This window comes from Streptococcus mobilis (genome assembly GCF_059727625.1).
This window is the reverse complement of sequence record NZ_AP041823.1, coordinates 1,729,526-1,787,196: the sequence shown is the minus strand read 5'-3', so window position 1 is coordinate 1,787,196 and position 57,671 is coordinate 1,729,526. Positions and strand designations below refer to the sequence as shown.

The following is a 57,671-nucleotide window of genomic DNA, read 5'->3' as shown; positions in this document are numbered from 1 at the left end:
GACAGCCTTGAAAAATGCCAAGAAAAAACTTCATGGTAAAAAACCAAAAGCTGCAAGACGTCCATAATTGATATAAGATAGTTTGTTAGCCTAAAATCCATCTGAAACATTTGTTTCAGATGGATTTTTATTTACAAGTACCTAAAAATTTGCTATAATACTAGTCAAGAAAGAAGGGCTTACGGCGTTTTTCTAGCGAGCTTGGGGTAGTGAGAGCCAAGTAGAGCAAAGTAAGCAAGTGGCGCTTTCTCTCAGCAAAGAGCTGAAGACAAACAGATAAAATGAAGTAATAAATTAGGGTGGAACCGCGTTTCTGACGCCCCTAGTCGCAAGGCTTGGGTGTTGAAATTCGGTTCTTTTTGAATTCTTCTAATGCCTAAGTAGAAAGGAGTACAATGCTTAAAGGATCTTGTTTATGTAAAGCAGTGACCTACACTTTAGATGAGGAATTGTCGGAACTAGTTTTTTGCCACTGCTCATTCTGTCGGAAAGCAACCGCGTCTGCCTATACAGTGAATGCCAAAGTTAGCAGTAAAAACCTAGTATTGCATGGAAAAGAACAGTTGGTTACCTATAGTTCATCTCCAGGAAAACAACGCTATTACTGTCAGAACTGTCATAGTCAAATTTTCACTGCTCAAGAAAATATACCAGAAGTCTGTGCTTTGAAACTAGGTACAATAGACGAATGCGATCAGAATTTACAAACTGTTCCCAAACGTCATATTTTTCAGGACCCAGCTTTTTCTTGGTTGCTTGATGAATAAATCTAAAAAGATAATATAAATTAAAGGAGTAAAACATGTCTAAAAAATTGACTTTCCAGGAAATTATCCTTACTTTGCAACAATACTGGAATGACCAGGGTTGTATGCTGATGCAGGCTTATGATAACGAAAAAGGTGCGGGAACCATGAGTCCTTATACCTTCCTCCGTGCCATTGGTCCTGAACCATGGAATGCGGCTTATGTAGAGCCATCACGTCGTCCAGCAGATGGACGTTACGGAGAAAACCCAAACCGCCTGTACCAACACCACCAATTCCAAGTGGTTATGAAACCTTCTCCATCAAATATCCAAGAGCTCTACCTTGAGTCATTGGAAAAATTGGGCATCAATCCTTTGGAACACGATATTCGTTTCGTTGAAGACAACTGGGAAAACCCATCAACTGGTTCGGCTGGTCTTGGTTGGGAAGTTTGGCTTGACGGTATGGAAATCACTCAGTTCACCTACTTCCAACAAGTTGGTGGATTAGCAACTGGTCCGGTAACTTCTGAGGTCACTTACGGATTGGAACGTTTGGCTTCTTACATCCAAGAAGTAGACTCTGTTTACGATATTGAGTGGGCCCCAGGTGTTAAATACGGAGAAATCTTCCTTCAACCAGAATACGAACACTCAAAATACAGCTTTGAAGTTTCTGATCAAGATATGCTTCTTGAAAACTTCGAAAAATTTGAAAAAGAAGCAGGACGTGCTTTGGAATTGGGTCTTGTTCACCCAGCTTATGACTACGTTTTGAAATGTTCACATACCTTCAACTTGCTTGACGCTCGTGGTGCTGTTTCTGTTACAGAACGTGCCGGTTACATTGCCCGCATCCGTAACTTGGCCCGTGTCGTAGCTAAGACCTTCGTTGCAGAACGTAAGAAACTTGGTTACCCACTCCTTGACGAAGCCACACGCGCCAAACTCCTAGCAGAAGAGGAAGAATAATAAGCGTTACAAGAATGGAAATGGGCAAACAAAGTGAGCCCACATAACTACCCAGAGGCAAGTCGAAGACTTGCTAAAGGGATAGGCGCCGCCGTACTGGTATATGGGGATTTTTGAAACGTTAGGTTCAAAAATCAGTCAGCTAAATCCACTTTGATGAGACTGTTGGAAATCGCTGTCAAGGAGACATAAGATTTCCCTACAGCCTCACAAAGTTAGTTAGCAACGTCCCCAGTACCTAAGGTGCCTATCAACAAGAAGAATTTTGTAAAGGAAAAAACATGACAAAAAACTTATTAGTAGAACTTGGACTTGAAGAGTTGCCAGCCTACGTTGTCACACCAAGTGAAAAACAACTCGGTGAGAAAATGGCAGCCTTCTTGGATGACAACCGTCTTTCATACGAAAGCATTCAAACCTTTTCAACACCACGCCGTTTGGCAGTCCGTGTGATTGGCTTGGCTGATCAACAATCGGATTTGACTGAAGATTTTAAAGGACCTTCTAAGAAAATTGCCTTGGATGCTGATGGAAACTTCTCAAAAGCAGCGCAAGGCTTTGTCCGTGGAAAAGGCTTGACTGTAGATGACATCGAATTCCGTGAAGTTAAGGGTGAAGAATACGTTTACGTGACGAAACATGAAGCTGGAAAATCTGCGAAAGAAGTCTTAGCTGGCGTTCCAGAAGTACTTGCTTCATTGACGTTCCCTGTCAGCATGCACTGGGCTAACAACAGCTTTGAATACATTCGCCCAGTTCATACCTTGATTGTCCTTTTGGGTGATGAAGCGCTTGACCTCGACTTCTTGGATATCCATTCAGGTCGTGTGAGTCGCGGACACCGTTTCCTTGGACATGAAGTGGAAATTACCAATGCGGATTCGTACGAAGAAGACCTTCGTACCGTTTACGTCATTGCAGACAGCAAAGAACGTGAAAACATGATTCGTGAGCAAATCAAAGCTATCGAAGCAGAACAAGGTGTTCAAGTCCAAATCGAAGAAGGACTTTTGAACGAAGTCTTGAACTTGGTGGAATACCCTACAGCCTTTATGGGAAGCTTTGACACTAAATATTTGGACGTTCCAGAAGAAGTCTTGGTGACCTCAATGGAAACCCACCAACGGTACTTTGTTGTACGTGACCTTGATGGTCGGCTAAAACCAAACTTCATCTCAGTTCGTAATGGGAATGCTGAGCACTTGGAAAATGTTATCCGAGGAAATGAAAAAGTATTGGTGGCACGTCTCGAAGATGGTGAATTCTTCTGGCGTGAAGACCAAAAACTCAAGATTGAAGACCTGGTTGCTAAATTGGCTAACGTGACTTTCCATGAAAAAATCGGTTCTCTCTCAGAACACATGGCTCGTGCCGGTGTCATTGCAGCATCATTAGCTGAACAAGCTGGTTTGACTGCTGAAGAAAGGGCAGCCGTAGCGCGTGCAGCTGAAATCTACAAATTTGACCTCTTGACTGGTATGGTCGGAGAGTTCGATGAATTGCAAGGAATCATGGGTGAAAAATACGCCCTCCTTGCTGGTGAGGATCCTGCAGTAGCGACAGCTATCCGTGAGCACTACCTTCCTGATGCAGCAGATGGAGCCCTTCCAGAGACTAAGGTTGGTGCCATTCTTGCCCTTGCAGATAAATTGGATACCCTCCTTTCCTTTTTCTCAGTCGGTTTGATTCCGTCTGGTTCCAATGACCCGTATGCGCTTCGTCGTGCAACACAAGGAATTGTTCGTATCTTGGATGCCTTTGGTTGGCATATCCCTATGGATGAGTTGATTGACAGCCTTTACGGTCTGTCGTTTGATAGTCTTTCTTATGACAATCAAGCAGAAGTGCTCAACTTCATCAAGGCGCGTGTGGACAAGATGATGGGACGCACACCAAAAGATATCAAAGAAGCTGTTCTTGCTGGTTCAAACTTTGTCGTGGCTGATATGCTGGAAGCAGCTGAAGCTCTTTCAGAAGCTGCGAAGATGGATGGTTACAAGGCAGCTGTTGAATCACTCTCACGTGCCTTCAACTTGGCAGAAAAAGCAGATGCTTCAGTAGCGGTCGAAGCGAGTCTCTTTGAAAATGATCAAGAAAAAGCCTTGGCTCAAGCAGCAGAAAGTCTTGAATTGACAGGTTCAGCTAGCGACAAACTGGCTCAACTCTTTGCTCTTAGCCCGGTCATTGATGCTTTCTTTGACAATACCATGGTGATGGCAGAAGATGAGGCTGTTAAAAACAACCGTCTGGCCCTTCTTGCAGGTCTTGTAGCGAAAGCTAATGCTGTCGCAGCCTTTAATCAATTGAACACAAAATAATGACCTGATGACAGGTAGAAAGTAGGTTTTATTATGACACCTGAAAAAATTGCTCGGATCAATGAGCTGGCTAAAAAGAAAAAAACAGAAGGTTTGACTCCAGAAGAAACAGTGGAACAAGCAAAACTTCGTGAAGAATACATTGAAGGTTATCGTCGCTCCGTTCGTCACCACATTGAAGGTATCAAAATTGTGGATGAAGAAGGTAACGATGTAACACCTGAGAAACTACGCCAAGTGCAACGGGAAAAAGGTTTGCATGGCCGTAGTCTCGATGATCCTAATTCATAATCAAAAGAGTGCTGGAATAGACTCCAGCACTCTTTTGTATCTTTAAAATTCAGAATATTCTGGACCAGATTGACCAATTTTTAAAAACATGGTATAGTAGATTGTGTGAAAATTTGAAGTATACTTTTCTGAAAATGTACAGAAAAAGAATTGGAGTAATCATATGTCAAAAAAACATCATCCTAGTCAAGAAACCGAAAATGGGATGGTTCGTGGTCTGCAAAATCGGCATGTTCAGCTGATCGCTATTGCAGGAACCATCGGGACAGGACTCTTTCTTGGAGCCGGTCGTTCCCTTTCTTTGACAGGTCCCTCTATTATTTTAGTCTATATGCTGACTGGCGCCTTCATGTACTTGATGATGCGGGCGATCGGAGAAATGCTCTATATGGACCCTGATCAACACACCTTTATCAACTTTATCACCAAGTATCTAGGAAAAGGTTGGGGTTATTTTTCAGGATGGTCCTATTGGGTCTCCTTGGTATTTTTGGGAATGGCAGAGATCACCGCTGTTTCCAACTATGTCCAGCTTTGGTTTCCAAATTGGCCAGCCTGGCAGATTCAAATTATCTTTTTAGCGCTTTTAAGTTGTGTAAACTTGATCGCTGTGAAGGTTTTTGGAGAGGTTGAATTCTGGTTTGGAATGATCAAGATTGTCACTATTTTAGCCCTGATCGCAACAGGGATCTTTATGGTGACGACGAATTTTGAAACACCAGCTGGACACGCTAGCTTAACCAATATTACCAGTGGTTTTCAAATGTTTCCAAATGGTTGGGTCAAGTTCGTCATGGCCTTCCAAATGGTCTTCTTTGCTTATCAAGCGATCGAGTTTGTTGGAATTACTACTTCTGAAACAGCTAATCCCCGCCAAGTATTGCCAAAAGCCATTAAAGAAATTCCAATCCGAATTGTAATCTTTTATGTAGGGGCTTTGTTGGCGATTATGGCTATTTTCCCTTGGCAACAGCTTCCCGTCAATAAATCACCATTTGTAACGGTCTTTCAGATGGTTGGAATCAAGTGGGCAGCAGGATTGATTAATTTTGTTGTACTGACAGCTGCTGCATCTTCCTTGAATTCCACCCTCTATTCAACAGGGCGTCACTTGTACCAGATTGCAAAAGAAACACCAAACAGCAAAGTGATGAATCGTTTGAAACTGAATAGCTTATCTCGTATGGGGATTCCAAGTCGCGCGATTATTTTTTCTGCGATTGTGGTTGCTGTTTCAGCCTTTATCAATGTCTTGCCAGGTGTCTCAGATGCCTTTGCCTTGATTACGGCATCTTCTTCTGGTGTCTACATTGCTATTTACATTTTGACCATGCTTGCCCATCTTAAGTACCGTAAATCGAAAGAATTTATGCCAGATGGTTTTGTCATGCCGGCCTATAAAGTGTTGAATCCATTGACCATTGTTTTCTTCCTCTTCGTATTCGTTTGTCTCTTCTTGCAAGAATCAACATACATTGGAGCGATTGGAGCAACCATTTGGATCATTCTCTTTGGGATTTACAGTAATTGGAAACATAATCAATAAACCGCAAGAGAGTGGGACAGAAATCGGTCATTCGTTAGAATTCGATTTCGTCGTCCCACCTCCGCACAGTTGAGTAGGGCTGTAAAAGCTGATAAAATCAGCGTAGTAGAGCCCACTCAACCACTGCGTCTTGCTCGACAATCCAAAAATAATTGAGAGGCTAGGACTTTTGTCCCAACCTCTTTATTATTTCAGAGCTAGTTTGCTTTTTTTTAAGGAATTACTTGGAGGGAATAAAAGTAAAACAGAGGTGGAAGAAATTATTTTTCTTCCATCTCTGTTTTTTGTCCTTGAATGGCTTTTTTGAGCCACCAAAGTGAGCCGGCTAGGATCAGGGCAGCAAGCCAAAAAATCCAAGCCTCAATAGTGGTTAGAAAAAAGTAGAGAGCGATAGCATCGACCAATAAAAGTGGGATGAGAATCTGTTTTCTTATTTTCATAAGAATATTGTATCATAAATCCTAGAGGAAACAAATAAAATCAAGTCTTTCTAGGTATTTTGTAGGATCCGAAAAGGTCCGATAGGATTAGTTAGTGAATTTTCTTTCAGGAGTGCATCTTGGTCCCATTTGTGGTAAAATAGTAAAGATATGAGTAAAGAATTTCATCATGTAACGGTTTTGCTTCATGAAACGATCGATATGCTGGATGTTAAGCCAGATGGGATCTATGTAGACGCCACATTGGGTGGGGCAGGCCACAGCGAATATTTGTTAACAAAATTAAATGAATCGGGCCATCTTTATGCCTTTGACCAAGATCAGCATGCAATTGAGAATGCTAAGATTCGTTTAGCTCCATTCATCGAGAAAGGCATGGTGACCTTCATTAAGGATAACTTTCGTCATTTGAAGGAACGTCTGAACGAATTAGGTGTGACTGAAATTGATGGAATCTGTTATGACTTAGGTGTGTCTAGTCCTCAGTTAGATGAACGGGAACGTGGATTTTCTTACAAGAAAGATGCGCCACTGGACATGCGGATGAATCAAGAAGCTTCCTTGACAGCCTATGAGGTCGTAAATAGCTACGATTACCATGATCTAGTCCGTATTTTTTTCAAATATGGAGAGGACAAATTTTCCAAGCAAATTGCGCGGAAAATTGAGCAAGCACGAGCAATTAAACCGATTGAAACGACGACTGAATTAGCAGAGATTATTAAATCTGCTAAACCAGCTAAGGAGCTCAAGAAAAAGGGCCATCCTGCTAAACAGATTTTCCAAGCCATTCGTATCGAAGTCAATGATGAACTGGGAGCTGCAGATGAATCAATTCAGCAAGCCATGGATTTGTTGGCCCTCGATGGTCGTATTTCTGTGATTACCTTTCATTCGTTAGAGGATCGATTGACCAAACAATTGTTTAAAGAAGCTTCGACGGTTGAGGTTCCAAAAGGACTTCCCTTTATTCCGGATGATTTGAAACCAAAGATGGAGTTGGTCAACCGGAAACCTATTTTGCCAAGTGAAGAAGAGCTTGAGGGAAATAATCGATCCCATTCAGCAAAACTACGGGTTGCTCGAAAAATACACAAGTAAGAGGAATTGATATGGCAGCAAGAGATGAGAGAACAAGAACACAGGTACTGCAAGATCGCTTTCGCCGTTTCTCTAGAGTAGAAAAGGCTTTTTATGGGTCGATTGTCCTAACAGCTGTGATTTTAGCCATTAGTATTGTCTTTATGCAGACACGGATTTTACAAGTTCAAAGTGAATTGACTGATTTGAATACGGAACTAGAAGCCAAAAAGACGGAATTGGCAGATGTTCGTCAAGAGGTCAATGAATTAACACGTTATGACCGCTTATCACAGTTGGCTAGCTCCCAAGGAATGAAGCTGCAAAAAGAAAATCGAAAAACAGTGAGTGCAAGTAGTGATGAATAAATTCAAAAAATTTTTGATCGGGTATTCGATAAAGAAACGTCGCTTGCCGGATCAGAATCGAAAACAAGTTGGGAAAAATCTCAGTGTACTGGCGATTTTCCTCTTTTTTCTCTTTCTGATTAATTTTGCAATGATCATTGGGACTGACAAAAAATTTGGTGTAACCTTATCGGATCAAGCAAAAAAAGTCCATGAGCAGACGGTCATTGTTCCTGCAAAACGTGGAACGATCTACGACCGAAATGGAGCAGTAATTGCTGAAGATGCGACGACCTATAACGTTTATGCCATTATTGATAAAAAGTACAAATCAGCAACCGGGAAAATCCTCTATGTAGAAGAGAGCCAATTTAAAAAAGTAGCAGAAATCTTTAAGCAGTACTTAGGGATGGATGAGGATTACGTCATTCAACAGTTGTCGCAAAAGAAATTGAAACAGGTTTCTTTTGGGTCGAACGGAAACGGCATAACTTATAGCAATATGACGGCCATCCGTGAGGCCATGGAAGCGGCGAAGATTGAAGGGGTTGCTTTTACAACCAGTCCAAATCGAAGCTATAAAAATGGAGTTTTTGCTTCTCAATTTATAGGTCAGGCCTCTCTTCAAGAAGATAAAGAGGGGAATAAAACTCTGAAGGGGCAATCAGGGATGGAGAAATCCCTCGATCGTATTCTCGCTGGTCAAAATGGGGTTATCACCTATGACAAAGACCGAAACGGCAATATCGTTCCTGGTTCAGATAAGGTTTCTGTCAAAACAGAAGATGGAAAAGATGTCTATACGACCATTTCAGCAGAATTACAGACCTACCTTGAGACGCGAATGGATGTTTTCCAAGAAAAAGTAAAAGGAAAGTATGTTAGTGCGACTCTTGTGAGTGCAAAAACTGGAGAGATCCTAGCGACAACGCAACGTCCATCCTATAATGCGGATACCAAACAAGGGTTGGATCTGAAAAACTTGAAAACCTGGAATACCATCCTTTATCAAGATCAATATGAACCGGGTTCAACGATGAAGGTCATGTTATTAGCTTCGGCGATTGATCATGGAACCTTCCCAGCCTATAATGAAGTATACTACAGTAACGAACTACAAGTAAAAGATGCGACGATCCGTGACTGGGATGTCAATATGGGACTGTCTGAAGGTCGCTATATGAATATCGCACAAGGCTTTGCTTACTCAAGTAACGTGGGGATGACCCGCTTGGAGCAAAAGATGGGAAATGCTGTCTGGATGGACTACCTAACCCGCTTTAAATTCGGTCTTCCGACCCGTTTTGGAATGGGAAATGAAGCTTACGGGGGTCTTCCAGGGGATAACTATGTCAGTCAAGCCATGTCTTCTTTTGGTCAAGGGATTTCCGTCAGTCAAACTCAAATGTTACGGGCCTTTAGTGCCATCGCTAATGATGGACAAATGTTGGAGCCGAAGTTTATTAGTGCTATTTACGATAAAAAATCAGACACAGCCCGCAAATCAAAAAAAGAAGTTGTTGGAAAACCAGTTTCAGGATCAGCTGCACAACAGACACGGAACTATATGATCACCGTCGGAACAGATCCAGAGTATGGAACCTTGTACAGTGATGGACCCATCATTCAGGTACCCGGTCAAAACGTTGCGGTGAAATCAGGGACTGCCCAAATGGCGACAGATCAAGGATACTTGCAAGGAGAAAATGATTATATCTACTCGGTTGTAGCCATGACACCTGCAGAAGATCCTGAATTCATCATGTATGTGACGGTCCAACAACCAGAAGTGAAATTCTCATTCACCAGCTGGGAAGAGCTGGTCAATCCTATTTTGGAAGATGCAGTTGCTTTAAAAGACGAATTGCATCTAACATCAGAGGCACCAACTTTGGATGATGTGACCAAAGAAACGACCTACAAAATCCCTTCAGTAGAAACTCTCTCTAAGGAGTTGAATCTGAAACAAAATCTGAGCCCAGGTGCTTATTCAGAGGAATTGCGTCGCAATTTGGTGCAACCAATTGTCCTAGGAACCGGGAAAAATATCCGCAAGATGTCTGTGGATGTAGGCTCTAAAGTCAAAGCCAATCAACAAGTATTGTTATTGACAGAAGACTTTGATGCTGTTCCAGATATGTATGGTTGGACTAAGAAAAATGCAGACATCTTTGGAGAATGGACTGGAATTGAAATTACCTATAAAGGTAGTGGAAAGAAAGTAACCAAACAAAGTGTCAAAATGAACACCTCACTCAATAAAACTAAAAAGATTACGTTAACATTAGGAGACTAAGATGTATATTGCTACGATCCTTGTATCGTTTCTATTAACAGTGGCTGCTATTCCAGCCTTTATTCGATTTTACCATCGTGCTCATATTTCTGGGCAACAAATGCATGAAGATGTGAAACAGCACAAAGCGAAAGCTGGCACTCCGACAATGGGTGGAGTGGTGTTTCTCATTACAGCAGTTCTAGTTAGTTTTGTCGTTACCGTATTGACTGGAAATTTCACGCGCCCTGTTCAACTTACTCTATTTATCTTGATTCTATATGGAATTGTTGGTTTTTTGGATGACTTTTTAAAAGTTTTTCGTAAGATTAATGAAGGGCTCAATCCAAAGCAAAAATTAGCTCTTCAACTCGTTGGTGGAATCATCTTCTATGTTTTTTCTGAACGCCACGGTGCAGGAAGCCTTTTGAATGTCTTTGGTTACGATCTTTACTTGGGCCATTTCTACATTCTCTTTGCTTTATTTTGGTTGGTTGGTTTTTCAAATGCTGTCAATTTGACAGATGGGATTGATGGATTAGCCAGCATTTCCGTTGCCATTAGCCTGAGTGCCTATTCCTTTATTGCCTATATGCAAGGAAAATGGGATATTCTCTTTGTCACCTTAAGTATGATTGGGGCCTTGCTTGGATTCTTTGTCTTCAACCACAAGCCAGCTAAAATCTTTATGGGAGATGTCGGTAGTCTTGCTCTTGGAGGGATGCTTGCAGCTTTGTCAATGGCTCTGCATGTAGAGTGGACCCTGCTCTTGATTGGTCTGGTCTATGTCATTGAAACAGGTTCAGTGATGCTACAAGTGACCTATTTCAAATGGACCAAGAAACGGTACGGGGAAGGACGTCGGATTTTCCGAATGACTCCTTTCCACCATCATTTAGAACTGGGCGGCCTTTCTGGTAATGGGCAAAACTGGTCAGAATGGAAAGTGGATGCCTTTATGTGGACCATTGCCTTTGTAACAAGTGTCGTGACTCTTGTTCTTCTCTACCTATAAAACGACGGTGGGCTTGCCCATCGTTTTTTGCTGACTGAGAGAGACTTCGCTGGTTAGGAAAAATGACTCATAAGAGAAGCAAGAAGACAGCTTTTCTGATATAATAATAGAGATCATGAAAGGAACTGAGAAAATGAAATTTACAGAGTTTAATTTTAAGCCCTATATTCAAGAGGCACTGAAAGAAATCAATTTTAGAGAAGCAACCGAAGTACAGGAAAAACTAATTCCGATTGTCCTAGCTGGAAATGATTTGGTAGGAGAGTCAAAGACAGGTTCTGGGAAAACCCATACGTTCCTCTTACCGATTTTTCAAACCTTAAATGAAGACAGTGAGCAAGTTGAAGCGGTCATCACGGCTCCTAGTCGGGAGTTGGCGACGCAAATTTACCAAGCTGCTCGTCAAATCGCTAGTCATTCTGACAAAGAGATTCGGATTGTAAATTATGTTGGAGGAACGGATAAAAGCCGTCAGATTGAAAAACTGCAGGTCAAACAACCACATATCGTGATTGGAACTCCAGGCCGGATCTACGATCTAGTTGCATCTGGTGATCTGGCTATTCATAAGGCCCATACTTTTGTGGTAGATGAGGCGGATATGACACTGGACATGGGATTCTTGTCAACCGTGGATAAGATTGCTTCAAGACTTCCGCAACAACTGCAATTTTTAGTTTTTTCAGCCACCATTCCGCAGAAATTACAACCTTTCTTGAAAAAATATCTCTCAAACCCAGTCATGGAGCAGATTAAGACCAAGACGGTGATTTCAGATACCATCGATAATTGGCTGGTTTCGACCAAGGGTCGGGATAAAAATGAGCAAATTTACCAATTGACCAAGACCTTGCAACCTTATTTGGCTATGATTTTCGTTAATACCAAAACGAGAGCAGATGATCTCCATGCCTATTTAGTGGCTCAAGGATTAAAAGTGGCGAAGATTCACGGAGATATCCCACCACGTGAACGGAAACGGATCATGAATCAGGTTAAAAATCTTGATTTTGAGTATATTGTGGCCACAGATTTGGCGGCGCGTGGAATTGATATCGAAGGGGTGAGTCATGTCATCAACGATGCCATTCCACAAGATCTTTCCTTCTTTGTTCACCGTGTTGGCCGGACAGGACGCAATGGTCTACCAGGTGTCGCTATTACTCTTTATCAACCGAGTGATGATTCAGATATCCGTGAACTAGAAAAAATGGGCATTCGTTTCGTACCGAAAGTGTTGAAAAATGGGGTTATTGAAGATACTTATGATCGGGATAGACGGGCCAATCGTGAGAAAAAGCAAGAGAAACTCGACATCGAAATGATTGGTCTGGTGAAGAAGAAAAAGAAAAAAATCAAACCAGGCTACAAGAAAAAAATTAAATGGGCAGTTGATGAAAAGCGGAGAAAAGCTAAGCGAGCTGAAAACCGTGCGCGTGGTCGGGCCGAACGAAAGGCCAAACGTCAAACTTTCTAACCCCTTCTTTCACATGTTCAGAAGAAAACATAGATTTTCTTTATGAACTCCATAAAGAAAAACTATTAGGAACTTGTCTAAAATTATGATAGACTAAATTTGAGTAGTCTATCATTTTTCTATTTCTGTAGCAATTTTTGGAATTCCGATAGTGAATGTGATAGAATGTTTATGTTCGAGAAAGGAAGTAACAAAAATGTTTACAACTAATCTTTTAACTGCCAACTGGTATGCTGACTTTTTAAAACACGTTCCAGATAGCAAGCTGTTTAGTTTGAGAGCTGTATTGGATGCATTTCCGGCTGTCATAGGAAAATTGCCTGTAACGATTTTATTAGCCCTAGGAGGCGCATTTTTTGGGATTATTTTTGCCATGATTTTTGCTCTGGTCAAAATTAATCGTGTACGAATTCTTTACCCGATTCAAGCTGTTTTTGTCAGTTTTTTACGGGGGACTCCTTTGTTGGTTCAGTTGATGTTGACCTATTATGGGATTCCTCTTATTTTAAAAGCGATCAATCAGTCTTATGGAACAGCTTTTAATATTAATGCCATTCCGGCTGAGCTGTTTGCAATTGTTGCTCTTGCCTTTAATGAGGCGGCTTATGCGAGTGAGACCATCCGGGCAGCCATTTTATCAGTGGATCCTGGTGAAATTGAGGCAGCGCGTAGTCTTGGGATGACCAACCGTCAAGTTTATCGCCGGATTATTATTCCCAATGCAGCAGTCGTTGCAACTCCTACTTTAATCAACTCTCTCATCGGATTGACCAAGGGGACTTCGCTAGCCTTTAGTGCCAGTGTGGTTGAAATTTTTGCCCAAGCACGGATTATTGGGGGGAGCGATTTGAAGTACTTTGAACGCTTTATCACGGTATCGATTGTTTACTGGATTGTGAACATTCTCATTGAAATACTAGGCCGTCACATTGAACGTCGACTGGATATTGAGACTCCCGTAGCAATTGATTTACCAGATCAGGAGGTCCGTATCTAATGATTTATATTTCAGAATTATCAAAGACATTTTCAGGTCAAAAGGTTTTAAATAATCTCAGTTTGGAAATTCAAAAAGGGGAAGTCGTGGCCCTAATCGGGTCTTCGGGAGCTGGTAAATCAACCTTCTTACGCAGTTTAAACTATTTGGAAGCACCAGATAGCGGTAGAATTAAGATTGATGATTTCGAAGTTGATTTTGAGCACATTAGCCAAGATCAAATCTTGACCTTAAGAAGAAAATTGGCCATGGTTTTCCAACAGTTTAATTTGTTTGGTAGAAAAACAGCTCTTGAAAATGTGAAAGAAGGGCTCATTGTTGTGAAGGGCTTATCCGATCAAGAAGCAACGAAAATTGCTCGAGAAGAACTAGCAAAAGTCGGTTTATCGGATCGTGAAAATCACTATCCTCGTCACCTCTCAGGTGGACAAAAACAACGGGTGGCTTTGGCCCGTGCTTTGGCCATGAAACCAGAAGTTCTTTTGCTGGATGAACCGACTTCAGCCTTGGATCCAGAATTGGTTGGAGAAGTTGAAAAATCCATTGCCAATGCTGCAAAATCAGGACAAACCATGGTACTGGTCAGCCATGATATGTCTTTTGTAGCGCAAGTAGCAGATAAGGTCCTATTTTTGGATAAAGGACGGATTATTGAATCTGGAACACCAGAGGAAATCATGCAACATCCAAAAGAAGAACGGACAAAAGAATTCTTTGCTAGTTACAAACGGACCTATGTTTGATATAATAGAGGAGAGGTAAGACTCAGCTGGCGATGCTAGCTGGGTTTGTTTTCTGAAAATGTAAAAATATTTGGAGTCGTGATGTTAAATAAATTATTGTCCTTATATTTACAAAGTTTAGTGACGACAACGATTTTAGTTGGGATCGCTTCTTGTATTTGGATTGGCTACCGTGCCCTTAAGAAGAAAGATAAAACAGCCAAGCAACGACAAGCCCATTTGTATGATATCCTCTTAATTGATATCATGACGATTCCTATTTTAACCTTTGCGGTCATAGGGATTTTGTTTATCTTTCAAGCACGATAATTGCAAAAAGACCGTGTTAGAATTATAATGGTTACAACAAAACAGAAAGAGGTTGAGTATGTTTGATACAGTGATTATTGGAGCAGGTCCTGCAGGGATGACTGCTGCCCTTTATGCAGCACGAAGCAATTTAAAAGTCGCATTGATTGAGAGAGGAATTCCAGGTGGTCAAATGAACAATACGTCTGACATCGAAAACTATCCTGGCTATGCGAATATTAGTGGCCCAGACTTGGCTGAAAAAATGTTTGAGCCTTTAGAAAATCTTGGCGTGGAACATTTGTTTGGTCAGGTAGAGCGTATCGAAGACCTTGGAGCAACCAAAAAGATTGTCACAGATGATGGGGAATTTGAAGCTAAAACCGTGGTGATTGCAACAGGGTCTAACCATCGTTCATTGAATGTCCCTGGCGAAGAGGAGCTGAATAGTAGAGGGGTTTCCTACTGTGCTGTTTGTGATGGAGCTTTCTTTAGAGACGAGGATCTCTTGGTCGTTGGTGGAGGTGATTCTGCGGTAGAAGAAGCTGTTTTTTTGACTCAGTTTGCAAAAACAGTGACCATTGCCCATCGTCGTGATCAATTGCGTGCCCAAAAAGTTCTTCAAGATCGTGCCTTTGCCAATGATAAAATTCACTTTGCTTGGAATACGGTTGTTGAAGAAATTAAGGGTGAACAAAAAGTAACGTCTGTCCTTTTAAAAGATGTGAAGACAGGAGAGGTTAGAGAGCAAGCCTTCGGTGGTGTCTTTATCTATGTCGGTTTAGATCCTGTCAGTGATTTTGCGACAGAACTTGGTATTTTAGATGAAAATGGCTGGGTGGTCACGGATGATCATATGAGAACCACAGTCCCAGGTATTTTTGCAGTTGGCGATGTTCGTCAAAAAGATTTGCGTCAAGTGACGACAGCAGTCGGAGACGGTGCGATTGCTGGCCAAGAAGTTTATAAATATATCACAGAAAACTTTTAATCCAAAAAAATCTGAGCTTCCTGTCTCAGATTTTTTTCATGCTTTCCTTTCAGTATTCAATAGGGCTGAAATGTGCTATAATGGTACTAATTTTATGGTAGGAATTCATAGAACAAATCAATAAAAAAAGAGGTATACATATGTATCCAGATGACAGTTTAACTTTGCATACTGATTTATACCAAATCAACATGATGCAAGTCTATTTTGATCAAGGTATTCACAATAAACATGCCGTATTTGAAGTCTATTTTCGTCAACAGCCTTTTAAAAACGGCTACGCAGTATTTGCTGGCTTAGAGAGAATTGTGAAATACTTGGAAAACTTGTGCTTTTCTGAGAGCGATATTGCCTATTTAGAGTCACTTGGTTATCATGGGGCCTTCTTGGAATATCTCCGTGATCTCAAGCTGGAACTGACGGTACGCTCGGCTCAAGAAGGAGACTTAGTCTTTGCCAACGAACCAATTGTTCAGGTAGAGGGCCCTCTAGCCCAGTGTCAATTGGTGGAAACAGCTCTCTTGAATATCGTCAACTTTCAAACCTTGATTGCCACAAAAGCTGCTCGTATTCGTTCAGTCATTGAAGATGAGCCTTTGATGGAATTTGGAACCCGTCGTGCGCAAGAAATGGATGCTGCCATTTGGGGAACTCGTGCGGCAGTCATCGGAGGTGCCAATGGAACTAGTAATGTACGTGCAGGTAAGCTCTTTGGAATCCCAGTTTTAGGAACTCATGCCCATTCTCTTGTACAGGTTTATGGAAATGACTACCAGGCCTTTAGGGCTTATGCGGAAACCCATAAAGATTGTGTCTTCCTCGTCGATACCTATGATACGCTTCGTATTGGGGTACCAGCAGCTATTCAGGTAGCACGTGAAATGGGAGATAAAATCAATTTCCTAGGCGTCCGGATTGACTCAGGAGATATTGCCTATATTTCTAAAAAAGTTCGCCAGCAATTAGATGAGGCTGGGTTTACAAATGCTAAAATCTACGCTTCTAATGACTTGGATGAAAATACCATCCTCAACTTAAAAATGCAAAAAGCAAAAATTGATGTTTGGGGTGTAGGAACCAAGTTAATTACAGCTTACGATCAACCAGCGCTTGGAGCGGTATACAAAATTGTCTCTGTTGAAAACGAAGCAGGAGAGATGATCAATACCATCAAGCTTTCCAATAATGCAGAGAAAGTTTCTACTCCAGGTAAAAAGCAAGTCTGGCGGATTACGAGCCGTGAAAAAGGTAAGTCAGAAGGGGACTACATCACTTATGATGGAGTAGATGTTTCACAACTGACAGAACTTAAAATGTTCCATCCAACTTATACCTACATTAATAAAACAGTCCGAAACTTTGAGGCCATTCCTCTTTTAGTGGATATATTTAAAGAGGGTCAATTGGTTTATCAACTACCAACATTATCAGAAATTCAAGAATATGCTCGTAAAAATTACGATCAATTATGGGATGAATACAAGCGCGTCCTCAATCCACAGCATTACCCAGTTGACTTGGCCAAAGATATTTGGCAGGATAAGATGGACCTGATCGAGGAAATGCGTAACAAGGCCAATGGAGAAGGAGAAGCAAAATGAGTTTGCAAGAAGAGATTATCCAACAATTGGGTGTCAAGCCTAGCATTGATCCTCAGGAAGAGATTCGCCGCTCGGTTGATTTCTTAAAAAGATATCTAAAAAAACATCCCTTCTTGAAAACATTTGTATTAGGGATCTCAGGAGGGCAAGATTCAACTCTTGCTGGACGATTAGCTCAATTGGCCATGGAAGAAATGCGCGCAGAAACAGGAGATGCCTCCTATCAATTTATTGCCGTTCGTCTTCCTTATGGGGTACAGGCAGATGAAGCAGATGCACAAAAAGCATTGGCCTTTATCCAGCCGGATGTTAGCCTGGTTGTGAATATCAAGGAGTCTGCTGACGAAATGGTACGAGCAGTAGAAGCGACTGGAACAGAGGTTTCTGATTTTAACAAAGGCAATATTAAGGCTCGCAGTCGCATGATTGCTCAGTATGCTCTAGCTGGAGCACGTAGCGGAGCGGTGATTGGGACGGATCATGCTGCAGAAAATATTACTGGTTTCTTCACAAAATTTGGAGATGGTGGTGCAGATATTTTGCCCCTTTTCCGTTTGAATAAACGCCAAGGAAAACAATTGCTTAAGGCTTTAGGAGCCGATCCTGCTCTTTATGAGAAAATCCCAACAGCAGATTTGGAAGAAGAAAAACCAGGAATAGCAGATGAAGTAGCGCTGGGTGTCACCTATAATGAAATCGATGATTACCTAGAAGGCAAACAAGTGAGCCCAGAAGCTCAAGCCACTATTGAAAAATGGTGGTACAAAGGCCAACACAAACGCCACTTGCCAATCACAGTATTTGATCATTTTTGGGAGTAAAAAGGTCCAGTGGACCTTTTTAGCCCGAGTCTTAAAATAGGAGAACGAGGAAGAAATCGGTAACTCGTAGAGTTCGATTTCGTAGTCTCACCCCCGCAAGGCTGTCTAGATTTGAAAGGTGCTCAAAGAGCTCCGTTCAAATCAGCCAGCTACTGCGTCAATGTATCATTGAAAAGCTCATGGATGAGGTGGATACAAATAGAATTTTTCTATTAATACTAGACAGAAATCGGTAATTCGTAGAGTTCGATTTCGTAGTCTCACCAGACAATATTGTGAAAAGCATCAAAAAGAAGGGCGGTTTCATCCGTCCTTTTCTTCTAGATTAAAATAACCAACTTGCAAAGTTCAAGTTGCATAAAAAAATGAAGGGAGACAATCTATGAATCATCTTTGAAGTCTTGTCATAGAGACAGAGCATTTATACTTGAGGCCTTTCGTTTTGGAGGATGCACCAGCGATGTTTGAAAATTGGGCTTCTGATCCTGAAACCCTGAAATATGTCACCTGGGATGCCCATGCATCTTCTGAGAGAACCAGAGAATCGATCAAAAGATGGATCGAACAGTATCTTAAACCAGATACTTATAAATGGGCGATCTGTTTGAAAACATTACCGGATCAGGTAATTGGAGATATTAGTGTGGTTTCTCAAGACCAGGAAAGTCAATCATGCGAGCTAGGTTATATCCTTGGCAAGAAATTCTGGGGGCAGGGATTCATGACAGAAGCCGTCATAGCTGTTTTGGAATTCTTATTGAACAAAGTCGGATTTAAAGAAATCAAAGCCACTTATGTCAGTTTAAATCCTGCTTCAGGGAAAGTCATGGAAAAGGCAGGAATGCAGTATGTAGAAACCATCCCTCATGCCATTCAACGCAAAGGATATTGTGGGGATAAAATCATCTATTCTATACAGAATCCCTCTCTATAGGGTGATTTTTACTTGAAGATTCTGCTCAAAGGATTATAATAGTAAATAACGAAAAAAGGAGATTGCTATGTCAGAATTAACGAAAGAATTTACAGACCAGCTCTATGCTAATTATGAAGCAAATGTGAAATATGCGGCTCTTGAAAATGCTGTTACCCACAATGGGATCCATGCATCGCTTGAAACGCGCAAGAGTGCAGTAGAAAATACACCAGTTTTTTCACTTGATTTGACCAAGGATAAGGTGACAAACCAAAAAGCATCTGGACGTTGTTGGATGTTTGCGGCTTTAAATACCTTCCGTCACAAGATGATTTCAAGCTTCCAATTGGAGGATTTTGAATTGTCTCAAGCACATACTTTCTTTTGGGATAAGTATGAAAAATCAAACTGGTTTTTGGAGCAAGTGATTGCTACAGCGGACCAAGAGTTGACCAGCCGTAAGGTGGCTTTTCTCCTACAAACTCCACAACAAGATGGCGGTCAATGGGATATGGTGGTATCCCTCTTTGAGAAATACGGAGTGGTTCCAAAATCAGTTTATCCAGAATCGATTTCTTCAAGCAATAGCCGGGAATTGAACACCTACCTCAATAAACTCTTGCGTCAAGATGCGCAAATCTTGCGTGATTTGATTCACTCAGGCGCAGATAGTGAGGCAGTTGCGAGCAAGAAACAAGCCTTGTTGCAAGAAATCTTTAACTTCTTGGCTATGTCTTTAGGATTGCCTCCGCGTGAATTTGACTTTTCATACCGTGATAAGGACAACCAATTCCATAGCGAAAGTGGGTTAACTCCACAAAGCTTCTACAAAAAATATGTAGACCTTCAATTAGACGATTACGTCTCTATTATCAATGCCCCAACTACAGACAAGCCATATGGAAAATCTTACACCGTAGATATGCTGGGCAATGTGGTTGGTAGCCGTCCAGTCCGCTACCTAAATGTTCCAATGGATCGATTGAAAGAATTAGCCATTGCTCAAATGAAAGCAGGAGAAACTGTCTGGTTTGGTTCAGATGTAGGCCAAGTCAGCAACCGTAAAGCGGGAATCCTGGCAACAGATGTCTACGATTTTGAAGCAGGCATGGACATTTATTTGACACAAGACAAGGCGGGTCGCTTGGACTATGCAGAAAGCCTCATGACACACGCTATGGTCTTGACAGGGGTTGATTTAGACGAAGCAGGTCAGTCTCGTAAATGGAAGGTTGAAAATTCATGGGGAGACAAGGTCGGTACAGATGGTTACTTTGTGGCTTCTGATGCTTGGATGGATGAATATACCTATCAAATCGTGGTTCGTAAAGAATTCCTAACAGCAGACGAATTAGCATCCTATGAAGCAGAACCAATTGTCCTAGCACCGTGGGATCCAATGGGAGCTTTGGCAAAATAATGATACAGAAAAGAGCCGAAAGGCTCTTTTTTTATATACTCAAAAATAAAAAAGCTGGGAAGTCTAACTAACTAAATAAGATTTTATTCGTTCTGGTTTTTTAACCATTGTTAAAAAAAGCCGGGCGAAAAGCCCGACTTCTATATTATTTATTCGTTATGATTGTTAGAGTCTTGCGAAGAAGGCTCAGATGGTTTAGATTGATTTTCTTCGTTCGAAGAGCTAGACGATGGTTCTTCATACGAATACTGATCAGTGGAATAACTTGGCTCATAGTAGTAGTTATTGTAGTTGTTCTTACCATTGTTTAAGTAGAGATAAGAACCACTTCGATACAGTCCACTTGGTTGCGTCCAATCCGTATGACCAGAGTTATTATTATTAGCAAGATAGAGCATCATTTGACGGTAGACATCCGTTGCGACCTGTATTCCATTATCCAATACTGGTGTAAAGCGATTGGAATAACCTGTCCATACTGCCATGGCATATTCAGGAGTGTAGCCTACAAACAATTCATCCGGTGTTACAATATTTGAATAAGCATTTTTTGTCAATTTACCGATTTCGTTATCAGCATAGTTTGATGTACCTGTCTTACCAGCTTGGTAGATTCCCGAAATGGCAGCATTTGTACCGGTACCAGACAAGAGAACTGTCTTCATCATATCTGTCATCATGTAGGCAGTTGTTGCTTTCATTGCACGAGTTCCTTCGGACTCAAATTCCTTGGTTGTGCCATCACTAAAGACAACCCGACTAACATAGGATGGTTTGTAATAGGTACCGCCATTGGCAAAAGCAGCATAGGCAGCTGCCATTTTCTCACTGCTGGCTCCGTATTTGTTGCTAGAATCGCTAGTGTTACTCGAGATAGCGTTGGCGTAAACCATTTCTGGGTAATCGATCCCTAATCCATTGAGGAATTTCTTAGCTTGTTTAAGACCAACTTTTTCCAGGGCCTTCACCGCAGGCACGTTACGAGATTGTTGAATTGCGTAGGTAATGGACATGCTACCATAGTATGAACGGTCCCAGTTGTAGACAGGCGTTGATGAATGAGGGAAGTTGTATGGCGCATCTGTTGTAGTAGCTGCTGTAGAGGTATATTCCTCATGTTCAAGAGCTGGTGCGTAATCTGTGATTGGTTTCATTGTTGAACCCCAGTCACGGTTCGTTTCAACCGCTTGGTTTGTACCAAAGGAAACATTGCTGGATTGGTGACGAGAACCCAGCTGAGCAATGACTTTACCAGTATTGACATCAATAACGGTAGAAGCTACTTGCATTTCATCATCCGGGTAATTGACATATTCATCTGTATTGTAGATATCCCATAGTTTCTTTTGAGCTTCTGTATCCACGTTTGTATAGACATCCATTCCGGTTGTCAACAAATTGTAGCCCGTTTCTTCTTCGACTTGCTCGATCACTTCTTTTAGGTAATTATCCATATAGGCTGGGTAACTGCTTGAAGAACTGAGACTTTGCAGACCATCTGTAACAGGTGTATTGACCGCTGCTTCGTATTGTTTGTTAGAAATGGTCTTCATATCGAGCATTTCTTTTAATACTAAGTTTCGGCGCTGTTGCGCTGCTTCAGGATGGGAGTATGGATCGTATTGGTTTGGTGCTTGGGGCATCCCCGCAAGGAGTGCCAATTGAGGGAGCGAAAGATCTTTTAGATCTTTTCCGTAATAACTTTTCGCAGCTGTCTGCATTCCGTAGTTCCCATTCGCCATAAATACTTTATTGACGTAATAGGTCAAGATTTCTTGTTTGGTTGCTTTCTTTTCTAGTTGGGTTGCTAACCAAGCTTCTTGGATCTTACGAGAGAGGGTACGGTCAGAGGCTGAAGTGGAGAAATAGGTTAACTTGATCAATTGTTGCGTCAAGGTTGACCCACCTTGACTTCCTCCTCGTAAGTTGTGAAGGAAGGAACCGCCGATCCGAATGATGTCGACCCCACGGTGATTGAAGAAACGGTGGTCTTCAATCGCAACGATAGCATTGACCAAATCAGTAGGGATTTCATTGGCTGTGACATTGATTCGTTTCTCAGCTCCCAAATCCGCGATCAAGTTATTTTGGTTGTCATAGATCTTACTAGATGTTGTTGCAACCAAATCTTTTTCAGACAAGGTTGGTGCTTTCATAGCATAGTAACTAAATATCAGTCCACCGAGGACAAATAAAAGTAAGAAAAATGAAATGGCTGCGATGGCAACATATTTCAACCATTGAATGACTGTTTGTTTATTCATTTAAATACCGCCTAGAAGTTTCTGTTCGATAATATCAAGATAAGGAACGCTTGGAAGACGATTCTTATCTACTAGAAAGCCGTGCTCCTGAATATAGGAGAGGGGCATGGATTTACTACCATGATCGATGTTGTAATAGTGAATTAATGCAGGAGCAGGAAGTAAGTAGGTTTCACTCAACTTTGCAAAATGCAAGAGAACGAAACAGATACCGCCTTGCTGAACAACTGCCTCCATATGATCGATTTGATGTTGATGAAAATTTTTCATCGGCATGGATTGCTTTTGCTGTGTTTCCTTCGCTTCAAAATCGATATAGCGTCCCTTGTATACTCCAGAATAGTCCGTCGTTGAGGCTTGCCTGAAATAGGCTTCAACAATCTTTGCCCGACTGCGACGTGGATAATCCACTTTCACGATTTGAATCGGTGTTGGTTTTTTATGGATGACTGCTAGACCTCGAGAAAGATAGTATTGATTGCTTTCATTGATCATTTTTTCAAATGTCATCCCACGATTCGCAAAGTCGACTGGATGTTTCCTTTGTGTAGAGACCAAGGTTTTTTTGGCTACTTTATGTGGATAGTTGACCATAGTTCTCCTTATTGGTACAATTACATCACTCTATTATATCATAAATTAGAATAATGAGGAAAAAATGAATACCATACTTGTTGCAGGTTATAAGAGTTTTGATGTGGGAGTCTTTTCCAATAAAGACCCTCGACTGACCATTATCAAAAAAGCCATTGAAAGAGATCTTCGTCGTCTATTTGAAGAAGGAGTGAAATGGCTGGTCTTTTCTGGTAATTTGGGATTTGAGGCTTGGGTACTAGAGGTCGCCTTTGCATTAAAAAAAGATTACGATTTTCAAATGGCGACGATCTTCCTATTTGAGAATGTTGGCGAAAATTGGAATGAAGCCAATCAGGAAATGTTGGCACGTTTCAAACAGGTGGATTTCGTGAAATATGCTTATCCTCACTATAGCAATCCGGGTCAATTAAAAGAATACAATCAGTTTTTGATAGATAATGCGGATGGAGCTTACCTTTTTTACGATCCAGAAAATGAAACCAATTTAAAGTATCTTTACAAAATGATGCGAGAAAAAGAACTATTTTATGTCAAAGAATTAAGTTTTGATGACTTAAATGAACTTGCTGAAAATTTTTACGAAAACTAAGTGTTATACCTTGATTTTTCTTACCAATTTTTTATATAATTGAGATGATGAACTAGATTGGAGAGAGTAATGGCAAGTATTATTTTTACTGCGAAAGATATTTTTGATCAAGATTTCAAACGAGAAGTTCGTGGTTATAGTAAAGATGAAGTAAATGAATTTTTGGATGATGTCATAAAAGACTATGAAACCTATGCTGCTTTGGTGAAGGAATTGCGTGAAGAAAACGCACGCCTTCGTGAAGAACTTGCCCAAAAAGCACAGGAAACACCACAAACATCTCCAATTGCTAGTACAGCTACGCAAGAATTCCCGCAAGTGACAACAGCGACGAACTTTGATATTCTTAAGCGACTCAATCGTTTGGAAAAAGAAGTTTTTGGGAAACAGATCGTAGATCGCGATTATTAATCCCATAGATCGTGCAATTTTTGGATAATCGCGTGGGAGAATGCTCTCATGAGGAAAGTCCATGCTAGCACAGGCTGTGATGCCTGTAGTGTTTGTGCTAGGTGAATCCATAAGCCTAGGGACTTGGTATTCAAGTTACGGCGAGTGAAGGAGCTAAGTCTAAGGATAAGCTCTAGTAGCTCTGAAAGTGCCACAGTGACGTAGTTTTTAGGGAAACCTAAAAAGTGGAACGCGGTAAACCCCTCAAGCTAGCAACCCAAACTTTGGTCGGGGCATGGAATGCGTGGAAACGAACATAGCATTCTGACTGGAAACAGTAGACAGATGATTATCGAAGGAAATGGTACCTAGTCATTTCTGGAACAAAACATGGCTTATAGAAAATTGCATATAGGTTGATGAGGTGGAGAGAGATCTCAACCTCCTTTTTTAAAGTGATAGGAATAAGATGAAAAAACAATTTGAATTGATTGCAACGGCTGCTGCTGGTCTAGAGGCAGTTGTTGGTCGAGAACTACGCGATCTTGGCTACGATTGCCAGGTTGAAAATGGACGGGTTCGATTTCAAGGGGACCGTCGAGCAATCATCGAGACAAATCTCTGGTTGCGCGTGGCTGATCGAGTGAAAATTGTGGTTGGGACTTTTCCAGCCAAAACATTTGAAGAACTCTTTCAAGGTGTCTTTGCTTTGGATTGGGAAAATTATTTGCCTTTAGGAGCACGTTTTCCTATTTCTAAGGCTAAATGTGTCAAATCAAAACTGCATAATGAACCTAGCGTTCAGGCCATTTCGAAAAAAGCAGTGGTTAAAAAGTTACAAAAACACTATGCCCGACCAGAAGGGGTTCCCTTGATGGAAAATGGGGCAGAGTTCAAGATTGAAGTATCGATCCTTAAAGACCAAGCCACCGTCTTGATTGACACGACTGGTAGTAGCCTCTTCAAACGTGGCTATCGGACCGAAAAAGGGGGAGCCCCTATTAAGGAAAATATGGCGGCAGCCATCCTTTTGCTGTCAAACTGGTATCCAGATAAGCCCTTGATTGACCCCACATGTGGTTCTGGTACGTTTTGTATTGAGGCGGCGATGATTGCTAGAAAGATGGCACCTGGATTGCGTCGGACCTTTTCTTTTGAAGAATGGAACTGGATGGATGATCGCTTGATTCATGAAGTTCGTCAAGAAGCGAGCAGGAAAATCAATCGTGAGATCGAATTGGATATTATGGGAACCGATATCGATGCACGGATGGTTGAGATTGCTAAAGAAAATGCTCAGAAAGCGGGCGTTAGCAATGACATTACTTTTAAACAAATGCGAGTCCAAGATCTCCACTCAGATAAGATCAATGGGGTGATTATTTCTAACCCTCCATATGGAGAACGCTTATCTGATGATGAAGGCGTGACGAGATTGTATACTGAAATGGGGCACGTATTTGCACCTCTCAAAACCTGGAGTAAATTCATCCTAACCAGTGATGAAGGTTTTGAATCTAAATTCGGTAGTAAAGCAGAAAAAAAACGAAAACTTTATAACGGAACCCTTAAAGTTGATCTCTACCAATATTTTGGGGAACGTGTAAAAAGGCAGATAAAGGCATAGAAAGGATTTTTATGACAGAGAAGGATAAAAAGCCATTAGAGCAAGAAACAGAATCAATTTTAGACTTTGAAGATGCTAAAGAGATGACGATTGGGCAGGCCAATCGAAAGGCAGAAGAAATCGAAGCAGGTGTAACTGAAGGTGATAATGTCTTAGACAAATACATCAAACAACACCGGGCAGAAATTGAAGCTGAAAAATACGATACAAAAATTTTGGCCAAAGAAGAATTGGCTAAAGCTGAAGAGTTGGCAGCTTCAGAAACAGTTGCTGAAGTAGCTGAAGCAGTGGAGGCACCGGAAGTAACGGAAACAGTCTTGGAACAAAGGCCTGAAATGGATGCTATCTCAACTGAATTACCTGCTAAGATTAAATTTGGCCCCACACCAACTGAACCAATTGTAGAAGCTGAGGAACTTCCTGAGGAAACACCAAGCAATGCGGGCAAACGAATCAAAGCGGTTCTATACTCTGCCTTAGGTCTTGCGATTGTCGGTTCGGCCATTTTTGTGACCTATAACTGGATGCACAGTCGTGGAAAATCTGGTGGTACAACTGTTGTATCGTCTTCATCTAGCAAGTCATCTTCTACTTCTAAATCAAGTAGCAGTGAAACACAGGCTCAAAAATTGGAAGAGTTTACCAAAGCCTACGATGCCTTTTTTGTAGATGAATCAAAAAGTGCTCTTAAAAATGATAAATTCGGAGACTTGGAAAATCTGAAGAAACTGCTGGACAAATTAGAAGGAAGCAGTGATTATAATGCGGCTAAAACAAAATATGAAGACCTTGTCAAGCAAGTTTCTGCCATTCAAAAAGTGAATTCTCAATTTAGTTCTCCAGTCATCAAAGATGGAGTTCTTGATGCAACTGCCAAAGCGAAAAGTGATGCGACCTTTGCAGAAACAAAGACAGGCAATGAAAAATTAGATAGCTTATTGAATGAGGCGGTTGCGCAAGGACGTTCACAACAAGTTGCGACACCGGCACCAGTGACTGGAACAGGTGGTACAGATACTTCTAATGCAACCCCAGCCCCAGCTCAAGCAGCAACGCCTACGGCCCCAGCTGTCAATGCTGCTACAGGTAGTGCAGGAACGGCAAACCCAGGCTATTCAGGGTACGGTCTTCCAAGCGATGGTGTCCCACTTCAGCGGAACTTGAGTCGTGTGCCATATAACCAAGCAGCTATCAATGATGTCAATAACCCAGCTTGGGTATTTGGTGATGGGATCCTTGAAAAAGTATTGAATATTGCTCGTAAACGTGGACATATCACTGGCAATCAATACATTTTAGAGCGTGTCAATATCATTAACGGTAATGGCTATTACAACCTCTTCAAACCAGATGGAACCTATCTCTTTAGTATCAATGCCAAAACGGGTTATTTCGTAGGAAACGGAAAAGGTCATTCAGATGCTCTGGATTATTAATGCTTGATCAGACATCCCCTTTTTGGGAAAAATGACAATAAAAAAGGATGAACCTATGGTTCATCCTTTTTTTAGTCTTAAACAAGATGACGTTCAAATGGATCGTCTGAAATTCCTTGATTTAGAATCAGGCGACACCATTCTTTGGCTGAAAAGAGGCTGTGATCCTTGTAATTTCCACAAGACTCAATGGTTGTGCCTGGAACATCCTCCCAAGTGCTGACAGATGCAATTTCTTCTAAAGATTCTTTAATCACTTTAGCAATTTCCGTACTTGAATGCTGTCCCCACATGATCATATGAAAACCAGTGCGACATCCAAATGGGGAACAATCAATCATACCATCGATGCGTTTGCGAATAAGCATTGCAAGAAGGTGCTCGATCGTGTGGAGCCCTGCCGTTGGAATCGCATTTTCATTGGGTTGCACCAGACGAATATCGAAGTTAGAGATGCTGTCTCCTTTGGGTCCAGTTTCTTCCCCAATCAAGCGTACATAGGGAGCCTTCACAGCTGTGTGGTCCAATTCAAAACTTTCAACAATTACTTCTTTTGTCATACTCAAATCCTTCTTTGTTTTTCTTGATTATAGCATAAAAAAGCAGATTCAACAAAGTCGAAATAAATGAATATCTCACAGAGGTTCCATGAAAGAAAAGACGATAAAAGGACAAGCATTAAGCAAAAATATAAAAGGTTTTTCCTGTTTTTTTAGATTGTTAATTTTAGTAATTTATGGTAAAATGTAAAAGAATTTTTAATTCAACTAATTAAATAGATTTGGGGTAAAAGCATGAATTTTGTAATTACAGGTGTTTTTGCCGCGGTCATTGGTTTAGTCATTGGATATGTGGGAACTGCTCTTAAAATGAAAGCTTCAAAAGAAGCTGCGGAACTCACCCTTTTGAATGCTGAACAAGAAGCAACGAATTTACGTGGACAGGCAGAACGCGAAGCCGATTTGATTTTAAAAGAGGCGAAGCATGAGTCAAGTTCACTTAAAAAAGAAGCACTTTTGGAGGCAAAGGAAGAAGCCAGAAAATATCGTGAAGAGGTCGATGCTGAGTTTAAGTCAGAACGACAAGAATTGAAGCAATTAGAAAGCCGTTTGGCAGAACGTGCTAGCAATCTTGATCGCAAAGACGACATTTTAACAAGCAAAGAACAGTCTCTTGAACACAAAGAGCAAAGTCTTACAGATAGAACTAAACACATTGATGCGCGTGAACAACAGCTGGAAGAGCTTGAACACAAGAAAGTAGAAGAACTGGAACGTGTCGCTGCTCTAAGTCAAGGAGAAGCGCGTGACATTATTTTGAATCAGACGGAAGATCAACTTTCAAAAGAAATTGCATCACGAATTCGTGAAGCAGAACTGGAAGTGAAAGAACGTTCTGATAAAATTGCAAAAGACATTCTCGTACAAGCCATGCAGCGAATGGCTGGTGATTTTGTTGCAGAGCAAACAAACTCAACCGTTCATTTGCCTGATGATAGCATGAAGGGCCGGATTATTGGGCGTGAAGGACGCAATATTCGTACCTTTGAGAGCTTGACGGGGGTTGATGTGATTATCGATGATACGCCAGAGGTGGTGACCTTGTCAGGGTTTGATCCGATTCGTCGTGAAATTGCCCGTATGACAATGGAGAGCCTTCTCAAAGATGGTCGCATCCATCCAGCCCGCATCGAAGAGCTGGTTGAGAAGAACCGTCAGGAAATTGACAATCGTATTCGTGAATACGGTGAGGCCGCTGCTTATGAAATCGGTGCGCCAAACCTCCATCCAGATTTGATGAAAATCATGGGACGGTTGCAATTCCGTACATCTTATGGTCAAAACGTTTTGCGTCACTCCATTGAAGTTGCCAAACTTTCTGGTATTATTGCCAGTGAGTTGGGTGAAAATGCTACTTTGGCACGACGTGCAGGGTTCTTGCATGATATCGGTAAAGCGATTGACCGTGAAGTGGAAGGAAGTCACGTTGAGATTGGGACAGAATTGGCACGTAAGTATAAAGAACACCCAGTGGTTGTCAATACTATTGCCAGTCACCATGGAGATGTGGAGCCTGAAAGTGTTATCGCAGTCATTGTCGCTGCAGCGGATGCCTTGAGTGCGGCTCGACCTGGAGCACGAAGTGAGTCACTAGAAAGTTACATCAAACGTTTGCAAGATCTTGAAGAAATTGCAAACAGCTTTGAAGGAGTTAAGACAAGTTTCGCCCTTCAAGCAGGACGTGAAATCCGTATTATGGTTAGCCCTGAGGCAATCAAGGATGATAAAGTGACGATCTTAGCTCATGATATTCGTGAGAAGATAGAATCAAATCTTGAATATCCTGGAAACATTAAGGTTACCGTTATTCGAGAATTGCGTGCAGTAGATTACGCAAAATAAACGAAAAGCTTGAGATCTAGCATCTCAAGCTTTTTGAATGAAAAAAATCAGTTGAAAATTAGGCCGATTTTTGTTACACTAGATAGAAAGACATTGAAGGAGAAATCATGGCGGATCGTGGCTTATTAATTGTATTTTCTGGCCCTTCAGGGGTTGGAAAAGGAACGGTCAGACGAGAAATTTTTGAAAACTCGGACAATCAGTTTCAGTATTCTGTATCGATGACGACGCGTGCACAACGTCCAGGTGAAGTGGATGGTGTCGATTATTTTTTCCGTACACGTGAAGAATTTGAAGATTTGATCCGTCAAGGGCAAATGTTAGAGTATGCTGAGTACGTTGGAAATTACTATGGGACTCCTTTAACTTATGTGAATGAAACCTTGGACAAAGGAATCGATGTATTTCTTGAAATTGAAGTTCAAGGTGCGCTCCAAGTAAAGAAAAAAGTGCCAGATGCAGTTTTTATCTTCTTAACGCCGCCTGATTTGGAGGAATTACAAGATCGATTAGTGGGACGCGGAACAGATAGTGCAGAAGTCATTGCGCAACGGATTGAAAAAGCAAAAGAAGAAATCGCTATGATGCGTGAATATGACTACGCAATTGTGAACGATGAGGTTCCTCTTGCTGCTGAGCGTGTCAAACGTGTGATCGAAGCAGAGCATTTCCGTGTAGACCGTGTCATTGGCCATTATCTGGATATGTTACCAAAAACACAAACTATTGTGAAGAGATAAATAATTAGAAATTAGGTATAGGAATATGATGTTAAAACCTTCTATTGATACATTGCTTGACAAAGTACCATCAAAATATTCATTGGTCATTCTTGAGGCAAAACGGGCCCACGAATTGGAAAGTGGTGCAGTACCAACTCAAGAATTCCAATCAGTTAAATCAACATTACAAGCGCTTGAAGAAATCGAGTCTGGAAACGTAGTTGTTCACCCGGATCCAGAAGCAAAACGTGAAGCGCTTCGTCGTCGGATTGAAGCAGAGCGGATTCGCAAAGAAGAAGAAGAGCGCAAAATTAAGGAACAAATTGCCAAAGAAAAAGAAGATGGTGAAAAAATTTAAGGTTGGGGCTTCTCAATCTTATTTTTTGCTATTTAAAGGGTTCCGTGATAAAGTAAGGCTCATATGATAGAGGCTGGAGGTGAAAAAGTGATAGCAAAAGTCATCGTAGATGTCCCATTGATGCAGACAGATAAACCCTATTCGTATCAGATTCCATCAGAATTTGAGGATATGGTGGAGGCAGGTATGCGAGTTCATGTCCCCTTTGGTAAAGGGAATCGCCTCATTCAAGGGATTGTGGTAGACGTTGTAGAAGAGGCAGACACGAGCGAGGAATTAAAAGCGATTGTGGAGGTTTTGGATTACACTCCGGTCTTAAATCAAGAGCAGTTCTGGTTGGCAGATCAATTACGAAAAAGTGTTTTTTCTTATAAGATCACGATTTTAAAAACCATGCTTCCTTCTCTCCTCAATTCGAGTTATGATAAGATTTTGTATCCTCAACCTTCTTTAGAGCCCACTCTCAAAGTGAAACTTTTTGGTGAAAAAAATGAAGTTTCTTTTTCTTCTCTAGATGCGGCTGATCAAGCCCAAGTGATGCGGTTGGTCAGAAAAGGAGATTTGGTACTTGAATACAAGGCCAAGGATAAGAAACAAATTAAAACAGAAAAATGGTATCGCGTTAACCAGGAAGGATTAAAAGAACTTCAACCATCAGCGAGAGCTAAAAAAAGGCTAGCATTAAAAGAGCGCCTGTTGCTAGAGCAAGGGGAGCAACCCTTAGCAGGATTGTATCAGGATTTTTCACGAGAAGTAGTGGCTTATTTTATTGATCAGGGTGTTTTAGAAATTACAGAACGAGAAGTGAATCGGGCAGCTGCATACTATGAAGGAAAAGAACAGACCCAGGCTCTGCTTTTAAATTCAGAGCAAGCAAAAGCTGTCGAAACAGTAGTTTCTCAAATTGGGAAAACATCAAAGCCTTTTTTATTAGAAGGTGTGACTGGAAGTGGGAAAACAGAAGTTTATCTGCAGATTATTCAGGAAGTTCTAAATAAGGGGAAAACGGCTATTATGTTGGTCCCTGAGATTTCCCTGACGCCACAGATGACGGATCGTTTTATCTCGCGTTTTGGCCAGGAAGTAGCCATTCTGCACTCGGGTTTATCAAACGGTGAGAAGTATGATCAATGGCGAAAAGTTGAACGTGGGGAGGCTAAGGTAGTCGTTGGAGCGCGCTCAGCCATCTTTGCCCCTTTAAAAAACATCGGAGCCATCATCATTGATGAAGAGCACGAGGCTTCCTACAAACAAGATAGTAACCCACGCTACCACGCAAGGGAAGTCGCGGTCTTAAGAGCTCAGTACAATCAAGCAGTTTTGCTTCTTGGATCTGCTACACCAAGTTTAGAATCGCGGGCTCGTGCAACAAAAGGGGTTTATGAATTAATTCGTCTCACCCAACGGGCCAATCCGGCAGCCAAAATTCCAGAAGTTAAAGTCGTTGATTTTCGTGATTATATTGGTCAAAATGAAGCTGGTAACTTCACTCCGGTTCTAGTGGAAGCTATTGCTGATCGCTTGCAGAAAAAAGAGCAGGTTGTCTTGATGTTGAACCGCCGTGGTTATTCCAGCTTTGTCATGTGTCGCGAGTGTGGAACTGTAGATACTTGTCCCAATTGTGATATCTCACTGACCCTCCACATGGATACTAAAACCATGAACTGTCATTATTGTGGCTATAGCAAAGCGATTCCTCGACACTGTCCAAATTGCCAAAGTCCTTCCATTCGTTATTACGGGACAGGAACGCAAAAAGCCTATAATGAATTACAAGAGATCTTTCCTGAAGCTAAAATTCTGCGCATGGATGTGGATACCACTCGAAAAAAAGGGAGCCACGCAGCGATATTAGATGCTTTCGGGAATGGAGAAGCGGATATTTTGTTAGGGACGCAAATGATTGCGAAGGGGTTGGATTTTCCAAATGTGACGTTAGTGGGTGTCTTGAATGCGGATACTTCTTTAAATTTACCGGATTATCGATCCTCAGAGAGAACCTTTCAACTCTTGACTCAGGTGGCAGGAAGGGCCGGACGAGCAGAAAAAGAAGGAGAGGTTATCATTCAGAGCTACAACCCCCATCATTATGCGATTCGATTTGCCAAAGACCAAGATTATGAAGGTTTTTTTGCCTATGAAATGCAGATTCGCCGGCAGTTAGGCTATACGCCTTATTACTTCACAGTTGGACTAACCCTATCTCATAAGAGTGAGGAAATGGTGATGGAGAAGTCACATCAGGTCATGGAAATTCTCCGATCTGGCTTATCTGATCAGGTCCAAATCTTAGGACCAACACCTAAACCAATTGCACGCACACATAATTTGTATCATTATCAAATCATTGTGAAATATCGTTTTGAAGAAGGCATGACACAGGTCTTGAATCAAATCTTAGAATTTACACAAGAAAGAGGCAACCAAGATTTACGTGTCAGTATTGATAATGAACCTCAAAGTTTTATGTAAGGAAGAAAGAAATGACAAAATTAATTTTTATGGGAACGCCTGATTTTTCAGCGACGGTTTTAAAGGGATTGTTAGCAGATTCGCGCTATGAAATTTTGGCGGTTGTGACTCAACCCGACCGCAAAGTAGGTCGCAAAAAAGAGATTCGAATGACCCCGGTGAAGCAGGTAGCTTTGGAACATCAACTACCGGTTCTTCAGCCGGAGAAATTATCGGGTAGTCCAGAAATGGAAACTCTCTTAACCCTAGATGCAGATGGAATTGTGACCGCTGCTTTTGGACAATTTTTACCGACAAAATTGTTGGAGAACTTCCAGTTTGCGGTGAATGTCCACGCGTCTTTATTACCTAAATATAGAGGTGGAGCTCCCATTCACTATGCCCTGATCAATGGTGACGAAGAAGCTGGGGTTACAATTATGGAAATGGTCAAGGAAATGGATGCCGGAGACATGATTGCAGCTCGTTCTCTCCCAATTTTAGATGAGGACAATGTGGGAACTTTGTTTGAAAAATTGGCTGTCCTTGGACGTGACTTACTCCTAGATACTTTGCCAGCTTACCTGGCAGGGGAGATCAAGCCAAATCCACAAGATCCAAGTTTGGTCACATTTTCACCGAATATTTTACCGGAAGAAGAGGTTTTGGACTGGACAAAAACCAATCGCCAAGTCTTTAACCAGATTCGGGGAATGAATCCTTGGCCGGTCGCTCATACGTTATTAAATGGTCAACGCTTAAAAGTCTATGAAGCTGAACTATGCGAAGGAAATGGAAATCCAGGAGAAGTGATTGCTTTGACCAAAAAAGAGTTGCTGGTCGCTGCAGGAGAAGGCGCATTGTCCCTTAAAGTTGTGCAGCCAGCAGGAAAACCAAAAATGTCCATCACAGACTTTTTGAATGGCGCTGGCCGTCAATTGAAAGTAGGAGATCACTTTGGAAGTTAAACAAATGAATGCGCGTGAACAGATCGTTCGAGTGCTAGAAGAGGTTTTTGAGCAGGGAGCTTATTCTAATATTGCCCTAAATCAAGCGCTAGAACACTCTCAACTTTCAGATAAAGATAGAAGCTTTGTTACGGAAGTTGTATACGGTACTGTAGCACGGAAGATAACGCTCGAGTGGTATCTCGCCCACGTAATTGAAGACCGGACGAAATTAGATCCTTGGCTCTATTATCTTTTGATGATGAGTTTGTATCAACTTGTCTATTTAGACCGAATTCCCGATCATGCCATCGTCAATGAAGCTGTCCGGATAGCAAAACGTCGTAAAGAAGGCAGTGAGAAGTTTGTCAATGCTATTCTTAGAAAGCTCCTCCGCGAGGGACTACCAGCTATTGATACGATCAAGCGAAAGAACAAACGTTATTCGGTAGAGTATTCCCTACCCGTATGGTTGGTCAAAGCATTGATCGAAGAATACGGTGAAGAACGTGCTGGCGCTATTTTTAAGAGTCTCTATCAACGTAATAAATCCAGTATTCGTGTGATTAATCTAGACGAAAAAGAAGAGTTAGCGCAGCTACTCGAAGCAACCTCCTCTCTACTTGCTTCGTCCGCTCTCGTGAAAGAGCAGGGACATTTTGCGGCGCATTCCTTGTTTAAAGAAGGGCGCATTACTATTCAAGACGAGTCCAGTCAATTGGTGGCACCAGCTTTGGATTTGCAAGGAGACGAGTGGGTTTTAGATGCCTGTGCGGCTCCAGGTGGAAAGACGACCCACCTGGCTTCTTATCTCACAACTGGGAAAGTCACAGCCTTGGATCTCTATGACCATAAGCTCAAATTGATTCAAGAAAATGCTAATCGGCTCCATGTTGCGGACAAAATTTTGACAAAGAAGTTAGATGCGACAAAAGTTTTTGAAACATTTGGACCTGATGCTTTCGATAAAATTTTGGTGGATGCGCCTTGTTCAGGGATTGGTTTGATACGGAGAAAGCCTGATATCAAGTACAATAAAGAGAGTGCAGATTTTGTATCTTTACAAGCTATTCAATTGGCCATTCTGGATAGTGTTTGTCAAAGTGTGCGTAAAGGTGGTATAATAGTGTACAGTACGTGTACAATTATGGGTGAAGAGAATTTTGAAGTGGTGGACCAATTTTTGAAAAACCATCCAAATTTCGAACAAGTCCCATTGGATCACGAAAGAAAAGATATTCTTAAAAATGATTGTATCCTTATTACACCCGAATTATATGGAAGCGACGGCTTCTTTATCAGTCGTTTTAAGAGAATCTCATAATATCAGGAGGAAACTGACAGTATGGATATGACGATCTTAACCGATGTAGGTCAAAGACGGACAAATAACCAAGACTATGCAAATCAATATAAAAACAAGGCAGGAAAATCTATGGTTTTACTTGCTGATGGTATGGGAGGACACCGTGCCGGAAATATTGCTAGTGAAATGGCAGTCACAGACCTAGGTGCGGCTTGGGTTTCTTCTGAGATCGAGACGGTTAATCAAGTACGGGAATGGTTTGCAGAACATTTAGAAGCTGTGAACCGTCGGATCCATTTAGCTGGGCAAGATGATGAGCACAAAGGAATGGGAACGACACTGGAAGCTTTGGCTTTTGTAGAAGGACAAGTGATTTATGCCCATGTTGGAGATTCGCGGATTGGCCTCATTCGTCAGGGCGAATACCAGCAGTTGACCAGTGATCATTCTCTTGTAAATGCTCTTTTGCGTGCAGGTCAAATCACAGAGGAAGAAGCAGCCCATCATCCTCAACGTAACATCATCACTCAGTCCATTGGTCAAAAAGATGAGTTGGAGCCGGATTATGGTTTGGTGACGGTTGAAGCAGATGATTATATTTTGATCAATAGTGACGGTTTAACTAATATGATTGGCCCGGATGAAATCAGAGATATTGTCTTGAGTGATGTTTCACTGGAAGAAAAAGCTCAAACCTTGATTCGTTTTGCCAATAATGCTGGAGGCTTGGATAATATCACTGTTGTACTGCTCCACTTTACTGAGGAGGACGCAGCATGATTCAAATCGGCAAAATTTTTGCCGGGCGATATAAAATCATCCAACAAATTGGACGCGGCGGGATGGCAGATGTTTATCTTGCGCGTGATTTGATTTTAGATGGGGAAGAAGTTGCAGTCAAGGTACTGCGTACGAATTACCAGACGGATCCCATTGCAGTTGCGCGTTTTCAGCGTGAAGCAAAGGCGATGGCAGAGCTGGACCATCCAAATATCGTTCGGATTACAGATATTGGCGAAGAAGAAGGACAACAATACCTTGCAATGGAATATGTTGCAGGTTTAGACTTGAAACGCTATATCAAAGAAAATGCTCCTTTATCAAATGAAGAAGCTGTTCGTTTGATGGGGCAGATCCTTCTAGCTATGCGTCTTGCCCATACGCGTGGCATTATCCATAGAGATTTAAAACCACAGAATGTCCTCTTGACACCAGATGGAACAGCAAAAGTTTCAGACTTTGGGATTGCAGTGGCCTTTGCAGAGACTAGTTTGACCCAGACCAACTCGATGTTGGGGTCGGTTCATTATTTGTCCCCTGAGCAGGCGCGTGGTTCAAAAGCTACGGTGCAAAGTGACATCTACGCGATGGGGATTATTTTCTATGAGATGTTGACAGGACACATTCCTTATGATGGAGATAGTGCAGTCACAATTGCTTTGCAGCATTTTCAAAAGCCACTTCCATCTATTCGTGAAGAAAATAAGAATGTTCCACAAGCTTTAGAAAATGTGGTGATCAAGGCGACAGCTAAAAAACTGACGGATCGCTATAAATCAGTGGCAGAGATGTATGTAGATCTTTCAAGTTGCTTGTCCTATGAGAGAAGAAATGAGAAAAAACTGGTTTTTGAAGACCAAGCGAAAGCTGATACAAAGACTCTTCCGAAAGTAAGTCCAACTCCAAAGACGGCTCCTGTTCCAATCTCTGAGGTACGCAGTGAAATCAGTTCAGTAGATCCTAATCGACCATTATCTGATCAGCAGACCATGGCGCCAAGTAAAAAGCCAAGAAGACGTTTGCGGGCGCGCTACAAGGTCTTGTTTGTTGCCATTGCCCTAGTACTTGCAGCCTTTACTTTCTTGTTATATATGAGCCCAGCCAATAAAACAGTTCCAGATGTTTCCGGCAAAACCATTGCCGAAGCCAGAGCGGTTATTGAGGGACAAGACCTTCAAGTCGGTGAAGAGAAAGAAGAGTACAGTGATTCGGTTGCAGAAGGCTATGTCATTCGAACCAATCCAAATGCAGGGGCCCAAAAGAAAGAACAAAGTCGAATTGATTTGATTATTTCCAAAGGACCAAACAGCTTTGAAATGCCAAATTACGTGGGTGAAACACGGGCAAAAGCAGAAGAAGATCTGAAAAATACTTATAAAGTATCAAGCAAAATGATCACGATTGAAGAAGTTGAGACCTTCGATTATGCTGCAGGGACAGTTCTTGAACAAACTCCAGCTCCAGGAGAGCAATATTCTCTGAATTCAAAAACAAAGATTGTTTTGAAAGTAGCGAAAGAAACGACTTCAATTGAAATGCCAAACTATGTTGGATCAACTTATGATTTTGCTAGAAGTAATTTGATTGAGATCTATGGTATTAAAGAAGCCAATATCGAATTAAGAAAAACAGAACATCTCCCTGATGGGGTAGTTGTTTCTGCCGGTCAAATTGTCAGTCAAACTCCAGAAGTTTCGAGTACGGTGGATATTAACCGAACACGAATTGTTTTGACTGTATATGAGCCTAAAGTGACAGCTTCTTCAAGTACGAAAGCCTCATCCAGTTCAGATACATCAAGTTCATCCTCTGCTGAACGATCAGATACAGAAAGTTCTAGCAGTAGTGCAACTGGTGGAGATTCATAAATCAGTCTAAGACTCAGATGGATTTCTGGGTCTTTTTGATTGTCTGCGTTTATCCAACCACAGACGGAAGTCAAATGAGGAAAAATTTGATAAAATAGGAAAAGATGAGGTAGACTATGTGGAAAATACAAATTTTTATTTTCGTTGAAGCCGTTTTGTTAACATTGGCAGCGATCACCATTTTATCAATCGATTTTTCCAGATTTGTTGTCTTGATGGTTCTCTTTTTGCTCCTTTTGTATTACTATTTTGGCAAACAAAAAGCGAATTTTTTATTAATCGCGCTGAGTGTGCTCTTGTTTTTTATCGTGATGCTGAATCCTTTTGTGATTGCAGCCATTTTATTTGCGGTGGTTTATGGTTTATTGATCGCCTATCCTTATATGTATAAGGAAAATGAAGCCGTTGTGTTTGATGTTGAAGAGGATACGAAAATTCGTCAGGAAAAAACTCGATGGATTGGTGATTTACAACATTTTTCAAAGCAAAGTCGAGGGTATCGAGATCTGAATGTGATCCGAGTTTTTGGGAATGACACCCTCCATTTAGAGGAGGTAGCCATTTGCAATTGGGACAATGTTGTGATCATTCGGAAAGGGTTTGGAAATACAAAAATTATCTTACCGATTGATTTAGAGTTGCATTTACAAATTAACACCCTGTATGGAGATCTGAAATTTTTGGATCTTCCTGTCCGTAAAATGAGGAATGAAACCATAGACATTGAAACGGCACATTATCGGAGATCGCACCGTTCTATAAAAATTGTGTTAGTTGGTATTGTTGGGGATGTTGAGGTGATTCGCGCATGAAGAAATTAGACTATCTCCTATTGTATTTCTATTCCCTAATGGTGGTTGCGGTCATTTGTCATACCATTTTCCATTTTGTTGGTTTTCAGTGGGGCAAACTTCTTTCAGATCTTTCCTTGCTTCAGTCATTCCTATTTTTGGTTTTTAGTCTGACGCTTGCATTGACGGCTTTGGTTGTCTTAATTATTAAAATCACGCAATTTGTAACGGTTCATGCAGTACAACAAAAGGTAGAAGCGATCCTGACTGCTTCACAGAGAAAAGAAATTGCCCCCAAAGAATTGAATCAACAGTTAGATTTATTGGACAGCAAATTGCTTCGACTAGAAGAAAATTTACAAAAAAGTGAAAATCGTGTGATGCGAAATGAGGAAGAAATTGTGGAAATCGAGCGTAAGAGAATTGCGCGTGATCTACATGACACGGTTAGTCAAGAATTGTTTGCAGCCAATATGATTTTATCTGGAGTGGCAGCCCAGGCCCTTGAGTTAGAGAAAAGTCAGATCCAGCAGCAACTTAATGGTGTATCAGATATTCTGGGTACAGCCCAAAATGATTTACGCGTCTTGCTCCTACATCTTCGTCCTACAGAATTGGAAGGAAAAAGTTTGGTAGAAGGTATGGAGATGATTTTTAGAGAATTGAAGGAAAAGAGTGACCTAACAGTTGTCTTCCATTATAATGACGTGAGCATTCCAAAAGAAATGGAAGAACATCTATTTCGAATCGTCCAAGAAATTGTCAGCAATACCTTGAAACACGCTAGAGCTCAACAAATGGATGTCTTTTTGCATCAGGAAGGAAAACAACTTCATTTACGGATGGTAGATGATGGAATCGGCTTTGAGCAGGAAAAATTGGAACGATTGAGTTATGGGTTGAAAAATATTCAAGAACGTGTAGAAGACATGGCGGGAACCATTAAAATAAGAACGAGTCCTCAAAAGGGAGTGGCTGTAGATATTCGCGTTCCCCTCCTTGTAAAAGATAAAAATGAAAAGGAAACTGTATGAAAGTATTATTAGTAGATGATCATGAAATGGTCCGATTGGGATTGAAAAGCTTTTTGTCCATGCAAACCGATATTGAGCAAGTCTTAGAGGCACAAAATGGGCAAGAAGGGGTGGACTTGGCGTTGAAAGAAAGACCAGACGTCATCATCATGGATATTGTGATGCCAGAGCTAAATGGAATCGATGCGACTCTAGCCATCCTAAAAGAGTGGCCGGAAGCTAAAATTGTCATTTTGACGTCTTATTTAGATAACGAAAAGATTTACCCTGTCTTAGATGCCGGTGCAAAAGGGTATATTTTAAAGACCTCGTCAGCAACTGAGATCTTACAGGCTGTCCGGAAGGTTGCAAAGGGAGAATTTGCGATTGAGACAGAAGTTAGTCAAAAAGTTGAGTCACGAAAGAACCATGCTGAATTGCATGATGATTTGACAGCTAGAGAACGAGATATTCTAGCTCTATTAACAAAAGGATATGAAAATCAACGAATAGCAGATGAACTCTTTATTTCTCTGAAAACAGTGAAGACCCATGTCTCCAACATCTTATCCAAATTGGAAGTCAGTGATCGGACGCAAGCAGTCGTCTATGCCTTCCGACACCATCTGGTGAATCAAGAAGATTTTTAAAAGGAAACATGCTATAATAGAGCATGATCATAAGGGGGGAGACAAGTGGACGCAAAATTACGTTATAAAGCCAAAAAAGTTAAAATCGTCTTTTTTGATATTGATGATACATTACGTGCAAAAGAAACTGGATTGATTCCAGAATCTGTCAAAGAAGTCTTTCATCAGTTGAAAGAAAAAGGAATCCGAACAGGGATTGCAACCGGTAGAGGGATTTTTGGGGTTGTTCCTGAAATCATGGACTTAAAGCCTGATTTTTTAGTAACCTTAAACGGTGCCTATATAGAAGATACAAAAGGAACTGTGATCTACCAATCACCAATCAATGAAGCAATCGTTTCTTCTTTTGTGGATTGGGCCAAAGAATCCGAGATTGATTATGGGTTAGTAGCTAGTCATCAAGCTGCCCTGTCTAATCGGACACCCTTGATCAGTGATGCTATTGACATCATTTATCCAAACTTACCAGTAGATCCAGATCTGCATTTGAAAGAACCTATTTTCCAAATGTGGACCTTTGATGAACAGGATAGTGAACTAGAGTTGCCCCCTTCTTTGCAAGAGAACTTGCGCCTAGTTTCGTGGCATCCCCATTCATCAGATGTTGTTCGCTTTGAAGCTTCAAAAGCTTCAGGAGTTTCTCATCTTGTAAATCATTTGGGCTTGAAGCCAGAGAATGTTTTAGTATTTGGGGATGGATTAAATGATCTAGAACTGTTTGATTACGCTGGAATTAGTATCGCAATGAGAAAATCTGCTCCAGAGTTACAAGAAAAAGCTGATTATATCACTAAGAATTTAGAAGAAGATGGCATATTCTATGCCTTAGAGGAGTTAAATATGGTTGAAAAAGAATTGACATTACCACAGTTAGAACTTGCTACGGTTGACGGTCCTGTCGCTGTGATCAAAACCAATCACGGTGAGATGAACATTCAATTGTTCCCGGATCAAGCGCCAAAAACAGTTGCAAACTTTGTAGCTCTTGCTAAGTCTGGCTATTATGATGGTGTCATTTTCCATCGGATTATTAAAGATTTTATGATCCAAGGGGGAGATCCTACTGGTACAGGTATGGGTGGTGAATCCATCTATGGTGAGAGCTTCGAAGACGAATTTTCAAAAGAACTGTACAATATTCGCGGAGCCCTTTCGATGGCAAATGCTGGACCAAACACAAATGGTAGCCAATTCTTTATTGTACAAAATCAACATCTCCCATATTCGAAAAAGGAATTGGTCCGCGGTGGCTGGCCTGAAGAAATTGCTGAAATCTATACGACAGAAGGGGGAACTCCTCACCTAGATCAACGCCATACCGTATTTGGACAATTGATGGATGAAGCTTCTTTTGCTGTGTTGGATGAGATTGCGGCTGTTGAGACAGGTATGATGGATAAGCCAGTAGAAGATGTCGTGATTCAAACCATCGAAATTGAGGACTAAAATGAAAATTGGAGATAAGTTAGAAGGAACCATCACAGGCATTCAACCTTATGGAGCCTTTGTCGAACTAGAGTCGGGTGTCACGGGCTTGATTCATATCTCAGAGATTCGAAGTGGTTATGTAAGTAATATTCATGATATTCTTTCAATTGGAGAAAAAGTCTTTGTCCAAGTCATCGATGTTGATGAATATTCTAAGAAAGCTAGCCTCTCTCTGAGAACACTAGAAGAAACACCACAACGAAGTATTCGACACCATCGTTTTTCAAATGACCGCCACAAGAGTGGTTTTGCGCCCTTAGCTCAACAGATGCCGATCTGGGTCAAAGAAGGAAAGGTATTCTTTAGCAAACAAGAGAAAAAATAAAAACTTCGATAGGTTGATGAAACCTATCGAAGTTTTTTTGATATAGAGAATTATTCAAATTCGTAAAGGGTAGTAGAAAGGTATCGTTCTCCATTATCTGGTGCAAGAGCAAGAACTTTTTTACCGCTTCCCAATTCTTTTGCGACTTCAATAGCAGCATAGATAGCAGCTGCGCTTGAGATACCGACTAAGAATCCTTCAGCTCCACCGATAGCGCGTGCAAGTTCGAAAGCTTCTTCTGAAGATACGCGACGAACACCATCATATGCATTAGTGTCTAAAGTATTTGGGATAAAACCAGCTGAAATCCCTTGGATTTTATGTGGTCCAGGTTTTTCGCCAGAAAGGACTGCAGATTCATTGGCCTCAACGGCATAGACTTTGACAGCAGGATTATTCTTTTTCAACGTATGAGAAATACCAGAAACAGTACCACCAGTACCAACACCTGCGACAAAAGCATCTAAACCATCTTTTCCAAAGGCATCAATGATTTCTTGTCCTGTTGTTCTTTCATGTACCTCTGGGTTAGCAGGGTTTTCAAATTGAAGAGGAAGGAAGCCATTTCTTTCTGCAGCGATTGCTTCAGCTTTAGCGATAGCGCCTTTCATTCCTTCACTTCCAGGAGTCAAAACGAGTTCAGCTCCGTAGGCTTGGATGATTTTACGACGTTCCACACTCATGGTTTCAGGCATGACAATCACAACTTTGTAGCCTTTAGCTGCGCCAACCCATGACAAGCCAATCCCTGTGTTCCCACTAGTTGCTTCGACAATGGTATCACCTGGTTTGATCAAGCCATCCGCTTCAGCTTTTTCAATCATGCTCAAAGCAATCCGGTCTTTAACTGATGATCCAGGGTTGAAAGCTTCGAGTTTGACATAGACATCTGCAGCTCCTTCAGGAACAAGACGGTTCAATTTGACAATCGGAGTGTTTCCAATCAATTCTGTAATATTTTCATAAATAGCCATAATATACCTCAGTTCTAGGTTTTCTTAATACTAACAAGTATAGTCCCTTGTGAGTAGAATGTAAAATATAGAAATTTTATGGGTGTGATAAAAAAAAACTATCGTTGCCGATAGTATTGTTAATTATTTTTCTACAGAAAACAGGGGTACTTCAACCTCACGAATTCCTTGGTCCTCAATAATGACTTTGCCATTGTAAAATTCGACTAAAGCCGCTGTGATAGAGTTTGTGTTTTCTTTATCCACAAAAATGGTTGTCATCACCTGATCTGTGAACATCGGATCTTGTTCTGCCAATTGATGGTCTTTTAAGAAATTAGCAAATTCTTGGTATTGGGAATAAGAAAGTGTGATCCCAAGAACCACTTGCTCTTTGATTTCTACCAGTCCAATTTCTCGAACTGCTTGTGCCACACTTCCAGCATAAGCACGAATCAGACCGCCAGCACCTAATTTAATACCTCCGAAATAGCGAGTAACCACGACACAACTATTAGTGATGCGATGATTCTCCAAAACTCCTAACATCGGTACCCCAGCTGTTCCACTAGGCTCTCCATCGTCACTGGTCCGTTTGATATCACTTTGTTCTCCAATGATGAAAGCAGAGCAGTTATGCGTAGCCTTATAGTGTTCCTTCTTGATGGCATTGATAAAATCTCTAGCTTCCTCTTCAGAGAAGACTCGCTTGACATGACAAATGAATTTTGATTTTTTGATTTCTTCTTGAACAGTACCGTTCTCTTTAAATGTAACATATTCCATACTCTTATTTTACAAAAAAAGAATGATTTTCTCCAACTTTTGCGAATTAATAAGTATGAAGATAGAAGATTCTTATGGAAGACTCTTAACGGAGAGTCAAATGACAAATGATCTGAAAGAAATTGCCCAAGAACTTCCAGCTATAGAAAAACAAAATGGAAGGTACCAATGCTTTCGATGTGGCAGTTTGATTGATCAAAAACTGTGGAAATTGAGTGAGGAGGTACTGTATTGTAGAGCCTGTATCCAATTGGGAAGGATCCGGAGTGATCAAAAACTTTATGCTATTGCACAGCAAAACTTTGAAGGACAAGAGGTGCTAAACTGGAAAGGAACCTTGACTTCCTATCAACAAGAGGTATCTGAAGGGCTTATCCAAGCAGTTAAAGCAGGAAAACATGCCTTGGTACATGCTGTGACAGGCGCTGGGAAAACGGAAATGATGTACCAGGTTGTAGCAACAGCGATCAAGGCAGGAAAAGCAGCCTGTATTGCCACCCCAAGAATCGATGTCTGTATAGAATTGTACGGAAGGATGAAGAAAGATTTTTCCTGCCCCATCTCTTTGCTTCATGGAGAATCAGAGCCCTATTTTAGAACGCCTTTAGTGATCGCTACAACCCACCAATTGCTAAAGTTTTATCAGGCCTTTGATCTCCTTATTATAGATGAGGTAGATGCTTTTCCCTATGTGGACAATCCAATCTTATATAAAGCAGCTCAGAATGCAATAAAAAAAGAGGGGAATACCCTATATTTGACAGCAACCTCTACAGATGAGTTAGATAAAAAGGTCAAGAAAAAAGAAATCATTCGTTATAGCCTTCCAAGAAGATTTCATGGGAACCCACTAGTGGTCCCTGAAATAAAATGGGTGCCGAAAATTAGAGAAAAAATAGAAAAAGGAAGAATCCCTTACGAACTATTGCAACTGATCAAGAAACAAAGACAGACTCACTACCCATTGTTAATCTTTGTATCTGAAATAGAATTAGGACAACAATTTACTGGGAACTTAAAAAAATACTTTCCAAAAGAAACAGTAGGTTTTGTATCCTCACAGACAACAGACCGCCTAAGAATAGTAGAAGAGTTTAGAAACAGAGCCTTAACCATGCTAGTCTCGACAACCATTCTAGAAAGAGGAGTGACTTTTCCGTTTGTAGATGTCTTTGTTTTAGAAAGTAATCACAAATTATTTACTAAAAGTGCCCTCGTACAAATTTCAGGGAGAGTCGGTCGAAGTAAAGAAAGACCAATAGGTGAACTACTTTTTCTATCAGACGGCATAACACGAGAAATGAAGAAAGCGATTAAAGAAATAAAGGAAATGAATCAGGAGGCTGGATTTTGAAAGAATGTCTGCTTTGTACTAAAGAGTTGAAAACTGGTGAACATTTCACAGACCTTATTTTTATGAATAAACAAGAAGAATGGATTTGTAAAGAATGCAAAGAAGACTTCGAACAAATTGACGAAATCCATTGTCCTAGATGTTATAAAGATAAGGAGGAGAAAGTATGTAAAGATTGCGAATACTGGATACAAAAGGGGAATATGGTCGAACATGAAGCATTATATAGATATAATGCAGCAATGAAGGACTATTTCAAGCGATATAAATTTGAAGGAGATCGTTTATTAGGAATGGTATTTGCATGTGACATCAAAAAAGCCTTGAAAAAGTATAAAAGCTATACGATAATACCGACTCCAATCAGCCATGAAAAAAAGCAGGAGAGAGGATTTAATCAGGTTTCGACTATATTAGATTTTGCAGAAATAAAGTACAGCAGTCTCTTCCAAAAAGAAGACAGCTTAGCCCAATCAAAAAAAACAAGAGAAGAAAGATTAAAAACCTCTCAACACTTTCAATTAAAAGAAGAAGTTTCAAAAAAGCAGAAATATCTTATCTTTGATGATATCTACACAACGGGCAAAACCATCGAATTAATGAAGCGCCTACTAATTGAAAAAGGTGTGAAAGAAATAAAAACATTTTCAATCGCAAGGTAAAAAAAGATTTGCAAAAACTTTATGAAAGCGTTATAATATACATATAAATAAAAACATAATGTTTAGAAAGTAGGTACTAATATGATTAAATATAGTATCCGTGGTGAAAACCTAGAAGTAACAGAAGCCATTCGCGACTATGTCGTTTCTAAACTCGAAAAGATTGAAAAATATTTTCAGGCAGATCAAGAGCTGGACGCTCGAGTAAACTTAAAAGTTTACCGTGAAAAAACCGCAAAAGTAGAAGTAACCATTCCACTTGGATCTATTACACTGCGTGCAGAAGATGTCTCTCAAGATATGTACGGTTCAATTGATCTGGTTGTAGATAAAATTGAACGTCAAATTCGTAAGAATAAAACAAAAATCGAAAAGAAAAATCGTGTTAAATCTGGTGCAGGTAAATTGTTTACCGATGCAGTTGTAGAAGAAGCAGCAACCACAGAAAAAGTTGTTCGCTCAAAAACAATTGATCTAGAGCCAATGGATTTAGATGAAGCGATCCTTCAAATGGATCTATTAGCACACGACTTCTTCATTTATCGTGATGCAGAAGACAACACAACAAATGTGATCTACCGTAGAGAAGATGGAGACATCGGTCTATTGGAAGTAAAAGAATAGAGATCAAAAAGAGATTGAAAACATCAATTAAATTATAGAGGAATCAGGAGCATTCATGCTCCTGATTTTTTATATAAGTAAAAAAACTTTCAAAAAAACAAAAAAAGTTTTAAAAAAGTATTGACAGTAAGGTAAGGTCATGATATACTAATATAGTTGTCGCGAGAGAGCGACAAAGACCTTTGAAAACTGAACAAGACGAACCAATGTGCAGGGCACTACAATGAAAGTTGTAGTAACTGAACAATAAAAAAACAATAAATCTGTCAGTGACAGAATGAGTTTAAGACAAACAATTATTTTAATGAGAGTTTGATCCTGGCTCAGGATGAACGCTGGCGGCGTGCCTAATACATGCAAGTAGAACGCTGAAGCTTGGTGCTTGCACCGAGCGGATGAGTTGCGAACGGGTGAGTAACGCGTAGGTAACCTGCCTCTTAGCGGGGGATAACTATTGGAAACGATAGCTAATACCGCATAAAAGTCGATATCGCATGATATTGACTTAAAAGGTGCAATTGCATCACTAAGAGATGGACCTGCGTTGTATTAGCTAGTTGGTGAGGTAACGGCTCACCAAGGCGACGATACATAGCCGACCTGAGAGGGTGATCGGCCACACTGGGACTGAGACACGGCCCAGACTCCTACGGGAGGCAGCAGTAGGGAATCTTCGGCAATGGGGGCAACCCTGACCGAGCAACGCCGCGTGAGTGAAGAAGGTTTTCGGATCGTAAAGCTCTGTTGTAAGAGAAGAACGAGTGTGAGAGTGGAAAGTTCACACTGTGACGGTAACTTACCAGAAAGGGACGGCTAACTACGTGCCAGCAGCCGCGGTAATACGTAGGTCCCGAGCGTTATCCGGATTTATTGGGCGTAAAGCGAGCGCAGGCGGTTAGATAAGTCTGAAGTTAAAGGCTGTGGCTTAACCATAGTACGCTTTGGAAACTGTTTAACTTGAGTGCAGAAGGGAGAGTGGAATTCCATGTGTAGCGGTGAAATGCGTAGATATATGGAGGAACACCGGTGGCGAAAGCGGCTCTCTGGTCTGTAACTGACGCTGAGGCTCGAAAGCGTGGGGAGCAAACAGGATTAGATACCCTGGTAGTCCACGCCGTAAACGATGAGTGCTAGGTGTTGGGTCCTTTCCGGGACTCAGTGCCGCAGCTAACGCATTAAGCACTCCGCCTGGGGAGTACGACCGCAAGGTTGAAACTCAAAGGAATTGACGGGGCCCGCACAAGCGGTGGAGCATGTGGTTTAATTCGAAGCAACGCGAAGAACCTTACCAGGTCTTGACATCCCTCTGACCGCTCTAGAGATAGAGTTTTCCTTCGGGACAGAGGTGACAGGTGGTGCATGGTTGTCGTCAGCTCGTGTCGTGAGATGTTGGGTTAAGTCCCGCAACGAGCGCAACCCCTATTGTTAGTTGCCATCATTGAGTTGGGCACTCTAGCGAGACTGCCGGTAATAAACCGGAGGAAGGTGGGGATGACGTCAAATCATCATGCCCCTTATGACCTGGGCTACACACGTGCTACAATGGCTGGTACAACGAGTCGCGAGTCGGTGACGGCAAGCTAATCTCTTAAAGCCAGTCTCAGTTCGGATTGTAGGCTGCAACTCGCCTACATGAAGTCGGAATCGCTAGTAATCGCGGATCAGCACGCCGCGGTGAATACGTTCCCGGGCCTTGTACACACCGCCCGTCACACCACGAGAGTTTGTAACACCCGAAGTCGGTGAGGTAACCGTAAGGAGCCAGCCGCCTAAGGTGGGATAGATGATTGGGGTGAAGTCGTAACAAGGTAGCCGTATCGGAAGGTGCGGCTGGATCACCTCCTTTCTAAGGAAATGGAAACCTGTACGTTGGTCTTGTTTAGTTTTGAGAGGTCTTGTGGGGCCTTAGCTCAGCTGGGAGAGCGCCTGCTTTGCACGCAGGAGGTCAGCGGTTCGATCCCGCTAGGCTCCATTAACACTGTAAGGGTGTTAAGATTGAACATTGAAAATTGAATATCTATATCAAATAGTAACAAGAAAATAAACCGAAACGCTGTAAATATTTAAAGAGTTTAGGTCGCAAGACCAAAAATAAGGTTAAGTTAATAAGGGCGCACGGTGGATGCCTTGGCACTAGAAGCCGAAGAAGGACGTGACAAACGACGAAATGCTTTGGGGAGCTGTAAGTAAGCGACGATCCAGAGATGTCCGAATGGGGGAACCCACTAGCTAATGGCTAGTACTCCTATCTGTTAAGGATAGGTAGAGGAAGACGTAGTGAACTGAAACATCTAAGTAGCTGCAGGAAGAGAAAGCAAAAGCGATTGCCTGAGTAGCGGCGAGCGAAACGGCAGGAGGGCAAACCGAAGAGTTTACTCTTCGGGGTTGTAGGACTGCAATGTGGACTTAAAGAATATAGAAGAATGACATGGGAAGGTCAGCCAAAGAGAGTAAGAGCCTCGTATTCGAAATAGTCTTTATACCTAGCAGTATCCTGAGTACGGCGGGACACGAGAAATCCCGTCGGAATCTGGGAGGACCATCTCCCAACCCTAAATACTCTCTAGTGACCGATAGTGAACCAGTACCGTGAGGGAAAGGTGAAAAGCACCCCGGGAGGGGAGTGAAATAGAACCTGAAACCGTGTGCCTACAACAAGTTCGAGCCCGTTAATGGGTGAGAGCGTGCCTTTTGTAGAATGAACCGGCGAGTTACGATATGATGCGAGGTTAAGTTGAAGAGACGGAGCCGTAGGGAAACCGAGTCTGAATAGGGCGGAATAGTATTATGTCGTAGACCCGAAACCATGTGACCTACCCATGAGCAGGTTGAAGGTGAGGTAAAACTCACTGGAGGACCGAACCAGGGCACGTTGAAAAGTGCTTGGATGACTTGTGGGTAGCGGAGAAATTCCAAACGAACTTGGAGATAGCTGGTTCTCTCCGAAATAGCTTTAGGGCTAGCGTCGACATTAAGATTCTTGGAGGTAGAGCACTGTTTGGGTGAGGGGTCCATCCCGGATTACCAATCTCAGATAAACTCCGAATGCCAAAGAATTATGGTCGGCAGTCAGACTGCGAGTGCTAAGATCCGTAGTCGAAAGGGAAACAGCCCAGACCACCAGCTAAGGTCCCAAAATAATTGTTAAGTGGAAAAGGATGTGGGGTTGCACAGACAACTAGGATGTTAGCTTAGAAGCAGCTATTCATTCAAAGAGTGCGTAATAGCTCACTAGTCGAGTGACCCTGCGCCGAAAATGTACCGGGGCTAAAACAATTTACCGAAGCTGTGGATACCTTTATAGGTATGGTAGGAGAGCGTTCTATGTGTGGAGAAGGTGTACCGTGAGGAGCGCTGGAACGCATAGAAGTGAGAATGCCGGTATGAGTAGCGAAAGACAGGTGAGAATCCTGTCCACCGTAAGACTAAGGTTTCCAGGGGAAGGCTCGTCCGCCCTGGGTTAGTCGGGACCTAAGGAGAGACCGAAAGGTGTATCCGATGGACAACAGGTTGATATTCCTGTACTAGAGTATGTAGTGAAGGAGGGACGCAGTAGGCTAACTAAAGCGTGCGACTGGAAGTGCACGTCTAAGCAGTGAGGTGTGAATTGAGTTAAATGCTTAATTCTGTAACATTGAGCTGTGATGGGGAGCGAAGTTTAGTAGCGAAGTTAGTGACGTCACACTGCCAAGAAAAGCTTCTAGCGTTAATCATACTCTACCCGTACCGCAAACCGACACAGGTAGTCGAGGCGAGTAGCCTCAGGTGAGCGAGAGAACTCTCGTTAAGGAACTCGGCAAAATGACCCCGTAACTTCGGGAGAAGGGGTGCTGGCTTTAAGTCAGCCGCAGTGAATAGGCCCAAGCAACTGTTTATCAAAAACACAGCTCTCTGCTAAATCGTAAGATGATGTATAGGGGGTGACGCCTGCCCGGTGCTGGAAGGTTAAGAGGAGTGCTTAGCGTAAGCGAAGGTATGAATTGAAGCCCCAGTAAACGGCGGCCGTAACTATAACGGTCCTAAGGTAGCGAAATTCCTTGTCGGGTAAGTTCCGACCCGCACGAAAGGCGTAATGATTTGGGCACTGTCTCAACGAGAGACTCGGTGAAATTTTAGTACCTGTGAAGATGCAGGTTACCCGCGACAGGACGGAAAGACCCCATGGAGCTTTACTGCAGTTTGATATTGAGTGTCTGTGCCACATGTACAGGATAGGTAGGAGCCATTGAGATCGGGACGCCAGTTTCGATGGAGGCGTTGTTGGGATACTACCCTTGTGTTATGGCCACTCTAACCCGGTAGGTTAATCATCTACGGAGACAGTGTCTGACGGGCAGTTTGACTGGGGCGGTCGCCTCCTAAAAGGTAACGGAGGCGCCCAAAGGTTCCCTCAGAATGGTTGGAAATCATTCGCAGAGTGTAAAGGTATAAGGGAGCTTGACTGCGAGAGCTACAACTCGAGCAGGGACGAAAGTCGGGCTTAGTGATCCGGTGGTTCCGTATGGAAGGGCCATCGCTCAACGGATAAAAGCTACCCTGGGGATAACAGGCTTATCTCCCCCAAGAGTTCACATCGACGGGGAGGTTTGGCACCTCGATGTCGGCTCGTCGCATCCTGGGGCTGTAGTCGGTCCCAAGGGTTGGGCTGTTCGCCCATTAAAGCGGCACGCGAGCTGGGTTCAGAACGTCGTGAGACAGTTCGGTCCCTATCCGTCGCGGGCGTAGGAAATTTGAGAGGATCTGCTCCTAGTACGAGAGGACCAGAGTGGACTTACCGCTGGTGTACCAGTTGTCTCGCCAGAGGCATCGCTGGGTAGCTATGTAGGGAAGGGATAAACGCTGAAAGCATCTAAGTGTGAAACCCACCTCAAGATGAGATTTCCCATGATTATATATCAGTAAGAGCCCTGAGAGAAGATCAGGTAGATAGGTTAGGAGTGGAAGTTGTGTGAGCAATGGAGCGGACTAATACTAATAGCTCGAGGACTTATCCAAAGAGTCAAAAGATATTGACAACGAAAGGTTAACTTGTTAGAATATAGATGTTCAATTTTGAATGTTTAATCATTCAGAGTTAAGTGACGATAGCCTAGGAGATACACCTGTACCCATGCCGAACACAGCAGTTAAGCCCTAGAACGCCGGAAGTAGTTGGGGGTTGCCCCCTGTGAGATAAGGAAGTCGCTTAGCAAGAGATTGAGCCTAGTAGATACTAGGCTCATTTGGGAGTTTAGCTCAGCTGGGAGAGCATCTGCCTTACAAGCAGAGGGTCAGCGGTTCGATCCCGTTAACTCCCATAGGTCCCGTAGTGTAGCGGTTATCACGTCGCCCTGTCACGGCGAAGATCGCGGGTTCGATTCCCGTCGGGACCGTTAAGATAATGAAAATTATTTTAAGACTCGTTAGCTCAGTTGGTAGAGCAATTGACTTTTAATCAATGGGTCACTGGTTCGAGCCCAGTACGGGTCATATTTTGCGGGTTTGGCGGAATTGGCAGACGCACCAGATTTAGGATCTGGCGCTTTACGGCGTGGGGGTTCAAGTCCCTTAACCCGCATAAGAGAATAATAATGAGCCGGCTTAGCTCAGTTGGTAGAGCATCTGATTTGTAATCAGAGGGTCGCGTGTTCAAGTCATGTAGCCGGCATTTTTTTTATATAAAGAAAGCAATGCGAACGTAGTTCAGTGGTAGAACACCACCTTGCCAAGGTGGGGGTCGCGGGTTCGAATCCCGTCGTTCGCTTGAGGAGGCCGGGGTGGCGGAACTGGCAGACGCACAGGACTTAAAATCCTGCGATTGGTAACGATCGTACCGGTTCGATTCCGGTCCTCGGCATAGACAAAGGTTGAAAGAAGCACCCTTAGCTCAACTGGATAGAGTACCTGACTACGAATCAGGCGGTTAGAGGTTCGACTCCTCTAGGGTGCATGGTCGCAAGGCTATGTAATAATTGATATGTAATAATTGAATAGGAACGAGCACCCTTAGCTCAACTGGATAGAGTACCTGACTACGAATCAGGCGGTTAGAGGTTCGACTCCTCTAGGGTGCATAAAGCGGTAGCTTTAGATCGGGAAGTAGCTCAGCTTGGTAGAGTACTTGGTTTGGGACCAAGGTGTCGCAGGTTCGAATCCTGTCTTCCCGATAGTGTATCGAAAAAGTCTAATGATTGTCATTAGGCTTTTTTGTAGGTAATTTTTCATTAAGTTAAAAGAAAAAAGAGCTTTCGCTCTTTTCAACTTTATTTATTTCGCAGTTCAACATAACGGTTATACCAAATTTTGATATATTCCTCAGAAAAAGGACCTTTGCTTTGGTTTATCCAATCTACTAGAACCTTAACATTTTCCTTTAAAATAAAGTCGATGTCATCTGAATAGTGCATTTTTTCTTTGTGCTGCTCGTATTCTTCAACATCTAACAATTTTTTTTCACCATTGGTAAAGACCTTGACATCGAGATCATAGTCGATATATTTTAAGGCTTCTTGGTCAATGTGAAAAGGACTTGCTAGGTTACAGTAGTAAGACACACCATTGTCACGGATCATGGCGATGATGTTAAACCAATATTTTTTATGGAAATATACGATCGCTGGTTCACGTGTAATCCAACGTCTACCATCACTTTCAGTAACAAGTGTATGATCATTTACTCCAATAATTGCATTTTCGGTTATCTTTAATACCATGGTGTCACGCCATGTTCGGTGTAAACTGCCATCATGTTTATAACTTTGAATTGTAATAAAGTCGCCTTCTTTAGGTAGTTTCATAACTTACCAACTTTCTACAATCTAAGTATATCCTCTATATTGTATCATATTTTTTCAAATTTTTTCTTATTTTTCTATTTAATTTTCAATTTGGTTTATGAATCTAAGTATTCTCTAATGGCTGACGTTATATCACTATAATCGTAGCCTTTTCTGGCTAGTGCCTGAGTCAAGCGTTGTTTGAGTTCATAGCCTTCATATTTTTTACTGTATTTACGGTATTGTTTTTCTAACTCTTTTAGAATGAGCTCATTGGTTGTTTCTTCATCTGTTTCGAGCTCGAGATTTTGGAATGCTATCTTTGCTTGATTGTAAGCAAAACCTTTTGAAATGAGTGCCTGGATGATTTTCGTTTCAATGGCTTTTAACGGATATTTTCCTTGGTATTTTTTTAGGAGTTTTATTGCGGTACGGTCGATCACTTCTGAAAAATCATAGTCTGCAAGAATTTCTTGAAGGATAGATTTTGGGATCCCTTTTTGTTGAATTTTTTGTTGTAATAAGAGAGGGCCCTTATCGCCACTGAGAAGGTTGGCCTCTATCAGGTTTCTTGCATATTGACGATCATCTAACCACTTGTCTTCTTTTAGCTGTTGGACCACTTTATCAATAATGCCACTATCAATCTCATATTTTGTCAGGTAGTCTCGGACTTCTTTTGTTGTTCGAGCTTTAAAAGAAAGATGGTAAAGGGCCAGGTTTTTACCATAGGAGTATTGAGCAAACTCTTGGATTTCTTTTAGTTCCTCTTCACTGATTTCTTTATCTTTAGAAAGAAAATATTTGACGATGGTGTCTTCTGTAATATAAAGTTTTTGATCATTGTCTAATTCCAGGAGGTAGAGTCTTTTTTTCTTTTCTAGTTTTGTAATTTTCATGTTTTTATTATACCGAAAAATGTGTTAAGATAGGGATATGAACGTTAAAGTAAAACAAAAAATTCCTTTGAAAATTAAACGAATGGGAATTAACGGAGAAGGGATTGGCTTTTATAAAAAAACACTTGTCTTTGTGCCAGGCGCTTTGAAGGGAGAAGATATCTTCTGTCAAATTACAAGTGTTAAGAAAAATTTTGCGGAAGCCAAACTCCTATCTGTGAATAAGGCGTCTAAGTTTCGTGTGACGCCCATGTGTGATATCTATGAGACCTGTGGTGGCTGTCAAATCATGCATTTGAAGTATGATAAGCAGCTGGAGTTTAAGACAGATTTATTACAACAGGCCTTGAAGAAGTTCTCACCTGAAGGATTTGAACAGTATGATATTCGGCCGACAATTGGAATGCAGGAGCCGCTTTACTATCGGGCAAAATTGCAATTTCAAACTAGGAAATTCAAGGGCCAGGTGAAGGCGGGCCTCTATGCCCAAAATTCACATTATTTGGTGGAATTAAAGGATTGTTTGGTTCAAGACCCGGTTATTCAAGCTATCGCCAACGATCTAACGGATTTATTGACCTATTATCAGATTCCGATTGCTGATGAGCGTAAAGAACTGGGTGTCAGAACCATGATGGTTCGACGGGCGCGGAAGTCTGGTCAAGTTCAGATCATTGTGGTCACTAGTCGTCAGATTAACATAAATAATTTGGTGCAAGACTTGGTCACGAAACACCCTGAGATTGTCACAGTTGCTGTTAATAAAAATACGTCTCGATCCAGTGAAATTTATGGGGAACAAACGCAGATTATTTGGGGAGAAGAGGCCATTTTGGAAGGGGTTTTGGATTATGAATTCTCCCTTTCTCCTCGAGCCTTTTACCAGTTGAATCCGGAACAAACTGAAGTATTGTATAGTGAAGCTGTCAAGGCTCTAGATGTTTCCCCAGAGGATCACTTGATAGATGCCTACTGTGGGGTTGGAACGATTGGGTTTGCTTTTGCTAATAGAGTGAAAAGTGTTCGGGGGATGGATATTATTCCTGAAGCGATTGAAGATGCCAAATACAATGCTAAACGGATGGGATTTGAGAATACCCACTATGAGGCTGGTACAGCTGAAGAGATCATTCCTCGCTGGTACCAAGAAGGCTATCGGGCTAATGCTGTGATCGTGGATCCACCTCGTACGGGCTTGGGTACAAAATTAATCGAGACCTTGTTGCACTATGCACCTGAAAAGATGGTCTATGTCTCGTGTAATGTATCGACTTTGGCACGGGATCTAGTGGCTTTGACGAAGGTTTATCAGGTTGAATACATTCAATCAGTGGACATGTTCCCCCATACTGCACGGACAGAAGCAGTTGTGAAATTAGTGAAGAAGTGAAAGAAGAAGAATGGATATTTGGGAAAAACTTTATCTTGAGGCGAAAGCTCTTTATGCGCCTCAAGAGGTTTCAGATTTTGTCTATGCTCGACATGTGGTTGCTGCTGTTGAGGCTGCAGATGGTCAGATTTTTACGGGCTTTTGTATGGAAGGAACCTGTGGCGTCTTTCATTTATGTGCTGAACGAGCAGCCCTTTTCAATATGTATCAACAATCAGGACAGACCAAGGTCAAGCGCATTATTGCTTTTCGAGACAAGCCTCCTTATGGAGAAGGCTCAGGGATGCCTTGTGGAGCCTGTCGTGAATTTCTCCTTGAGCTAGATGCAGAGAATCGTCATCTAGAATTTATGGTGGATTATGAGAGCCGCAAGACCATTACTTTAGGTGAATTGATGCCTCTTTGGTGGGGAGAAGAACGGGCTCGTTAGAGAGAGAATAAAGGGAATAAGTAGAGGAAATAAATAAATGGACAATGTTATTGATGTATCGATTCCAGTTGCTCAAGTCATTGATCAACATCCGGAAGTATTGGATTTGTTGGTGGAGTTGGGCTTTAAACCCTTAGCCAATCCTATCATGCGCAATACAGTTGGGCGCAAGGTTTCTTTGAAACAAGGATCAAAATTAGAAGGTACTCCTATGGAGAAGATTGTGCGAACACTAGAGGCTAATGGCTATGAAGTAGTGGGGCTAGACCAATGAGTGATGAACGAATTCACGTCTTAAGAGATATCTTATTAGAGCTTCATCATGGAGCTTCCCCTGAATCGGTTCAGGAACGGTTTGATGCGACTTTTGCAGGGGTGTCTGCGATTGAGATCTCTCTTATGGAGCATGAACTGATGAATTCAGATGCAGGTGTGACTTTTGAAGATGTTATGGAGCTTTGTGATGTCCATGCCAATCTCTTTAAGAATGCGGTTCAAGGGGTCGAAGTAGCAGATACTGACCACCCGGGCCATCCTGTTCAAATCTTTAAACAGGAGAACTTAGCCCTTCGGGCCGCTATGATGCGGGTCCGCCGCTTGCTGGACAATTATGAGACAACCGAGGATCCTGAGATGATTCAGGAGATTCATAAGGGCTTGTTACGTCAGCTGGGCTTGGTGGGTCAATTTGACCGGCATTACCGTCGTAAGGAAGAGTTGATGTTTCCGATTATGGAAAAATATGGGCATGATTCCCCGCCAAAAGTGATGTGGGGAGTGGATGACCAGATTCGGGAACTCTTTGCGAAAGTTTTGGATGCGGCCAAGAAATTACCGGATTCTAGTATCTTAGAAGTCAAAGAGCTCTTTGAAGCCTTTGCGCAAGAGTTTGAGGGCATGATCTTCAAGGAAGAGTCGATCCTCTTGATGATTTTGCTGGAGGCCTTTACCCAGGATGATTGGCTTTCCATTGCAGAAGAAAGTGATGCTTATGGTTATGCCATTATTCTCCCAAGTGAAAAGTGGGTGCCAAAACGTGTAGACTTCAAGGAGGAAGCGTCGAAAGAGTCAGAAGGTTCAACTGAACCGCTTCCTTCTTCAAAAGGCGATGAGCACTGTCAGGTAATTGAGACTCCTGATGGGCAGTTGACCATTACCTTCACGCCTAAGAAAAAAGAAGAGAGTTTCGATCGCCAGCAGCCACAAGCTTTTGGGAATGGCTTCCTCTCTGTGGAGCAAGCGAATTTGATCTTGAACCAGTTACCGATGGAGATCACCTTTGTCAATAAGGATGATATTTTCCAATATTACAACAATGCTGCGCCTTTTGAGGAAATGATTTTTAAGAGGACACCGTCGCAGGTAGGACGCAATGTTGAGCTGTGTCACCCGCCAAAATACTTGGAAAAGGTCAAAGCGATCATGCAAGGGCTTCGTGAAGGAAAAAAAGACAAGTATGAAATGTGGTTCAAATCAGAATCACGTGGAAAATTTGTCCATGTCACCTATGCGGCAGTGCATGATGAAG

The 57,671-nt window shown here is 41.8% G+C and carries 51 protein-coding genes, 11 tRNA genes, 3 rRNA genes and 1 other RNA gene (2 of these 66 running past the window's edge); 58 read left to right on the top strand and 8 right to left on the bottom strand.

Translation table 11 applies throughout. The features are described from left to right. The 6 genes from AC6IZR_RS08580 to AC6IZR_RS08555 form a co-directional block, all read left to right on the top strand. On the top strand, nt 1–67 hold the end of the coding sequence (locus tag AC6IZR_RS08580) for a S8 family serine peptidase (RefSeq protein WP_497848440.1). 4,352 nt of this gene lie to the left of the window's left edge; only the last 67 of its 4,419 coding nucleotides appear in the window; the start codon falls outside the window, past its left edge; it ends in the stop codon at nt 65–67. Nucleotides 68–395: 328 nt separating this feature from the next. After that, nucleotides 396–767 carry a GFA family protein gene (locus tag AC6IZR_RS08575; RefSeq protein WP_000912017.1) on the top strand — a complete coding sequence of 124 codons (372 nt, stop codon included), beginning with the start codon at nt 396–398 and terminating at the stop codon, nt 765–767. 35 nt (nt 768–802) lie between these two features. Then, nucleotides 803–1,720 carry a glycine--tRNA ligase subunit alpha gene (glyQ, locus tag AC6IZR_RS08570; RefSeq protein ID WP_002886077.1) on the top strand — a complete coding sequence of 306 codons (918 nt, stop codon included), beginning with the start codon at nt 803–805 and terminating at the stop codon, nt 1,718–1,720. A 281-nt stretch (nt 1,721–2,001) separates the two neighbouring features. Then, the gene (gene glyS / locus AC6IZR_RS08565; protein WP_497848439.1) at nt 2,002–4,038 is read left to right on the top strand and encodes a glycine--tRNA ligase subunit beta; all 2,037 of its coding nucleotides are present in this window, start codon (nt 2,002–2,004) and stop codon (nt 4,036–4,038) included. 33 nt (nt 4,039–4,071) lie between these two features. Next, nucleotides 4,072–4,329, top strand: a complete 258-nt coding sequence (locus AC6IZR_RS08560) for a DUF896 family protein (protein ID WP_003010384.1) — start codon at nt 4,072–4,074, stop codon at nt 4,327–4,329. Between the two features lie 163 nt (nt 4,330–4,492). Further along, complete coding sequence (locus tag AC6IZR_RS08555; protein WP_049472465.1) at nt 4,493–5,875, top strand: amino acid permease; 1,383 nt, start codon at nt 4,493–4,495, stop codon at nt 5,873–5,875. Between the two features lie 260 nt (nt 5,876–6,135). On the opposite strand, the gene AC6IZR_RS08550 is transcribed toward AC6IZR_RS08555, so the two are convergent. Next, entirely contained in the window at nt 6,136–6,315 is a 180-nt protein-coding gene (locus tag AC6IZR_RS08550) for a hypothetical protein (RefSeq protein WP_037599920.1), read from the bottom strand. A gap of 150 nt (nt 6,316–6,465) precedes the next feature. On the opposite strand from AC6IZR_RS08550, the gene rsmH reads away from it, so the two are divergent. From rsmH to pepC, 13 genes are all read left to right on the top strand, one after another. Beyond that, nucleotides 6,466–7,416, top strand: a complete 951-nt coding sequence (gene rsmH, locus AC6IZR_RS08545) for a 16S rRNA (cytosine(1402)-N(4))-methyltransferase RsmH (protein ID WP_070589978.1) — start codon at nt 6,466–6,468, stop codon at nt 7,414–7,416. An 11-nt stretch (nt 7,417–7,427) separates the two neighbouring features. Next, a complete protein-coding gene (gene ftsL, locus AC6IZR_RS08540) occupies nt 7,428–7,763 on the top strand; it encodes a cell division protein FtsL (RefSeq protein ID WP_003003929.1) in 336 nt (111 codons plus the stop codon). Then, on the top strand, nt 7,756–10,038 hold the full coding sequence (gene pbp2x / locus AC6IZR_RS08535; RefSeq protein WP_155125291.1) for a penicillin-binding protein PBP2X: 2,283 nt from the start codon (nt 7,756–7,758) through the stop codon (nt 10,036–10,038). Before ftsL ends, pbp2x begins: the two co-directional genes overlap by 8 nt. Before the next feature lies 1 nt (nt 10,039). After that, nucleotides 10,040–11,032, top strand: a complete 993-nt coding sequence (mraY, locus tag AC6IZR_RS08530) for a phospho-N-acetylmuramoyl-pentapeptide-transferase (protein WP_497848438.1) — start codon at nt 10,040–10,042, stop codon at nt 11,030–11,032. Nucleotides 11,033–11,165: 133 nt separating this feature from the next. Continuing rightward, nucleotides 11,166–12,509 (top strand): DEAD/DEAH box helicase, encoded by a 1,344-nt coding sequence (locus AC6IZR_RS08525; protein WP_070659694.1) that lies wholly within the window; start codon nt 11,166–11,168, stop codon nt 12,507–12,509. Between the two features lie 196 nt (nt 12,510–12,705). Then, a complete protein-coding gene (locus tag AC6IZR_RS08520) occupies nt 12,706–13,506 on the top strand; it encodes an amino acid ABC transporter permease (protein ID WP_049498839.1) in 801 nt (266 codons plus the stop codon). Next, on the top strand, nt 13,506–14,249 hold the full coding sequence (locus AC6IZR_RS08515; RefSeq protein ID WP_003014934.1) for an amino acid ABC transporter ATP-binding protein: 744 nt from the start codon (nt 13,506–13,508) through the stop codon (nt 14,247–14,249). The genes AC6IZR_RS08520 and AC6IZR_RS08515 overlap by 1 nt, the downstream gene beginning before the upstream one ends. 81 nt (nt 14,250–14,330) lie before the next feature. After that, on the top strand, nt 14,331–14,558 hold the full coding sequence (locus tag AC6IZR_RS08510) for a DUF4059 family protein (protein ID WP_003003995.1): 228 nt from the start codon (nt 14,331–14,333) through the stop codon (nt 14,556–14,558). Between the two features lie 58 nt (nt 14,559–14,616). Then, a complete protein-coding gene (gene trxB, locus AC6IZR_RS08505) occupies nt 14,617–15,528 on the top strand; it encodes a thioredoxin-disulfide reductase (RefSeq protein ID WP_049514923.1) in 912 nt (303 codons plus the stop codon). A gap of 140 nt (nt 15,529–15,668) precedes the next feature. Beyond that, nucleotides 15,669–17,129, top strand: coding sequence for a nicotinate phosphoribosyltransferase (locus AC6IZR_RS08500; RefSeq protein WP_497848437.1), 1,461 nt, complete (start codon nt 15,669–15,671; stop codon nt 17,127–17,129). Continuing rightward, entirely contained in the window at nt 17,126–17,950 is an 825-nt protein-coding gene (gene nadE, locus AC6IZR_RS08495; RefSeq protein ID WP_003010362.1) for an NAD(+) synthase, read from the top strand. Before AC6IZR_RS08500 ends, nadE begins: the two co-directional genes overlap by 4 nt. A gap of 406 nt (nt 17,951–18,356) precedes the next feature. Then, nucleotides 18,357–18,884 carry a GNAT family N-acetyltransferase gene (locus AC6IZR_RS08490; protein WP_256263224.1) on the top strand — a complete coding sequence of 176 codons (528 nt, stop codon included), beginning with the start codon at nt 18,357–18,359 and terminating at the stop codon, nt 18,882–18,884. A 67-nt stretch (nt 18,885–18,951) separates the two neighbouring features. Further along, nucleotides 18,952–20,286, top strand: a complete 1,335-nt coding sequence (pepC, locus tag AC6IZR_RS08485) for an aminopeptidase C (RefSeq protein ID WP_272108649.1) — start codon at nt 18,952–18,954, stop codon at nt 20,284–20,286. A gap of 149 nt (nt 20,287–20,435) precedes the next feature. On the opposite strand, the gene pbp1a is transcribed toward pepC, so the two are convergent. Both pbp1a and recU read right to left on the bottom strand, forming a co-directional pair. Next, the gene (gene pbp1a / locus AC6IZR_RS08480; protein ID WP_021154545.1) at nt 20,436–22,550 is read right to left on the bottom strand and encodes a penicillin-binding protein PBP1A; all 2,115 of its coding nucleotides are present in this window, start codon (nt 22,548–22,550) and stop codon (nt 20,436–20,438) included. Beyond that, entirely contained in the window at nt 22,551–23,144 is a 594-nt protein-coding gene (gene recU / locus AC6IZR_RS08475) for a Holliday junction resolvase RecU (protein WP_003010355.1), read from the bottom strand. A gap of 64 nt (nt 23,145–23,208) precedes the next feature. Here recU and AC6IZR_RS08470 point away from each other — a divergent pair, with 64 nt between their 5' ends. The 5 genes from AC6IZR_RS08470 (at nt 23,209) to AC6IZR_RS08450 (ending at nt 27,189) form a co-directional block, all read left to right on the top strand. Continuing rightward, nucleotides 23,209–23,736, top strand: a complete 528-nt coding sequence (locus AC6IZR_RS08470; protein ID WP_497848436.1) for an SLOG family protein — start codon at nt 23,209–23,211, stop codon at nt 23,734–23,736. 69 nt (nt 23,737–23,805) lie between these two features. After that, nucleotides 23,806–24,147 (top strand): cell division regulator GpsB, encoded by a 342-nt coding sequence (gene gpsB / locus AC6IZR_RS08465; protein WP_049473359.1) that lies wholly within the window; start codon nt 23,806–23,808, stop codon nt 24,145–24,147. 16 nt (nt 24,148–24,163) lie between these two features. Continuing rightward, nucleotides 24,164–24,529: RNase P RNA component class B (gene rnpB, locus AC6IZR_RS08460), an RNA gene on the top strand. Nucleotides 24,530–24,595: 66 nt separating this feature from the next. Then, a complete protein-coding gene (locus AC6IZR_RS08455; protein WP_497848435.1) occupies nt 24,596–25,753 on the top strand; it encodes a THUMP domain-containing class I SAM-dependent RNA methyltransferase in 1,158 nt (385 codons plus the stop codon). An 11-nt stretch (nt 25,754–25,764) separates the two neighbouring features. Further along, on the top strand, nt 25,765–27,189 hold the full coding sequence (locus AC6IZR_RS08450) for a cell division site-positioning protein MapZ family protein (protein WP_150905424.1): 1,425 nt from the start codon (nt 25,765–25,767) through the stop codon (nt 27,187–27,189). Between the two features lie 77 nt (nt 27,190–27,266). On the opposite strand, the gene AC6IZR_RS08445 is transcribed toward AC6IZR_RS08450, so the two are convergent. After that, entirely contained in the window at nt 27,267–27,749 is a 483-nt protein-coding gene (locus AC6IZR_RS08445) for an S-ribosylhomocysteine lyase (RefSeq protein ID WP_497848434.1), read from the bottom strand. A gap of 234 nt (nt 27,750–27,983) precedes the next feature. Here AC6IZR_RS08445 and AC6IZR_RS08440 point away from each other — a divergent pair, with 234 nt between their 5' ends. The 13 genes from AC6IZR_RS08440 to AC6IZR_RS08380 all read left to right on the top strand — a co-directional run bounded on the left by AC6IZR_RS08440 (nt 27,984) and on the right by AC6IZR_RS08380 (nt 42,290). Beyond that, a complete protein-coding gene (locus AC6IZR_RS08440) occupies nt 27,984–29,591 on the top strand; it encodes a ribonuclease Y (protein WP_497848433.1) in 1,608 nt (535 codons plus the stop codon). A gap of 107 nt (nt 29,592–29,698) precedes the next feature. Continuing rightward, entirely contained in the window at nt 29,699–30,331 is a 633-nt protein-coding gene (gene gmk / locus AC6IZR_RS08435; protein ID WP_049496152.1) for a guanylate kinase, read from the top strand. 25 nt (nt 30,332–30,356) lie between these two features. Beyond that, a complete protein-coding gene (gene rpoZ, locus AC6IZR_RS08430; protein WP_003010339.1) occupies nt 30,357–30,671 on the top strand; it encodes a DNA-directed RNA polymerase subunit omega in 315 nt (104 codons plus the stop codon). A gap of 63 nt (nt 30,672–30,734) precedes the next feature. Continuing rightward, nucleotides 30,735–33,143: a primosomal protein N' gene (locus tag AC6IZR_RS08425; RefSeq protein WP_497848432.1), complete on the top strand. Its 2,409-nt coding sequence runs from the start codon at nt 30,735–30,737 to the stop codon at nt 33,141–33,143. 11 nt (nt 33,144–33,154) lie between these two features. Next, complete coding sequence (fmt, locus tag AC6IZR_RS08420; protein ID WP_497848431.1) at nt 33,155–34,090, top strand: methionyl-tRNA formyltransferase; 936 nt, start codon at nt 33,155–33,157, stop codon at nt 34,088–34,090. Further along, nucleotides 34,080–35,393: a 16S rRNA (cytosine(967)-C(5))-methyltransferase RsmB gene (gene rsmB / locus AC6IZR_RS08415; protein WP_497848430.1), complete on the top strand. Its 1,314-nt coding sequence runs from the start codon at nt 34,080–34,082 to the stop codon at nt 35,391–35,393. The genes fmt and rsmB overlap by 11 nt, the downstream gene beginning before the upstream one ends. A 21-nt stretch (nt 35,394–35,414) precedes the next feature. After that, nucleotides 35,415–36,155, top strand: coding sequence for a Stp1/IreP family PP2C-type Ser/Thr phosphatase (locus AC6IZR_RS08410; protein ID WP_049474471.1), 741 nt, complete (start codon nt 35,415–35,417; stop codon nt 36,153–36,155). Beyond that, nucleotides 36,152–38,023: a Stk1 family PASTA domain-containing Ser/Thr kinase gene (gene pknB / locus AC6IZR_RS08405; RefSeq protein WP_134974514.1), complete on the top strand. Its 1,872-nt coding sequence runs from the start codon at nt 36,152–36,154 to the stop codon at nt 38,021–38,023. Before AC6IZR_RS08410 ends, pknB begins: the two co-directional genes overlap by 4 nt. 116 nt (nt 38,024–38,139) lie before the next feature. After that, nucleotides 38,140–38,835 (top strand): cell wall-active antibiotics response protein LiaF, encoded by a 696-nt coding sequence (gene liaF, locus AC6IZR_RS08400; RefSeq protein ID WP_003003865.1) that lies wholly within the window; start codon nt 38,140–38,142, stop codon nt 38,833–38,835. Next, nucleotides 38,832–39,848, top strand: coding sequence for an envelope stress sensor histidine kinase LiaS (locus AC6IZR_RS08395; protein ID WP_497848429.1), 1,017 nt, complete (start codon nt 38,832–38,834; stop codon nt 39,846–39,848). The genes liaF and AC6IZR_RS08395 overlap by 4 nt, the downstream gene beginning before the upstream one ends. Next, nucleotides 39,845–40,477 (top strand): response regulator transcription factor, encoded by a 633-nt coding sequence (locus AC6IZR_RS08390; protein WP_049473347.1) that lies wholly within the window; start codon nt 39,845–39,847, stop codon nt 40,475–40,477. Before AC6IZR_RS08395 ends, AC6IZR_RS08390 begins: the two co-directional genes overlap by 4 nt. Nucleotides 40,478–40,522: 45 nt before the next feature. Next, nucleotides 40,523–41,923: a bifunctional Cof-type HAD-IIB family hydrolase/peptidylprolyl isomerase gene (locus tag AC6IZR_RS08385; RefSeq protein ID WP_497848428.1), complete on the top strand. Its 1,401-nt coding sequence runs from the start codon at nt 40,523–40,525 to the stop codon at nt 41,921–41,923. Between the two features lies 1 nt (nt 41,924). Next, nucleotides 41,925–42,290: a S1 RNA-binding domain-containing protein gene (locus AC6IZR_RS08380; RefSeq protein WP_024054568.1), complete on the top strand. Its 366-nt coding sequence runs from the start codon at nt 41,925–41,927 to the stop codon at nt 42,288–42,290. A 50-nt stretch (nt 42,291–42,340) separates the two neighbouring features. On the opposite strand, the gene cysK is transcribed toward AC6IZR_RS08380, so the two are convergent. Both cysK and AC6IZR_RS08370 read right to left on the bottom strand, forming a co-directional pair. Next, on the bottom strand, nt 42,341–43,264 hold the full coding sequence (gene cysK, locus AC6IZR_RS08375) for a cysteine synthase A (RefSeq protein WP_493494788.1): 924 nt from the start codon (nt 43,262–43,264) through the stop codon (nt 42,341–42,343). A gap of 123 nt (nt 43,265–43,387) precedes the next feature. Further along, nucleotides 43,388–44,029 carry a YigZ family protein gene (locus tag AC6IZR_RS08370; RefSeq protein WP_497848427.1) on the bottom strand — a complete coding sequence of 214 codons (642 nt, stop codon included), beginning with the start codon at nt 44,027–44,029 and terminating at the stop codon, nt 43,388–43,390. Nucleotides 44,030–44,084: 55 nt separating this feature from the next. On the opposite strand from AC6IZR_RS08370, the gene AC6IZR_RS08365 reads away from it, so the two are divergent. From AC6IZR_RS08365 to AC6IZR_RS08285, 17 genes are all read left to right on the top strand, one after another. Next, nucleotides 44,085–45,383, top strand: coding sequence for an ATP-dependent helicase ComFA (locus tag AC6IZR_RS08365; RefSeq protein WP_497848426.1), 1,299 nt, complete (start codon nt 44,085–44,087; stop codon nt 45,381–45,383). After that, the gene (locus AC6IZR_RS08360; protein WP_493494786.1) at nt 45,380–46,045 is read left to right on the top strand and encodes a ComF family protein; all 666 of its coding nucleotides are present in this window, start codon (nt 45,380–45,382) and stop codon (nt 46,043–46,045) included. The genes AC6IZR_RS08365 and AC6IZR_RS08360 overlap by 4 nt, the downstream gene beginning before the upstream one ends. A gap of 81 nt (nt 46,046–46,126) precedes the next feature. After that, a complete protein-coding gene (gene hpf, locus AC6IZR_RS08355; RefSeq protein ID WP_021154569.1) occupies nt 46,127–46,669 on the top strand; it encodes a ribosome hibernation-promoting factor, HPF/YfiA family in 543 nt (180 codons plus the stop codon). Nucleotides 46,670–46,969: 300 nt separating this feature from the next. Next, nucleotides 46,970–48,515: ribosomal RNA gene (locus tag AC6IZR_RS08350) — 16S ribosomal RNA — on the top strand. 53 nt (nt 48,516–48,568) lie between these two features. Next, a tRNA-Ala gene (locus AC6IZR_RS08345) sits at nt 48,569–48,641 on the top strand. A gap of 123 nt (nt 48,642–48,764) precedes the next feature. Beyond that, nucleotides 48,765–51,664 (top strand): 23S ribosomal RNA (locus tag AC6IZR_RS08340). 79 nt (nt 51,665–51,743) lie between these two features. Then, nucleotides 51,744–51,859, top strand: a 5S ribosomal RNA gene (rrf, locus tag AC6IZR_RS08335). The 16S, 23S and 5S rRNA genes sit together here with 11 tRNA genes alongside, the layout of an rRNA operon. 34 nt (nt 51,860–51,893) lie before the next feature. Next, a tRNA-Val gene (locus tag AC6IZR_RS08330) sits at nt 51,894–51,966 on the top strand. Between the two features lie 2 nt (nt 51,967–51,968). Further along, nucleotides 51,969–52,041 (top strand) — tRNA-Asp (locus AC6IZR_RS08325). Between the two features lie 24 nt (nt 52,042–52,065). Beyond that, nucleotides 52,066–52,138: transfer RNA gene (locus AC6IZR_RS08320), tRNA-Lys, on the top strand. A gap of 6 nt (nt 52,139–52,144) precedes the next feature. Continuing rightward, nucleotides 52,145–52,226, top strand: a tRNA-Leu gene (locus AC6IZR_RS08315). Nucleotides 52,227–52,243: 17 nt separating this feature from the next. Further along, a tRNA-Thr gene (locus tag AC6IZR_RS08310) sits at nt 52,244–52,316 on the top strand. 24 nt (nt 52,317–52,340) lie between these two features. After that, nucleotides 52,341–52,412, top strand: a tRNA-Gly gene (locus tag AC6IZR_RS08305). Between the two features lie 7 nt (nt 52,413–52,419). Then, nucleotides 52,420–52,505: transfer RNA gene (locus AC6IZR_RS08300), tRNA-Leu, on the top strand. 19 nt (nt 52,506–52,524) lie between these two features. After that, a tRNA-Arg gene (locus AC6IZR_RS08295) sits at nt 52,525–52,598 on the top strand. A gap of 50 nt (nt 52,599–52,648) precedes the next feature. Beyond that, a tRNA-Arg gene (locus tag AC6IZR_RS08290) sits at nt 52,649–52,722 on the top strand. Nucleotides 52,723–52,741: 19 nt separating this feature from the next. Further along, nucleotides 52,742–52,815 (top strand) — tRNA-Pro (locus AC6IZR_RS08285). A 96-nt stretch (nt 52,816–52,911) separates the two neighbouring features. Here AC6IZR_RS08285 and ntdP read toward each other — a convergent pair. Both ntdP and recX read right to left on the bottom strand, forming a co-directional pair. Next, nucleotides 52,912–53,445, bottom strand: a complete 534-nt coding sequence (gene ntdP / locus AC6IZR_RS08280; RefSeq protein WP_118396820.1) for a nucleoside tri-diphosphate phosphatase — start codon at nt 53,443–53,445, stop codon at nt 52,912–52,914. 95 nt (nt 53,446–53,540) lie between these two features. Beyond that, complete coding sequence (recX, locus tag AC6IZR_RS08275; RefSeq protein ID WP_497848425.1) at nt 53,541–54,323, bottom strand: recombination regulator RecX; 783 nt, start codon at nt 54,321–54,323, stop codon at nt 53,541–53,543. 37 nt (nt 54,324–54,360) lie between these two features. On the opposite strand from recX, the gene rlmD reads away from it, so the two are divergent. The 4 genes in view from rlmD to AC6IZR_RS08255 are tightly spaced (at most 37 nt apart) and all read left to right on the top strand, a layout consistent with a single transcriptional unit that may run on beyond the window. Beyond that, nucleotides 54,361–55,713 carry a 23S rRNA (uracil(1939)-C(5))-methyltransferase RlmD gene (rlmD, locus tag AC6IZR_RS08270; protein WP_045759141.1) on the top strand — a complete coding sequence of 451 codons (1,353 nt, stop codon included), beginning with the start codon at nt 54,361–54,363 and terminating at the stop codon, nt 55,711–55,713. A 10-nt stretch (nt 55,714–55,723) separates the two neighbouring features. After that, a complete protein-coding gene (locus AC6IZR_RS08265) occupies nt 55,724–56,143 on the top strand; it encodes a cytidine deaminase family protein (protein WP_497848424.1) in 420 nt (139 codons plus the stop codon). A gap of 37 nt (nt 56,144–56,180) precedes the next feature. Then, entirely contained in the window at nt 56,181–56,417 is a 237-nt protein-coding gene (locus AC6IZR_RS08260; RefSeq protein WP_003014300.1) for a DUF1858 domain-containing protein, read from the top strand. Further along, nucleotides 56,414–57,671, top strand: partial view of a DUF438 domain-containing protein gene (locus AC6IZR_RS08255; protein WP_497848423.1) — the 5' portion only. 89 nt of this gene lie beyond the right edge of the window; only the first 1,258 of its 1,347 coding nucleotides appear in the window; the start codon lies at nt 56,414–56,416; the stop codon falls past the right edge of the window. The genes AC6IZR_RS08260 and AC6IZR_RS08255 overlap by 4 nt, the downstream gene beginning before the upstream one ends.

What these genes read in the sequence shown, in the direction of transcription:
- ntdP (WP_118396820.1), bottom strand. Translation starts at nt 53,445, where the DNA reads ATGAAACTACCTAAAGAAGGCGACTTTATTACAATTCAAAGTTATAAA.
- pbp2x (WP_155125291.1), top strand. Translation starts at nt 7,756, where the DNA reads ATGAATAAATTCAAAAAATTTTTGATCGGGTATTCGATAAAGAAACGT.
- pknB (WP_134974514.1), top strand. Translation starts at nt 36,152, where the DNA reads ATGATTCAAATCGGCAAAATTTTTGCCGGGCGATATAAAATCATCCAA.
- trxB (WP_049514923.1), top strand. Translation starts at nt 14,617, where the DNA reads ATGTTTGATACAGTGATTATTGGAGCAGGTCCTGCAGGGATGACTGCT.
- rlmD (WP_045759141.1), top strand. Translation starts at nt 54,361, where the DNA reads ATGAACGTTAAAGTAAAACAAAAAATTCCTTTGAAAATTAAACGAATG.
- AC6IZR_RS08365 (WP_497848426.1), top strand. Translation starts at nt 44,085, where the DNA reads ATGAAGATAGAAGATTCTTATGGAAGACTCTTAACGGAGAGTCAAATG.
- gmk (WP_049496152.1), top strand. Translation starts at nt 29,699, where the DNA reads ATGGCGGATCGTGGCTTATTAATTGTATTTTCTGGCCCTTCAGGGGTT.
- AC6IZR_RS08525 (WP_070659694.1), top strand. Translation starts at nt 11,166, where the DNA reads ATGAAATTTACAGAGTTTAATTTTAAGCCCTATATTCAAGAGGCACTG.
- AC6IZR_RS08265 (WP_497848424.1), top strand. Translation starts at nt 55,724, where the DNA reads ATGGATATTTGGGAAAAACTTTATCTTGAGGCGAAAGCTCTTTATGCG.
- glyS (WP_497848439.1), top strand. Translation starts at nt 2,002, where the DNA reads ATGACAAAAAACTTATTAGTAGAACTTGGACTTGAAGAGTTGCCAGCC.
- rpoZ (WP_003010339.1), top strand. Translation starts at nt 30,357, where the DNA reads ATGATGTTAAAACCTTCTATTGATACATTGCTTGACAAAGTACCATCA.
- liaF (WP_003003865.1), top strand. Translation starts at nt 38,140, where the DNA reads ATGTGGAAAATACAAATTTTTATTTTCGTTGAAGCCGTTTTGTTAACA.
- AC6IZR_RS08450 (WP_150905424.1), top strand. Translation starts at nt 25,765, where the DNA reads ATGACAGAGAAGGATAAAAAGCCATTAGAGCAAGAAACAGAATCAATT.
- rsmH (WP_070589978.1), top strand. Translation starts at nt 6,466, where the DNA reads ATGAGTAAAGAATTTCATCATGTAACGGTTTTGCTTCATGAAACGATC.
- AC6IZR_RS08390 (WP_049473347.1), top strand. Translation starts at nt 39,845, where the DNA reads ATGAAAGTATTATTAGTAGATGATCATGAAATGGTCCGATTGGGATTG.
- AC6IZR_RS08470 (WP_497848436.1), top strand. Translation starts at nt 23,209, where the DNA reads ATGAATACCATACTTGTTGCAGGTTATAAGAGTTTTGATGTGGGAGTC.
- AC6IZR_RS08380 (WP_024054568.1), top strand. Translation starts at nt 41,925, where the DNA reads ATGAAAATTGGAGATAAGTTAGAAGGAACCATCACAGGCATTCAACCT.
- recX (WP_497848425.1), bottom strand. Translation starts at nt 54,323, where the DNA reads ATGAAAATTACAAAACTAGAAAAGAAAAAAAGACTCTACCTCCTGGAA.
- AC6IZR_RS08560 (WP_003010384.1), top strand. Translation starts at nt 4,072, where the DNA reads ATGACACCTGAAAAAATTGCTCGGATCAATGAGCTGGCTAAAAAGAAA.
- AC6IZR_RS08500 (WP_497848437.1), top strand. Translation starts at nt 15,669, where the DNA reads ATGTATCCAGATGACAGTTTAACTTTGCATACTGATTTATACCAAATC.
- pepC (WP_272108649.1), top strand. Translation starts at nt 18,952, where the DNA reads ATGTCAGAATTAACGAAAGAATTTACAGACCAGCTCTATGCTAATTAT.
- AC6IZR_RS08520 (WP_049498839.1), top strand. Translation starts at nt 12,706, where the DNA reads ATGTTTACAACTAATCTTTTAACTGCCAACTGGTATGCTGACTTTTTA.
- AC6IZR_RS08575 (WP_000912017.1), top strand. Translation starts at nt 396, where the DNA reads ATGCTTAAAGGATCTTGTTTATGTAAAGCAGTGACCTACACTTTAGAT.
- recU (WP_003010355.1), bottom strand. Translation starts at nt 23,144, where the DNA reads ATGGTCAACTATCCACATAAAGTAGCCAAAAAAACCTTGGTCTCTACA.
- AC6IZR_RS08440 (WP_497848433.1), top strand. Translation starts at nt 27,984, where the DNA reads ATGAATTTTGTAATTACAGGTGTTTTTGCCGCGGTCATTGGTTTAGTC.
- gpsB (WP_049473359.1), top strand. Translation starts at nt 23,806, where the DNA reads ATGGCAAGTATTATTTTTACTGCGAAAGATATTTTTGATCAAGATTTC.
- AC6IZR_RS08370 (WP_497848427.1), bottom strand. Translation starts at nt 44,029, where the DNA reads ATGGAATATGTTACATTTAAAGAGAACGGTACTGTTCAAGAAGAAATC.
- nadE (WP_003010362.1), top strand. Translation starts at nt 17,126, where the DNA reads ATGAGTTTGCAAGAAGAGATTATCCAACAATTGGGTGTCAAGCCTAGC.
- ftsL (WP_003003929.1), top strand. Translation starts at nt 7,428, where the DNA reads ATGGCAGCAAGAGATGAGAGAACAAGAACACAGGTACTGCAAGATCGC.
- mraY (WP_497848438.1), top strand. Translation starts at nt 10,040, where the DNA reads ATGTATATTGCTACGATCCTTGTATCGTTTCTATTAACAGTGGCTGCT.
- AC6IZR_RS08395 (WP_497848429.1), top strand. Translation starts at nt 38,832, where the DNA reads ATGAAGAAATTAGACTATCTCCTATTGTATTTCTATTCCCTAATGGTG.
- hpf (WP_021154569.1), top strand. Translation starts at nt 46,127, where the DNA reads ATGATTAAATATAGTATCCGTGGTGAAAACCTAGAAGTAACAGAAGCC.
- AC6IZR_RS08410 (WP_049474471.1), top strand. Translation starts at nt 35,415, where the DNA reads ATGGATATGACGATCTTAACCGATGTAGGTCAAAGACGGACAAATAAC.
- AC6IZR_RS08550 (WP_037599920.1), bottom strand. Translation starts at nt 6,315, where the DNA reads ATGAAAATAAGAAAACAGATTCTCATCCCACTTTTATTGGTCGATGCT.
- AC6IZR_RS08445 (WP_497848434.1), bottom strand. Translation starts at nt 27,749, where the DNA reads ATGACAAAAGAAGTAATTGTTGAAAGTTTTGAATTGGACCACACAGCT.
- AC6IZR_RS08555 (WP_049472465.1), top strand. Translation starts at nt 4,493, where the DNA reads ATGTCAAAAAAACATCATCCTAGTCAAGAAACCGAAAATGGGATGGTT.
- cysK (WP_493494788.1), bottom strand. Translation starts at nt 43,264, where the DNA reads ATGGCTATTTATGAAAATATTACAGAATTGATTGGAAACACTCCGATT.
- fmt (WP_497848431.1), top strand. Translation starts at nt 33,155, where the DNA reads ATGACAAAATTAATTTTTATGGGAACGCCTGATTTTTCAGCGACGGTT.
- AC6IZR_RS08260 (WP_003014300.1), top strand. Translation starts at nt 56,181, where the DNA reads ATGGACAATGTTATTGATGTATCGATTCCAGTTGCTCAAGTCATTGAT.
- AC6IZR_RS08515 (WP_003014934.1), top strand. Translation starts at nt 13,506, where the DNA reads ATGATTTATATTTCAGAATTATCAAAGACATTTTCAGGTCAAAAGGTT.
- AC6IZR_RS08425 (WP_497848432.1), top strand. Translation starts at nt 30,735, where the DNA reads ATGATAGAGGCTGGAGGTGAAAAAGTGATAGCAAAAGTCATCGTAGAT.
- glyQ (WP_002886077.1), top strand. Translation starts at nt 803, where the DNA reads ATGTCTAAAAAATTGACTTTCCAGGAAATTATCCTTACTTTGCAACAA.
- AC6IZR_RS08510 (WP_003003995.1), top strand. Translation starts at nt 14,331, where the DNA reads ATGTTAAATAAATTATTGTCCTTATATTTACAAAGTTTAGTGACGACA.
- AC6IZR_RS08455 (WP_497848435.1), top strand. Translation starts at nt 24,596, where the DNA reads ATGAAAAAACAATTTGAATTGATTGCAACGGCTGCTGCTGGTCTAGAG.
- pbp1a (WP_021154545.1), bottom strand. Translation starts at nt 22,550, where the DNA reads ATGAATAAACAAACAGTCATTCAATGGTTGAAATATGTTGCCATCGCA.